Below are 56620 nucleotides of genomic sequence, written 5' to 3'. Positions count from 1 at the left end.
GGCACCAAGCGCCCGGCGCACGCCTTCTTCTTCAACCTTGCTGGCGGTATCGCGTATCCCTGCGGTATCGACCAGATGAAGCGGTATGCCGGAAATATCAAGAGAAACGCGGATGAGGTCACGGGTTGTTCCGGCTTCGGGGGAGACAATCGCCCGTTCATCACCGGCAAGAGCGTTGAGGAGCGTCGATTTCCCGGCATTCGGCTGGCCGACAAGTGCAACCGTGATACCGTCTCGTGTAATTATGCCGGCGCTGGCGCTCTCGATCGCGCCTTCCATATCGGCGATGAGCGAAGATGTTCCTGAACGTATGTCTTGAAGAACATTTTCCGGCAGATCTTCATCAGCAAAATCAATGATGGCTTCAAGATGGGCGGAAAGGGCGATGAGTCGGGATCGCCACAAATCGGTACGCCTCGTCAGCGCCCCATCGAGTTGAGACATGGCCTGATGATGCTGGCGTGACGTGTCGGCATCGATGATATCGCCGATGGCTTCGGCCTGATCGAGATTGATCCTGCCTTCAAGGAAAGCCCGGCGGGTGAATTCCCCAGGATCAGCCAGCCTGAATCCCGGCAGCGATTCAAGTTCAAGCATGACCATGCGGCCAAGCACCGGGCTGCCATGGAGGTGAAATTCCGCCACATCCTCCCCGGTAGCGCTGGCTGGACCCTTGAAAAAAAGGATCATGGCCTGATCAAGTGGCTGGCCTTTGGCATCCCGCAAGATCGCCATTCTGGCCTGTCGTTGAGGCGGGACGATACCGGCAAGACGGCGCAAGGCCCTGGCCGCACCCGGTCCTGAGGCGCGAATAATCTGGATCGCGGAACGCCCGGGCGGAGTTGCAAGGGCAAAGATCGTCTCGGTCATGGGTATCTCTTGTTAACAACGAGCGGGACTGCTAGGCTCAATACCATCCCCTTTAGGGTGATACGATGACAACAACAGGAGAACAAGGCTTATGTTTCGGGAAACCCGGAAATGCCTGTTCGGCTGGATAACGGTTTTTAGCGACGGTCAGAGTTTAACGCGCCTTGAAATGGCAGCCGACGGCACCACTGACACCACCCATGGCGATGATGTTTCACGTGAAACATGGGAACAGATCAACGCCTATTGCGAAGGCTCTCGCCAGTCCTTCACCATCCCAATCAACCCGGATGTATCCCCGGCCCTTGGCAGATGGCTTGCCATCATGCAAAAGATCGGCTACGGGACAACCATAACCTATGGCGGATTTGCCCGCATGGCCGGGTCCCCCATGGCAAGCCGGGCGGCTGGCTCTGCCTGCGCCCGAAACCCGATCCCGTTGATCATTCCATGTCACCGGGTTACCCGCCATGACGGGAGTCTTGGGAACTATGGGGGGTTAAGAGAGTTTTCGCCCACGGATGCGAGGAATCTGGGCCTCAAGGATGCGCTGATTGCCCATGAAGCCCGATATCTCGGGTGATCAGGCGGCTACAGGCTAAGGAGCGCTCTAAACCTGAAATATTGAATACCCTGAAATTCAGGTTCAGGGAAATTCAGGTTCATGAATTCATTGCCGTGAAGAAATCCTTGTTGTCTTTCGACTGCTTGAGCTTGTCGACAAGGAATTCCATGGCATCCACAGGCCCCATCTGCATGAGGATCCGGCGCAGCACCCACATTTTCGCTAGCGTGTCCTTATCGACCAGAAGCTCTTCCTTGCGGGTGCCAGAGCGGGTGATATCGATCGCCGGGAAGGTGCGCTTGTCGGAAAGCTTGCGATCAAGAATGACCTCGGAGTTGCCGGTGCCCTTGAATTCCTCAAAAATGACTTCATCCATGCGTGAGCCGGTTTCGATAAGTGCGGTGGCAATAATGGTGAGCGAGCCGCCCTCTTCGATATTTCGCGCGGCACCAAAGAAACGTTTTGGCCGCTGCAGGGCATTGGCGTCAACCCCGCCGGTCAATACCTTGCCGGAGGATGGAACAACCGTGTTATAGGCCCGGGCAAGACGGGTGATACTGTCAAGCAGGATGACGACATCACGCTTGTGCTCCACCAGTCTTTTTGCTTTTTCTATAACCATATCAGTGACTTGGACATGGCGGATGGCAGGTTCATCAAAGGTTGAGGAAATGACCTCACCATTCACGGAACGCTGCATGTCCGTGACTTCTTCGGGGCGTTCATCGATCAAGAGAACAATCAGGTAAACTTCAGGGTGATTTTCAGAAATCGCATGGGCGATGGACTGAAGCATCATCGTCTTGCCGGTCCGGGGTGGCGCGACGATAAGACCGCGCTGCCCCTTGCCCATCGGTGCCACGAGATCAATGACGCGAGGCGTGTTGTCCTTGACCTCCGGGTTAAACGGCAGTTCAAGGGTCAGTTTTTCCTGGGGATAAAGAGGGGTCAGGTTGTCAAAGTTGATCCGATGACGAACTGCCTGCGGATCCTCAAAATTCACCTGTTCGACCTTGAGAAGAGCAAAATAGCGCTCACCTTCCTTCGGCGCACGTATCTGGCCATCGATGGTATCGCCGGTTCGGAGAGAAAAGCGGCGGATCTGGCTGGGCGAGACATAAATATCATCAGGTCCGGGCAGGTAATTTGCCTCAGGCGAACGCAGGAAACCAAACCCGTCAGGAAGAACTTCAAGGACGCCGCGGCCGTAAATCGGGATATCATCCTCCGCGAGCTGCTTGAGGATGGCAAACATCATGTCCTGGGTGCGAAGCGTGGACGCGTTTTCAATTTCCAGCTCTTCGGCATAGGAAAGAAGTTCCGCAGGGGATTTCTTTTTCAAATCTTGTAGATTCATGGCAACCGCCATCGAAAGTATTTTAAGGGAAACAGGTGGCGCAGAACCGCGCTCTTATTTCCCTTTATATCTCTTTCCATAGGGAAAGGTCAAGGTTTTCGTCAAAACGGTTGAACAATCACCAGAATAACGATGAGAATCATCAGCAGGGTGGGAACTTCATTCCAGATACGGAAATATGTATCGGTATGGCGCGATGTTCCTGCTTCGAGCTGTTTGCGCATCACCGCAAACTTGCCGTGAACAGCAGCCATGGCCAAAACAAGCAGAACCTTGGCATGAAACCAACCTTCCTGTAAGAGCCCGGGATTCAGAATCACCAGCCAGATACCAAGAGCAAAAGTGACAATCATCGCCGGATTCATGATGGCTTTCAGAAGACGTCGCTCCATCAGCGCAAAAGTTGCCGCGCGGGCCGAATCCTTCTCAACCATGGCATGATAGACATAAAGACGTGGCAGGTAGAGCATCCCCGCCATCCAGGAGATGACGGCAATGACATGAAAAGCCTTAATCCAAAGATACATGGCCTTCCCTTTCGCGTATATGGCGGATCAGCGTGGTGACGTTTCCGGGCGGAGTATCAAGCCCGATACCATGTCCAAGATTGAAAATATGTGGACGGGTGGAAAAGGCATCAAGAATGCTGTCGACTGCCCGGAGCATATGCGTTCCCCCTTCGAGGAGCGAGACCGGGTCAAGGTTGCCTTGCACGGCAAGACCGGAAGGGAGATGCCTGTCAGCCCAGAATGGATCCATGCCATGATCGAGCCCGATCGCCTGAACACCAGTCATTTCAACATAAGCAAGAATGCCTTCACCTATCCCCTTTGGGAATCCGATAATGGGTGCGGTGATCCCAGCATCGCGAAGGCCTTGGACAATCCTTGTCATCGGAGATATCACCACGTCATGAAGCATCGTGGAAGGGACGGCACTGGCCCAGCTGTCAAAAACCATCAGCGTATCGGCACCGGCATGGGCTTTAGCTGCCAGAAGGCGGATGCTTTCTTCAACCAGCCGGTCAAGAAGCACCATCATGCCAGATGGATTCGTCCAGAGCATATGCCGACTGCGGTGAAAATCCCGGCTGCTGCCACCTTCGATCATATAGGTAGCAACGGTCCAAGGTGCGCCGCAAAACCCGATCAGGTTCCGGTCCGGATCAAGAGCTTTTCTCGTTTTTGCCAGGGCCCTAAAAACGGGATCAAGCTTTTCAAGAAGATCCGTGCTCACCATCTTCCGGATATCGGAAGGACTTGAAAGAGGTGAAAGTTTAGGTCCTTCGCCGGTAACGAAATGTACTCCTGCTCCCATTGCCCAAGGGATCATCAGGATATCGGAGAAAATGATCGCCGCATCAAGATCATACCGGGCCATAGGCTGAAGCGTTGCCGTGCTGGCGCGTTCAGGATCAAGGCAGTAACTGATAAAATCCGGAACTTCCGCCCGCAGGGCCATGTATTCGGGAAGATAGCGTCCCGCCTGCCGCATCAGCCAGATCGGTGTTTTTATGTCTTTGGTGCCGGATAATGTCTGGTCAAGACGCATGGATTAAGCTCAGCCCTTCAATAGGTAAATATATATATAAATATAATAAGGATGTTGACGTTGTAGGACAGGGGTAAAACATTATTTCCAGCTTTTCCACTCCTAATCCCCAGATTTGTCCAGATACAAGTTTTACCCACCTCACTACTGCTAAATAGATTGAAAACGTTTTTCTGTTTATCCCCCATTTGAGCCTGAAAGTTTTCCACCGGTTGAACAAACTGGGGATAATCCTGCATGGAGGCCAATATATCCGGGTTTGACAATGCCGGTCGGAATTGTATTCAATATATCCACAGGATTTCCCGGAACAGCTGCCATGCCCTCACGCGTTCGAAAACTTCATCTTCATCTTGTCTCGGATTCGACCGGCGAGACAACACATCAGATGGGACGCGCGGCACTGGCCCAGTTTGAGCATGTGCAGACGATTGAACATGTCTGGACACTTGTCCGCACGAAAGAGCATCTCGTGGCCATCGAAGATGCCATCAAGACCCATGGCGGGGTGGTGCTTTTCAGCCTGGCGGATCGCGATATCCGCTCCCTGATGGAAGAGATTTGCCTTCGCCACAATGTACCGGCGGTCAGCGTCCTTGATCACATTATTCATACGGTTTCCAAGATACTCGGCCAGCCGGAAACAGGTGTGATCGGTGGCCAGCACCGCATGGATCGCGCGTATTTTGACCGCATCGAGGCACTTGATTTCGCTATTCAGCATGACGATGGCCAGGGACTTTCAACCCTGGGGAATGCCGATATTCTTCTTGTTGGTGTTTCTCGCAGCTCGAAGACACCAACATCGATCTATCTTGCCAATCGCGGCTACAAGGTTGCAAATTACCCGCTCGTCCCCGGCGTGCCGATGCCGCTTGACATGATCCCGAAAGGCCAGGTTCTTGTGGTCGGGCTGATCAAGGATGCCCGCAGGCTTGCCCAGATAAGGCGTAACCGGCTCTTGAGCATGAACGAGAACGAGCATGGAGACTATGCAAGCCTTGAGAAAATTGCCGAGGAAGTCACCCATGCAAGGAAACTCTTTACAGCACAGAAATGGCCGGTACTTGATGTGACACGCCGATCGGTGGAAGAAACCGCAGCGGCGGTAATCAATCTTCATACCCGCTGGATACAGAATCAGGGATAGAGACATGCTTGCCCTTCCAGCCACCCCGATCATTCTGGCAACTGCCAGCCCGACACGTCAGGCGATGCTTCGTGATGCCGGATTATCTTTCATCTCTCTTTCTGCCGCGGTTGACGAAGAAAGCCTCCGTAAAGCCGCCCATGCCGATGGAATGACGGCGGCCGATGCCGCCACGCTTATTGCGGAAATGAAAGCCCGGCAGATTGCGCGTCAGCATCCGGAAGCATTTGTCATTGGCGCTGATCAGCTACTTGAATGCGAAGGTATCTGGTACGCCAAACCAACGGATCGCAAGGGAGCGAAGGAAACGTTACGCAATCTTTCTGGCCGAACCCACCATCTGGTGACGGCGGCTGTTGTCTTCAAAGAAGATCAACGGCTCTGGCATCAGGTGGAAAGCCCGGCCATCTCAATGCGCCGCCTGACCGAGGGTTTTATCTCTTCCTATCTTGATGCTATCGGCCCGGAGATGATTACGGCAACCCCGGGCGTCTATCAGATCGAGACTTTGGGCGCGCATCTCCTTAGCCGGATAGAGGGCTCACCCTATGCTGTTCTGGGGCTGCCACTCTTGCCGCTACTGGCTTTCCTGCGGGAGCATGGGCTGGATTTTCAGGAGACGTCATGATCATCCTTGGCCTTACCGGTTCCATCGCCATGGGCAAATCCACGGTTGCCGATCTTTTTCGTGAAGAAGGTGTTGCCGTGCATGATGCGGATCAGGCCGTCCACCGGCTGATGGCACCGGATGGCAAGGCTGCTCCTTTGGTGCTGAAAGCCTTTCCATCGGCCGTATCTTCGGATGGAGGGGTGGACCGGCAGGCGCTCGGCAAGCTTGTCTTTGCGGAACCGGCCCGGCGCAAAGTGCTGGAGCAGATCCTTCACCCGCTGGTTCGCCAGGATCGGGACCGTTTTTGCGATGAAAACCGCAAGGCGGGAGCCTCGCTGGTGGTATTGGATATCCCGCTTCTTTATGAGACGGGGGGCGAAAAGGACTGTGATGCCGTAGTCGTTGTTTCAGCCACATCCTGGCAGCAGAAAATCCGTGCCCTGGCCCGCCCCGGGATGACAGAAGACAGACTTGCGTCTATTCTTGAGATACAGACAGATGATGCAACCAAAAGATCAAAAGCGGATTATGTGGTCCCAACTTCCTATGGAAGAGAAGCCAGCCGTTGGCATGTCCGGCAAATACTGGCGCAGCTACTTGACGACAAAAAAGACAATAGATAAGGGCGGGGTTCAATCATGACACGTGAAATTGTTCTCGACACGGAAACGACAGGGCTGAATACGGCCGATGGGCACCGGATTGTCGAGATCGGGGCGCTGGAAATGATCAACCATGTACCCACCGGCAAGACATTCCATGTCTATATCAACCCAGAGCGCCCAATCGATCCCGATGCGACAGCGATCCACGGCATTACCGATGAACGTGTCGCAAGCGAGCCGGTTTTTGCCGAAATTGCCGAAGGATTCATCGAATTCATCGGCGAGTCGAAACTGGTGATCCACAACGCGTCATTTGATATGGGCTTTATCAATGCCGAATTCGAACGCATCGGCCATCCGGAACTGCCTGCCGACCGGGCGATTGACACATTGGCCCTTGCACGGCGGAAGTTTCCGGGTGCCCAGGCCAGTCTTGATGCTCTCTGCCGCCGGTTCAATATTGACAACAGCCATCGCAAGCTTCACGGCGCGATGGTTGACACCGATCTTCTGGCGGACGTGTATATCGAACTTATCGGTGGCCGACAGCCGGGGCTGACCCTTAGTGTCGCCGAAGACACCGCCACTGTTCATCAGCAGGTAGCGATGCCCAAGATATCAGGCAAGACCCGTCCACCCCGGCCGCATGATGCGAGCGCCGAAGAAAAGGCGGCTCATGAAGCCTTTATCGATGGTCTGTCTGATCCGCTCTGGCGAAGTCTGCCGAACACCGCGTCCTAGTTAAGCTTTTCTTTCTTGCTGGATTTTTTGTTCGGCTTTTTTTCAACTTCGGTATCCGGGGCGGGAGCTGCTTCCGAATTCTGCTGGCTTTCGATACCGGCTTGATAGACCCGGACAAAATCGATCGGCTGGATATTCAGCGGCAGGAAGCCGCCGGACTGGGTGATTTCTGACAGGATCTGACGCGCAAACGGGAACAAAAGTCGCGGCCCTTCGATCATGACAAGGGGATGGATCACCTTGGAATCGACATTTTCGGCGACAGAGACAATACCTGCATAGGAAAGTTCAGCGACAAACATACCCTTGCCATCACGTGTTGCGTTGGCGGTGATGGTCAGCACGACTTCAAAAAACCGTTCCTGTTCCTGGGGGTTTGCCGTCACGTTGATATTGATCTGGATTTCGGGCTGTGCCTCACTCGGCAGATAAACGGCCGGTGAGTTGGGGTTTTCAAAAGACAAGTCCTTGATGTACTGGGTATGAATGATCAGCTGCTGCTGGTTTTGTTGTTCGTTTGGCATCACGATGCTCCTCAGTGTCATGCGGTTGTCAGTCTTTCCGCTGGTACTCGCCTTCTATGGTAATGGAACTCTCCCCTTCGCCAACCGATCGAGGGGGAGTATGCGGTCTGGTAGATTCGGTGTCGTTTTGATAGTCATATCGCTGAAAGCCGGCGCTCGTAAAGGTAAAGTTGCGTTTCGGCATTATCCTTGTGATCAGGGCGAACAGCATGATGGCAAGCCCCGTGCGTATCCCCGGAATAAAGAGGATGAAACCGGCAAGATCGGTGACATAACCCGGGATCAAGAGAAGGATCGCGGCAAGGATGATGGCCGCGCCATCGGCAACTTCGACCACCGGGGGCGTACCTGCCCTGGCATTTTCAGCCATGCGCTGGAGGGTTGCGTGTCCCGCCCGTCGAAAAAGCCGGACCCCGATTGCGGCCGTCACAAAGACGCCGATGATCGTAGGCAGAACACCAATGGCATCTCCGACAATGCCAAATGTGATGATTTCAGCCCAGATCATCAGGATCAGGATACCAAAACCGACAAGACCTGTCATCAGGAGCCCCTTTCATCACTTGCCTATCCGTGGCAAGATCACTATGTGTATGTAAGATGAAAACGTATCAGATTAAACCCGTCGATGCATTTTTTCAAAATTCCGGGTGGCGGGATCGGTCAAGATCAGGAGAACTCAACGCATGTCAGGTGGCATCCCTTTTCTGGATATTCTGATTTTTGCGATCATCGCAATCTTTCTCGGATTGCGCCTGCGCTCGGTTCTCGGGAGGCGCGACGGGTTTGAACAAGACCTCCGCCGTGATCCCGACGCCGTTGAGGCCATGTCCGAAATGAGAACCAAGGCAAAACCGCAGGATCTCGTCTCCGGGGAAGGGATTGAGGCCATTGCCAATGCCGATACGTCTTTCAGCGAAAAGGAATTTCTCAAAGGTGCTTCCGCAGCTTATGGCATGATCCTTGAAGCTTTTGCCGATGGCGACATGGAAACCCTGAAACCGCTTCTTGGATATGAAATGAATACCGGATTTGCCCAGGCAATCCGGGATCGCGGCAAGGCAGGCGAAACCTTATCGATAAACCTTGCTTCCCTTGATGACGTCAAGATCCATAAGGCCAGGCTGACAGACGGTGTCGCCTCGATCACCGTGGAATACCGCTCACAGCAGAAACGTATCCTCAAAGCCGAGGATGGCGCCATCATCGAAGGTGCCGATGATGCCACCGAAGCTTTTATTGATCACTGGACATTTGAACGTGATATTTCTTCGCGTGATCCAAACTGGCTTCTGGTGGAAACCGAAACCCTTCAGGATTAGTCGGATCACGCTTTTTCGTGGAGCCAGTTGATGACCACGTCACCAAAAAAATCCAATAAAAAGGTCACCGCCGGTCTGTTCGTCACCTGTCTTATCGATGCCATGCGGCCAAGTGCGGGAATGGCGGCCCTGCGCCTGCTTGAGGCCGCAGGCTGCGAGGTGATTGTGCCGGAAAACCAGACATGCTGCGGCCAGCCGGCGTGGAATTCAGGAGATATCAAGGCGGCCCGGGTGGCGGCGACACCCTTTCTTGATGCTTTTGATGCCTGTGATTATGTGGTTGTGCCTTCCGGGTCCTGCGCGGGCATGCTGGCGCATCACCTTGTCGATCTGTTCGAGGGAAGCGGAGATTTGCACGCCAGGCGGCAGGCTGCGGCGATTGCTGGCAAGACGTATGAGCTCACGTCTTTTCTTGTCGATGTCATGGGCATGAAAACCCCGCCCGGAAAGACGACGGCCCGAATAGCCTATCACGACAGTTGCTCTTCCTTGCGTGAAATGAAGGTCATCTCCCAGCCCCGCGCCCTGCTCAACGCTGCCGGTGCCGACGTGGTTGATCTCGACAAGGCAGATACCTGCTGTGGTTTTGGCGGGACATTTTCCGTCAAATATGGCGACATTTCCGGCACGATGGCGGATGACAAGGCGACAGATATCGAGGCGAAGGACCCCGACATGCTGGTGGCAGGCGATATGGGGTGCCTCATGAATATCGCCGGTCGCCTGCTGCGCCGTGGCAGTGCGATTGAGGTTCGGCACGTGGCCGAAGTGCTGGATGGTGCCATGGAAGCTTCACCCATTGGCGGGCTTCGGGATTCCGCATCCCAAAACCCCGGAAACTAGGGGGAGGCATGGAAACACAAAGCCGCCATTTCAAGGAAAATGTCGCCGCCGCGATCCTTGATGATGACCTCAAAGGTGCCATGAGCAAACTGACCTCGGCCCTGCGTCCCAAACGGGCCAGTGCGGTGGCTGGCCTGCCGGAATTCGATCAGCTTCGTGATCACGGGATTGCGATCAGGATGCATACGCTTGATCATATCGATACCTATCTTGCGCAATTTGAAGATAATGTCATTGCCAATGGTGGGCATGTCCACTGGTGCGCCGATGAGGACAGCGCAAGACAGACCATCCTCGATTTATGCCGGCAGCATGATGTCCGGACCGTCACCAAGGGTAAATCCATGGTGACCGAAGAGCTCGGGCTCAACACCTTTCTCGACAGCCACGGAATATTGCCGCTGGAAACCGATCTTGGGGAATATATCATTCAGCTGCGAGGTGAGCATCCTTCGCATATCATTGCCCCGGCCACCCATCTGCAACGTGAACAGATCGCGGAAACTTTCCGGCAATCACATACCCATCTTGATGCGGATCGCCCCATGGATACGGCCGAAAGCCTGACCGAGGAGGCCAGGCAGGAATTGCGCGAAAAATACGGTGCCGCCGATGCCGGTATTACCGGCGCAAATTTCATGATCGCCGAAACCGGATCTACCATCATTGTCACGAATGAAGGCAATGGGGATCTGACCCAGACTCTTGCCCGGGTTCATATCGTGGTGGCGTCGCTGGAAAAGATCATCCCGACCATGGAGGATGCGGGTGTTCTCCTGCGGCTACTGGCACGTTCCGCCACCGGCCAGGATATGAGCGTCTACACCACGCTTTCAAGTGGTCCGCGGCGGCCGGGTGATCCCGACGGGCCGGAGGCTTTCCATGTGGTGCTGGTGGATAATGGGCGGAGCGGCATGATTGGCGGCAGCGAACGTGAGATGCTGCGCTGCATCCGGTGTTCGGCCTGTCTTAACCATTGCCCGGTCTATGCAGCCATCGGGGGGCATGCCTATGGCTGGGTATATTCCGGCCCTATGGGAAAGGTGCTGACCCCTTCCCTGACCGGGCTTGATCAGGCCCCGGATCTGCCCAACGCATCGAGTTTCTGCGGCAAATGCGAGGAAGTCTGCCCGATGCGGATACCGCTGCCGAAACTGATGCGAAATCTGCGCACCAAGCAGACGGAAATGAAAATGACATCCATGCGGCAGCGGGTTATTCTTGCCTTGTGGTCGCAATTGGCATCAAGACCTGCTCTCTACCGGTTGGTGACCGGCACCGTGACACGGATTCTTGCCCGGATCGCCGGAAAAAGGGGGGCGTTCCGCTGGCTGCCGATGACCGGCGGATGGACCAAAATGCGTGATCTTCCGGCCCCGGAAGGCGGCGGATTTTTTGCCCGCTATAATGCGTCGAGGAAAGGGGATCACTGATGGGTGCTGCGGATCGGAGCCGGATCTTTGATCGTCTTCGCGCGGCGAATGCAGGCCGCGTCAGGACACCTCATCCGGGCAAGGCCACGCCACCACGGATGGGGCAGTTGACCGGGAAAAAGAAAACAGACCGTTTTGTTGATCAGGCAAGACAGCAATTCGCCACGGTGGATATGCTCCCATCTCTTGCTGATCTGCCCGGATATATGAGCGCATGGCTACGCCAGCATAACCTTCCGCAGGATATTGTCATCGCCCCGATACTCGAGCATCTGGACTGGACGACGGAAGACGCGCTGAGCGCGCGTGCCGGAACCGCGACAACATCTGACATGGTCGGTGTCAGCCTGGCGTTTGGTGCGGCGGCTGAAACCGGCACGGTGATGATGATTTCCGGCAATGATACGCCCACCACCCTCAATTTCGTGCCTGATGTCGAGGTCATTATCCTCAGCAAGATGGATATTTCGGCCGGGATGGAGGGCTGCTGGGAACAGCTCAGATCGTATAAGGAAGACAAAGGGAAAATGCCGCGGGCGGTGAATTATATCACCGGCCCGTCCCGTACCGCCGATGTCGAGGCGACCATGGTGCTGGGCGCGCATGGCCCGCGGCGGCTTCATATTCTCCTGATAGATGAGGCGTCACCATGGCGAAAAAGCCGCTAGATGACGAAGATATCTCTCTGTGGAGACGTGTTGCCGCCAGTGTGACGCCGATCCTGCGACGGCGGATGCCAGCATCACCCCCGGCAGAAGAGGTTGTGGCCCCTGCGGTCAAGGCACGAAAGAAAAAAACATCACGGAGCACCACCGGACAGCAGGTTATCTCATCCCCGCGTAAAGCACCCCCCGAACTCCAGCCGGCTGATCTTGATACGGCGGGGTTCGGCGGTATTTCGAGGTCATCTGCCCGGGCAATCAAATCAGGTCAGGCAGGATTCACCTCAAGGCTTGATCTGCATGGATTGAGCCGTGATCAGGCGTATATTCGGTTGGTGCGGTTTCTTACCGATGCTGCCAGCACCGGACATCGCCATGTGCTTATCATTACCGGCAAGGGCGCACGAGGTGGCGGCGTAATCCGGCGTGAGTTTCCAGGCTGGATTACCGCACCTCCCCTGAACGGACTGGTCATCGCCTATTGCCAGGCACAGCCGAAGGATGGCGGTGCCGGCGCCTGGTACGTGAATCTGAGGCGATCATGACGCCTTTCGGGATCAGGCTCAGGCAACTTCGGCAGGAAAAGGGGTTTACCCTTTCGGGGCTTGCCCGCAGTCTCGGTGTTTCTACGGCCTATATCTCACAGCTTGAAAATGGCCATAAGGGCCAGCCATCGGCGGTGATGGTGGATCAGATCTGCGCTATTTTCGGCCTGATCTGGGATGATGCCGAGGCGCTCAAGGCCAAGGCAAGACAATCCCGGGTGCGGGTGGTTATCGACACATCCGATTGCGGGCCGGAGGCGACACGCGCTGCCAATCTGATGGCGGAAGTGCTGCCCCGCATCGATGAGGAAGAGGCCGGCCGGATGGCCGAATGGCTCGAAGAGCGCCAGAAAAAACTCTGATGCTGGAAATATGCCGGCAAAAAAACTGGCAAAATATTCCGCATCTTGGTAGGTAAGGGGCGAATATTCCCTTTCATCGCCGGGAGTGTCGCCATGACAAAGGCCGCCACACGACAGGGTGCCGTTAGTCGCACCACCAAGGAAACCAGGATTGACGCCACGATCCAGATCGATGGCACGGGCGCTGCTGAAATCAGCACCGGAATCGGATTCTTTGATCATATGCTTGAACAACTGGCACGCCACAGCCTGATGGATATCACGCTCAAGGCAGAAGGGGATCTGCATATCGACACCCACCATACGGTTGAAGATTGCGGCTGGGCACTCGGCGCGGCATTTGCCGAAGCCATAGGTGACCGCAGCGGCATTCAGCGTTACGGGCATTTTTACCTCCCCATGGATGAGGCCCTGAGCCGGGTTGCGGTTGATGTTTCCGGCCGGCCATGGCTTGTCTGGAGGGTTGCGTTGACATCACCGAAACTCGGGTCGATGGATACCGAAGTCTTTCGTGAGTTTTTTCAGGCTTTCGCGCAAGCGGCCGGGATCACGCTTCATGTTGAAACCCTCTATGGCTTTAACAGCCACCACATGATTGAAAGCTGCTTCAAGGCAATGGCAAGGGCGCTGCGCCTCTCCACCACGGTGGATCCGCGCGAAGACGGGCGCGTTCCTTCCACCAAAGGTGTTCTCGGGGGGAGTCTCTGATCCCATGCGTGTTGCGGTGGTGGATTATGGCTCCGGCAATCTTCAGTCGGTGATGCAGGCCATTCGGGCTTCGGCTCGGGATGCCGGCCTTTCGCATGAGGCGATCCTGACAAGTAATGCCGGAGACGTTGCCGGGGCTGATTACGTGGTGCTGCCCGGGGTTGGCGCTTATGCCGATTGCGCTGCGGGCATACGCGGCCTGCCGGAGATGGCAGAAACCCTCAATAGAAGAGTAATCGAGGATGGCCGCCCATTTCTTGGTATCTGTGTTGGCATGCAGCTGATGGCAAGCCGCGGTCTTGAAGATGGCGATACCCCTGGTTTTGGCTGGCTGAGGGGAGATGTGTGTGCCATCACCCCGGCACCGGATGGCGACAGAGACCGCAAGATCCCGCATATGGGATGGAACAGCCTGACCTTTCGGCAGGATCATCCGGTATTTGCCGGCTGCGATGATGGCATGGCTGTCTATTTTCTGCACAGTTTTGCTTTTGAAGGCGAAACCGATGCCATTCTGGCGGAAACCGATTACGGCGGCCCTGTTGTTGCCGCAATTGGACGTGACAATATGGTCGGTCTGCAGTTTCACCCTGAAAAAAGCCAGAATACCGGCCAGCGGATCATGACCAACTGGCTTTCATGGAAACCCTGAGGTAACGATTATGGCAAACACCCCACAGGCACGGATGCCGATCAAGAGTGTTGAAACCGTGACCAGTATCGCCAATGGCGATCTTCATGAATTGTGCGACGCAACGGAAGCGGCGATCGAAGATGGTGGCGGCTTCGGCTGGCTTAGCTCTCCGGGTCGCAAAAGGCTTGAGGATTACTGGAAAGGCGTTCTGCTTATTCCGGAAAAAGTGCTGATCATCGGCCGAATTGACGGCGTGGTTGCATCAAGCTGCCAGATCGCCCGGCCGCCTCGAAACAACGAAGCTCAGCGGTTCATGTGTCATCTGACCACGTTTTTCGTCGCCCCCTGGGCACGTGGACATGGTCTTGCTCCGATGATGCTGGATGAAGCTGAAGCGTTTTCACGTTCCGAAGGTTTCCGCATGATCAATCTCGATGTCCGCGCTACCCAGGAAAACGCAATTCGTCGATATGAAGCGGCGGGATATGTGAAATTCGGCACGAACCCGAAATACGCGCTGGTCGGGGAAGAGTATATCCCGGGATATTACTACTATAAGGAAATCACATGAAACTCTATCCTGCGATAGACATCAAGGATGGCGCGTGCGTCCGCCTGCTTTATGGCGATATGGACGCGGTGACGTCCTATAATCTCGATCCCGGCGATCAGGCACGCCAGTTTGCCGAGGCGGGTTGCCGGTGGATACATGTTGTTGATCTCAACGGAGCGGTTTCAGGGGCGCCGGTCAATCGTGAGGCGGTGCGGGCCATTCTGAAAATCGGCCTGCCGGTTCAGCTTGGTGGCGGAATTCGGGACATGAAAGGGATCGAGGCCTGGCTTGAAGATGGTATCAGCCGTGTTATTCTCGGCACGGCCGCGCTCAAAAACCCTGACCTTGTCCGCGAAGCTGCCCGCGTTTTCCCGGGGGCGATTGCGGTGGGGGCAGATGCCCGCGACGGGATGATCGCCGCCGAAGGCTGGGTGGAGACATCCGATATCCCGGTTGTGGATCTTGTCCGCCGGTTTGAGGATTGCGGTGTCGCGGCCGTGATTTTCACCGATATCGGTCGTGACGGCGCGCTCAAAGGCGTCAACCTTGAGGCGACCGCTTCGCTGGCGCGGCAGACAACTATCCCGGTCATTGCGTCGGGCGGGGTGGCCTCGATCAAGGATATCGAAGCGCTGGCCCGGGATGAGAGCGGCATCGAAGGCGTGATCACGGGCAGAGCCATCTATGACGGCCGTCTTGATCTTGGCGAAGCGCTGGCGCTTCTGGATGCGGCCTGATGCTGGCAACGCGGATCATTCCCTGTCTTGATGTTGATGGCGGCCGTGTCGTCAAGGGTATCAATTTTGTCGATCTGGTCGATGCCGGTGACCCGGTGGAACAGGCACGGGTGTATAATGACGCCGGTGCCGATGAGTTGTGCTTTCTTGATATCACCGCAAGCCATGAGGGGCGCGAGACAATCGTCGATGTCGTCCGGCGAACGGCGGCCATGTGCTTCATGCCGCTGACGGTAGGTGGCGGGGTGCGCTCGGTTGATGATTTCAGGCGGATGCTGCTCGCCGGTGCCGACAAGGTTTCGGTCAATTCATCGGCGGTGGCGGACCCGGATCTTCTCGGTCGTGCGGCATCGCGTTTCGGCAGCCAGTGCGTTGTCCTTGCCATTGATGCGCGGCGCAATCCGGATGGCGGATTTGAAGTATATACCCATGGCGGCCGCAAACCGACAGGGATTGATGCCGTCGCCTGGGCACAGGAAGGATGCCGGCGCGGGGCTGGTGAAATCCTGCTTACATCGATGGATGCCGATGGCACGAGAGAAGGATATGATATCGATCTCTTGCGGGCGGTTTCCGATGCCGTGCGGGTGCCGGTGATCGCATCGGGCGGGGCCGGAAATGCCGATCACATGGCGGATGCGGTGATTGAGGGGCATGCCTCGGCGGTGCTGGCGGCATCGATCTTTCATTTTGGTGTGCTGACGGTTGATGCGGTCAAGAAGGTCATGCAGGATAGAGGGATCGCGGTACGCCGCAACGACCGGATCCAGCAAGCCGGAGGCTGAACCATGGACACCCATATTCTTGATCGTCTTTATGCTGTAATCGAAGAGCGCAAATCGGCGGACCCGGAGGAAAGCTGGACCGCCCGTCTTCTCGCCGAGGCCCCCGCCCTGCCCGCAAGAAAACTGGGTGAGGAAGCTGCCGAAACCATCATCGAAGCCATGCGTGGAGACAGCGCCGCCCTCAAGCGAGAGGCCGCGGACCTGATCTACCATCTCATGGTTGTTCTTGCCGCCGCCGGCGTCAGGCCCGAAGATGTCTGGCGTGAGCTGGAACAGCGCGAAAACCAGTCTGGTCTGGTGGAAAAGGCCAGTCGTTGAGACCTGATTTGCGGTTCAGCCTGAAAGGAGTATCCCATGTCCAAGAGTTATGATCCCGAAAACGTTTTTGCCAAGATCCTCAACGGAGCTATTCCATCCAGTCCGGTTGATCAGGATGAGACCACCTTTTCCTTTGATGACATTCAGCCGCGCGCCCGGGTTCATAGTCTGGTTATTCCCAAGGGTGCTTATGTCGATCTCAATGATTTTGCCGCCCGGGCCAGTGATGAAGAACTCGCCGGATGGGTCCGCGCCCTTGCCCGTGTTGCCCAAAAACAGGGGGTGGCCGAAAGCGGATATCGAGTCATCGTGAATTGTGGTCCCGATGGCAATCAGGAAGTCCCGCATCTGCACGGTCATGTGCTGGGTGGTCAACCTCTCGGCGCCATGATCCGGCGGTCATGACAGGCTTTATCTGAAGAGAACCAGAGACCAGATATTAAATCACTTGCGCCGGGCCGTAATATTTGAAAGACTAAAATACAACCTATGACTATATTAGTAATATATCATGCAAGCAAAAATAAACACCATTGCCTTCCGGGGGGTGGACACGATCCCTGTTGATGTGCAGGTTCATCTTTCGAACGGCTTGCCAAGCATGGCCATTGTCGGTCTTGGTGACAAGGCGGTGGCGGAATCAAAGGAACGTGTTCGGGCGGCCTTGTCTTCGATGGGTCTTGCAATGCCGCCGAAGCGTATTGCCATCAATCTGGCACCGGCGGATCTGTTAAAGGAAGGCTCACACTTTGATCTGCCGATTGCGCTCGGGTTGATGCTGGCGATGGGGGTTTTGCCCCAGGACAGCCTTGATGGCTTTATTGTTCTTGGCGAGCTTGGGCTTGATGGCAGTATCACCAGTGTCGGCGGTGTGCTTTCCGCCGCTATCGGAGCATCGGCGCTTCAGATGGGTCTTATCTGCCCATCATCCTGCGGCACCGAAGCCAGTTGGGCAGGGCCACTCTCAATCATTGCCGCGCCATCCCTCGTTGCGCTGGTCAACCATCTCCGGGGTGAGCAGGTGCTTAACCCGCCGGTGGCCACCGCGGTTGCCCCATCTGTATCCTACCCGGACATGCGTGATCTCGTCGGGCAGTATACCGCTCGCCGGGCGATGGAAATCGCCGCCGCCGGTGGACATAATCTGCTGATGATCGGGCCGCCAGGTGCCGGAAAATCCATGCTTGCTGCCCGGCTTCCCGGTCTGCTGCCGCCCTTGACCGCGGCCGAGGCGCTGGAAGTGACGATGATCCATTCCATTGCCGGCCAGCTTGAGGAAGGTAATCTTATCCTGAACCGTCCCTTTCGTGACCCGCATCATTCGGCTTCGGTGGCAGCCCTGGTGGGTGGCGGCACCCGGGCCAAGCCGGGTGAGGTCAGCCTTGCCCATGGTGGCGTGCTCTTTCTTGATGAACTCGCGGAATGGCCTCGCCCGCATCTTGATTCGCTGCGCCAGACGATTGAAACAGGCAAGGCGGTGGTCAGCCGGGCCAATCATCATGTCACCTATCCGGCTCGGTTTCAACTGATTGCCGCGATGAATCCATGCCGATGTGGCTATCTTGGAGATCCTGCCCGGGCCTGCACCCGGGCGCCTTTATGCGGGCGTCAGTATCAGTCAAGACTTTCCGGACCCATGCTCGACCGGTTCGACATGCTGATCGAAGTGCCGGAAGTTCCTGTTCGGATGTTGACCCGGCCAAGTGATGCTGAAGACAGCGCCACGATTGCCAGCCGGATCATGCAAGCCCGCCTCATGACAGGGCAACGGCCGGGGCAGGGAGAAAACCTGACCAATGCGCAGCTGACACCGGAGATGATTGAGACCATCATTCCTCTTGATGATAAAGCCCTTGCATTGATCCATGATGCGGCAGAAAAACAGGGACTTTCAGCCAGAGGATTCCACCGCGTGTTGCGGGTGGCGAGGACTATTGCCGATCTCGCCGGAACAGAAGACATCACCCAGGATCACCTGGCCGAAGCCCTGCGGTTACGCCGCTTACCTGTTGAAGCCTGATGCCGCGCTCTTGATTTCGATGGCATCCCAGATCATTGCCGGGATATCGATACCGGAAAAACGTTGAATTTCCCGTAGCCCTGTGGGTGAAGTCACATTGATTTCGGTCAGATACCCGCCAATCACATCAATGCCGGTGAAAAGAAGACCACGTTCCTTCAGAATTGGGCCGATCACCGCGCAGATTTCACGATCCCGGTCATCAAGTTCGGAAACGGCTGCCGTTCCGCCGACATGGAGATTGGATCTCGCCTCGCCTTCCTGCGGCAGGCGGTTCAGCGCGCCCGCCGCCTCACCATCCACCAGGATCACTCGTTTATCTCCATGGCGCACCGCCGACAGATATTGCTGGATCATCAATGGCGCACGGTCCATGGAAAGCATCATCTCAAGCAGAGAGGAAAGATTGCTGTCCTCAGGAGACAGGTGAAAGACCCCCGCCCCGCCATTTCCGAAAAGAGGCTTGATAATGATATCCCGGTATTCCTGGCGAAAGGCACGGATATCATCGGCGTTACGGGTGATCATTGTCGGGGGCAACAGATCAGGGAAATAGGTGACAAGCAGTTTCTCCGGCGCGTTACGCACTTCGGCCGGGTGGTTCACCACCAGTGTTTCGGGATGAAGATGCTCAAGCAGGTGTGTTGCGGTGATATACTGCATGTCGAAGGGCGGGTCCTGCCGCATCAGGATGACATCATGATCCGCCAGGCGGCGGTCTTCCACCGCACCGGATGATACATGATTGCCGGGCTCATCGCGGAGGATTACAGATTGCCCTTTTGCCCTGATGCCATCGGAAGGACGCTTGCCTGAATGGAGCGACATCGTCAGGTTTTCAGGTCCATAGATAAAAAGATCGTGGCCACGGCGCTGGGCTTCAAGCGCGAGAGCAAAAGTCGAATCCCCGCGAATGTCGATCCCTTCGATGGGATCCATCTGGATAGCGACGTTCAGTCCCATGGAAAGATCACTGCCGGTCGTCGTCGTTGACGCGGATATAGTTTACGACTTCCTGGGCAAAGCGCAACTCGCGCGCATGGTCGACGACCGCAAGCATTTCGGCTTCAGAGGAAGCGATGCCGGAGAGAAAGACCGTGCCATTGACAACATCAACAGAAAAATTGATCGAGGAGATATCCTTGTCCCCAATGAGTTTGGCCCGCATCTGGGCGGCGGCGGCAACGTCTTTTGCCATATCCTTGAGGGTTGACGTATCCTTGACTTCAATCTCGTTGATCACTTCGATGACGCCGCGGACCTGCCAGGTGAGTTTCGTGGCCTCGACTTTATCCTCGGGTGTCTGGACATTGCCGGTCAGAAGGACCGACCCGTTATTTACCTTGGCGCTGACATCGGAAAAGAGCCCGACATCCTGCTGCACAAAGGCATCCGCCAGTTTGACCCGGATAATGCTGTCGGAAAACGAGGTTCCAAGACCTTTTTCGGTTGATCCCGCGGCAACGGCGGCGGCGCCAACCCCTGCAATGGCGCCAACACAGCCTGAAAGTCCCAGACTAAGGGCAAGCAGGAAAAAACCAGTGATCAATGATATGCTGGATCCGGATGGGCGTGCCGCGGCCATGAATACCCCCTCGCTGATACAAACAAGTCGCAAAACTATTTTTGGACCAGGACCAGCCAAAAAACAAGCCAATAAAAGAATAATGCCCAACATCATCTGTCAGTTCAGGCTGCCTGCATTTGTAAAAAGGTGAAACCTCCCCAATGGCCGCACGACCACGACATCAAGACGTATCATCAGCCCCGCAGTTTCCGGATGACGGGACTGGTAAACAAGCGCTGTCCTTTCGATGCGCCGGATCTGTCTTGGTGATGGGAGAACAGCTTCGACCGTCTGCCCTGCACCGGCGTATTTGACCTCGGCCACCACAATCAGATTGCCGCGCCGGAGGATGAGGTCTGCCTCCCCGACCGATGTGCGGTATCGGCGCGCAAGAACCCTGAAACCGCGCATACGATAGAGAAAAGAAGCATAAACTTCCGCAACACGGCCACGTTTCTCTGCCCGCTGTTTCGCGTTTCTGGTCATGATCGGGGTGGCGAGGCGCCCAGCGATATCGCGTAGATCCTGCTTCGGGGTAGTCCGGTTGCGGCGGCTACATCGCGCACTGCATCACGGTGGCTTGCACCATGCTTCATTGCGGCGGCAACCATGGCTGCAATTTCGGCCGGATCAGTTTCCGTCTCTTGCCGGCATGGCCCGGCCATGACGACGATCTCGCCTTTCGGTGGGTGCGCTTCAAAATGCGCAATAAGGCTGTTGGCGGTGCCGCGGCGTGTCTCTTCATGCTGTTTGGTGAGTTCCCGCGCAACGGCGATATCCCGCCCCGGCAGATGCGTATCAATATCAGCGAGGCAAGCGATCAGGCGGCGCGGCGATTCATAGAAGACAAGCGTGGCATCAAGACCGGCAAGAGAAGCAAGCTCACGTTGCCTTCGGTTTTTTTGCTGGGGCAGAAATCCGGCAAAGAAAAATCGGTCCGTTGGAAGTCCGGCGGTAACCAGGGCCGCGAGCAGGGCAGAAGGGCCGGGTATCGCCACCACCTTCACCTCGCGCTCAAGGCAGGCATCCACAAGCTTGTAGCCAGGATCGGAAAGCAGAGGGGTGCCGGCATCACTGACCAGCGCTACGGTGATGCCATCCTCTATCGCCTTGATAAGCCCTGCGGCGACACTTGGCTTGCTGTGATCATGGTAGGAAACCAGTTTGCCATGGGTAATCCCCAACCGGTGAAGCATCAGCCCGGTATGGCGTGTGTCTTCACAAGCGATCAGCCCGGCAGTTTCAAGGCAGGTTCTGGCCCGGGGCGACAGATCACCAAGATTTCCAATGGGGGTAGACGTGATCACAAGCTGACCTTGGCCATCGGTATTGGAAGGCGACCTCTTTGACAGGCGTGACTTATCTGATAGCCTAGTCATCTCGAAATGAAGAACAACATGTGACAAGCATGAAACCGATCATACATTATTTTATGTCATTCACCCTAACGATAAGCACCTGAGCTGTGAAAACTTATCCCTTTTTACGGTTATTGTTTCTGTTGCTGCCCATCCTGATGGCAGGGTGTAATACGTCCAGTCAGGATACGGCGCGCACAACAACGGGCCCATCGGCTCCGCGCCTTGCGGTGAGCGCACCGGTGACGGATATCAAGGCTTCGGATGCCGAGGAAGTGCGTCCGGCGGCGACAACCCAATCCGGCGCGCAACCATCAGCCGAAGATCTCGACCCGGTGCTTGAAATGATCAAATCCGCCAGCAGCATTTCCGAAGAGACCGGCGATAGCATCCAGCAGATTGTGTCAGCCCTCGAGAAAATTTCCGTATCCGATGACAATGTCGGTGTGATTATAGATAATCTCATCAAGAGAGATGAGGCAGAAGCTGCTGAAACCCCTCAGAGCCCGGAAGGACAGGTTGGGGAAGAAAAGGGTGTTGCAGCAATCGCCGCAGAAGAGCCGCGCGAAGATGACGTCAAACCTGCCGAACTTGTCATTCCGGAAGGCAGAGACCCATCGCTTGCTCCCGAAGCTCTTGCTGCGGCCTTTGCGCTGATTAGGCCCAAGGCCACGCTGAACGAAGATCTCGCTATTGAGCCTGTTGCCCCGATCCCGATCCCGGAAAAGCCGGAGGGCGGTTTCCGGATTGCCATTCTCGCGCCATATACCGGCCCCGCTGCCGCTATCGGCCAGCGCATCAGAAAGGGAGCTGAACTTGCGCTTTTCGAACTTCAGCTTCAGCAAGTTGATCTGATTTTCCAGGATACGGCTTCGGGGGCTGAGGCGGCAGTGCTTCAGGCCGTTCGTGATCAGGCTGATCTCATCCTCGGGCCGGTATTTGCCGAAGATACCCGAAAGGCATGGCCTTTCGCTCAGGCCGCCTCCGTGCCGATGATCTCCTTTTCCAATGACCTTGTGGTTGCCCGGCCCGGGCTGTGGATTCTGGGTCAGACACCTGAACAGGAAATCGAAACTGCGCTGGCCTATGCTCTTCAACATGTTAAGCCCAATCCAAAATCCGGGCGGCGGGACCTTGCCATCGCTCTGGTGGAACAGGACAGCGTCTATGGCAGGCGGGTTGCAAATCACGCAAATGAAATCCTTCTGGAAGCCGGTATTGGGGACATTAAACGCCTGACCATCAATGCCGAAACACGATCCAATGAGGCCGCCTTGCGCCGGGTGGTACGGAATTTCGTCCAATGGAGGAAATCATCGAATGGCAGCTCATCCCGCGTGCCGGTTTTTGATCTCGTTATCATGGCAGGCGACAATACGTTCAGCCTCGGGGTTGCTCCGGTGCTGGCATGGTATGACCTTGATCCGGAAAAGGTCCGGTATCTTGGCACATCGATATGGGATGACGCGGCCACCTTGCAGGAACCGTCGCTGGCCGGGGCCTGGTACGCGAACGCGCCAAGGGATCAGCATGGCAGATTTGCCCAGCTCTGGGCCAAGACTTCCGGCACCCCTGCTGATCGCCTTTCGATGCTTGGCTTTGATGCGGTGGCGTTGGTCGGCACGATTGTTCGCGAAAAGGCAGATCTCTATCAGGAATTGACAAACCCGATCGGGTTTTCGGGGTTTTCCGGGATGTTCAGGTTGTTGCCGGACGGCCGCAACCTGCGGCTTCTTGATGTTCGCGAGATCAATGATAGCACCAGCACGATCATCGCCCCGGGGCCTGAGTCCTTCTGAGCGGCGGCCAGATCAGATCACCAGTGATGTCAGCACGCTGTTGAGGAGCGGCCGGGCATCCTCCTTCAGCCGCAGCCTTTCTCCATTCAGGTCAAGATGACCACTGGCGACAAGCTGCTCCAGCATTCCGGTATTGATCCATGTCTCCCGCGGCCCGGCCAGGGATGTGATCGCATCGAGATCAACCCCTGTCGTGAGCCGCAAGCCCATCATCATGGCTTCACGCCCGTAATCTGCCGGCAATTCTTGCGATTCCTGATCAAGGGCGTGGCCATGCGCTTCAACATCATCAAGCCAGGATGAGGGATCACGGCGGCTTCGGGTTTCAATGCGCAACCCGTCACGCCAGACCCGTCCATACGCCCCCGGGCCTGTGCCGATCCAGTCTCCAGCCTGCCAGTAAAGGAGATTATGTCGGCTTTCCTGCCCCGGCCGGGCGTGATTCGAAATCTCATAGGCAGGCAAACCTGCGGCCGCGGTTTTTTCCTGGGTGAGGTCATAGAGGTTGCGGGCCAACTCGTCTTCTGGCAGGAAAAAAAGCCCTCGCTGATGCTGGCTCCAGAACGCTGTCCCGGGTTCAAGCGTCAACTGATAGAGCGAGAGATGATCAAGACCAAGGTTGAGGATACGATCCAGCTCATCTGTCCAGGAACGAAGCGTCTGATCAGGCCGGGCATAGATGAAATCAGCCGATACCCGCTGAAAATTCCTGCGGGCATGCTCCAGTGCCTTGAGGGCCTCGGCGCCAGAATGTTCACGGCCAAGCCCGACAAGCGCCGCATCATCAAGCGCCTGAACCCCGAGCGAGATCCGGGAGACACCCGCTCCGGCAAAGGCAGCCATTTTTCCCGCTTCAACGCTGGTGGGATTGGCTTCCATGGTGATTTCGATATCTGGACTTGCGGCAAAAATCTGACCTGCGCGATCAAGCAGGGCTGCCACCGTGGACGGCTCCATCAAAGAGGGCGTTCCGCCGCCAATGAAAATGCTGTCCAGCACCCGGCCCTTGCACGCGGTCATCTCTGCCAGTGTTTCCATTTCCCGTAGCAGGTTGGTTTTCCAGCGGTCGTGATCTACCGCCTCCCGGACATGGCTGTTGAAATCGCAATAGGGGCATTTTGCCCGGCAGAAAGGCCAGTGGATGTAAAGCCCGAATGGCCGTGCGGCGATGCCCATCCCTTCGCCCCTTCACTGCCGCCGTGGAGTTTCGATAAAACAGCGTTCGAGAAGCTGGGCAAAGGCTTCGGCCCGGTGGCTGACCTGGTGCTTCCAGTCCTGATCACATTCGCCAAAGGTCAACGCATGTCCGAGCGGGCGGAACATCGGGTCATAGCCAAACCCCCTGTCTCCTCGCGGTGGCCAGACCATTTCGCCGTCGATGGTGCCTTCGACGGTTTCATCATGGCCATCGGGCCAGACAAGGGAAAGGGCGCAGACAAATCGGCAGTTTTTATCCTGACTCCCTGAGGCCAGAAAAGACGCATGCACCTTTTCCATTGCCATGGAGAAATCTTTTTCGGGTCCGGCCCAGCGGGCCGAATAGAGCCCGGGCGCATTATTGATGGCGGTGAGTTCAAAGCCGCTGTCATCTGAAAGTGCAGGCATCCCGCTTGCTCTGGCCGCGGCGGCGGCTTTCAGTGTGGCATTGCCGCGATAGGTTTTCTCGGTTTCTTCAGGTTCCGGCAGATCAAGTTCGGCGGCGCTGGATATCTTGAGGGCAAACGGGGCCAGAAGATCACGGATTTCCCGCACCTTGCCCTGATTATGGCTGGCGACAACGAGACAGGGTTCGGTCAATTGTCTGCCCCGGCTCATAGTGCTGCCTTGACCGCATCCAGCTGATAGGCGCAAAGCTTTCGGATACCGTCTTCGGCAAGCCCGAGCATGGCGTCAAGTTGCGCCCGCCGAAACGGCTCGGCTTCAGCGGTCATCTGGATTTCCACCACCCCGCCATCAGAGGTCAGGACGAAATTGGCATCAGCCTCAGCCGTGGAATCTTCGCTGTAGTCCAGATCCAGCACCGGCTGACCCTGATAGATACCGCAGGAGACGGCAGCAACCTGATCGGTCAGGGGCTGGCGGGTAATGAGGCCATCAAGCAGCAGTTTTTCGGTGGCCAGCCTGAGCGCGACCCAGGCCCCGGTGATCGAGGCTGTTCGAGTTCCTCCATCAGCTTGCAGGACGTCGCAATCAACCTTGATCTGGCGTTCTCCGAGCGCCGCAAGATCGGTAACCGCGCGCAAGGACCGGCCGATCAGACGTTGAATTTCCTGTGTCCGGCCTGATTGCTTACCCCGTGACGCTTCCCTCTCGGTCCGTGTATGGGTGGATCGAGGTAGCATGCCATATTCAGCCGTAACCCAGCCGCGACCGGTGCCACGCAGGAATGGGGGAAGACGTTCCTCGACACTTGCGGTGCAAATCACATGGGTATTGCCGCAACGGATCAGGCATGACCCTTCGGCATAGGGAGAAAATCCCGGCTCTATCCGGATTTCACGCAGCATGTCAAAAGACCGGCCGGAGGGACGGGCTGGAGCTGTTGGATCGGCAGGGGCCATGTTCTTCTCCTCAAACCTTGTCGTCGTCATGATATTGACGCCTGTCTTTAGCATAACTAGGCTGATGCCATGAACGATTATTTTCAACCATCCCTTCAATCCAGACCTGCCGATGCGGAAGTGCGCGGCGAGATCAGCAATCTGAGCGCAAGGACCCGCGCGATTTTCACCCGGATTGTCGATCTTTATCTCGAAACCGGCTCGCCAGTGGGATCAAAGATCATTTCATCGCAGATGGAAAACCCGCTGTCGCCGGCCAGCATCCGGTCCATCATGGCGGATCTTGAAGCGGCCGGGCTTTTGTTTCAACCCCATGCTTCGGCTGGCCGCATGCCCACGGAAACCGGGCTCCGGCTTTTTGTGGACGGGCTGCTCGAAGTCGGCAGTGATATTCCGAAAGAAACGCGGGCACGCATCGATGTGGAATGCAATGCCAGCGGGCTCAGCTTTGCTGATGCGCTTGAGCAGACAACTTCGGCCCTGTCGGGTCTGTCACGATGCGCGTCGCTGGTGATCACGCCGAAGCGTGATGCATCGATCCGCCATGTTGAATTCGTGCCGCTTGGTCGCGGCGTCGGCGGCACCACCCGGGCGCTGGTGGTCATTGTCAACAGCGTCGGTGATGTGGAGAACCGGATCATTGATCTGCCGGCGGATCTGCCGCCATCGGCGCTGGTGGAGGCGGGAAATTTTCTCAGCACCGTGCTGGCCGGCTCCACCCTTGCCGAGGCCGATAACATCCTGAAAACCGATATCGCCGCCCGGCGGATGGAGATCGACACCCTCAGCCGCAAGGTGATCGATGCCGGTATTGCCCATCTTGTCGGCGGTGCTGCCGAGACAGGGACGCTTATTCTGCGCGGGCATGCCAATCTGCTCGAAGATATTTCCGCAGCAGAGGATATAGAGAAGATCCGCACGCTCTTTTCCATGCTGGAGATAAGGGAAAACACAAGGAACGTGCTTGAAGCCGTGCAACGCGGCTCCGGCGTGCAGATATTCATCGGCGCCGAGAACGCGCTTTTTGGCAATACCGACTGTGCGATGATCATCGCACCCTACAAGGACAGTGAGCAGAAAGTCATTGGTGCGGTAGGGGTGATCGGCCCCCGGCGCATGAATTATGCCCGCATCATCCCCATGGTGGATTACACCGGCGAGGCCATCACCAAGATGCTGTCGCTCTAAATCTGCCACGGCATCTTGGCAAATCAGGTTCAAACGCCTACATAACCTTCATCTCCGATGACCCAGAGGTGCAGAAATGGCGGATGAAACGACAAAAGATGATGTGAACGACGCCCCGAAGGATGACAAATCCGATATCAAGAACGCGGCAGACACAGCTTCTGTGGATGATATCGTCATCCCCGAATTCCCGGAATCCGCATCAGGTGAGCAGGGGGAAAACATCGATCCGTTGGCGGCGCTGGAAGCTGAGCGTGATGACCTCAAGGATCAGGCTTTGCGGGCGTTGGCGGAAGTTGAAAATATGCGTCGCCGGACCGAACGCGAAATCTCCCAGGCACGAAAATACGGCCATGCCGGGTTTGCCCGCGATCTTCTTGCATCGGTGGACAATCTCAGCCGCGCCGTAGCTGTTTTGCCTGAAGATCGGAGCGGCCTTGATGAGACCATGACCAATCTGGTGATTGGCGTTGAGATGATCAATCAGGAGATCACCACGGTTCTGGAACGTCATGGCATCGTGCGGATCAATCCGCTCAATGAGAAATTCGACTACGAGAAGCACCAGGCCATGTTCGAGGTTCCCACCAGCGAGGTTGAACCAGGCACGGTTGTTCAGGTGGCGCAGGCCGGCTGGATGCTCCATGACAGACTCCTCTCCCCGGCCATGGTCGGTGTTGCAAAAGCGCAGGATGGAGCGGAAGAGGCATAGAAAGCGGCATTCGGGCGGCCCCCTTGCAATCAGGGATGCAGTTCCTATATGTGGCTTGAATACTGAAACATCGCGGCACCAAGATGGTAGCAGACCCTGGTCCCGCAATACGGAAGAAAGAGGGTAACATGGGTAAAGTGATTGGCATTGACTTGGGTACAACCAATTCCTGCGTTGCGGTCATGGACGGAACATCCGCCAAGGTTATTGAAAACGCCGAGGGTGGCCGCACAACTCCATCAATGGTGGCTTTTACCGAGGATGGCGAACGGCTCGTCGGCCAGTCGGCCAAACGGCAGGCGGTGACCAATCCGGAAAATACGCTTTTCGCCATCAAGAGGCTGATCGGACGTCGGCATACCGACAAGGCGTCAAAGCATTTCGCCAAACTTGTTCCCTATAAGACGGTAGCCGCTGAAAATGGCGATAGCTGGGTCGAGGCGCATGGTGAAAAATATTCACCCAGCCAGATTTCGAGCTTTATTCTGCGCAAACTGAAAGAGGATGCCGAAGCATATCTCGGTGAAAGCGTTACCGAAGCGGTAATTACCGTGCCAGCGTATTTCAACGATGCCCAGCGTCAGGCCACCAAGGATGCTGGCAAGATTGCAGGCCTTGATGTGTTGCGTATCATCAATGAGCCGACCGCCGCCGCCCTCGCCTATGGCCTCGACAAGAAGGAATCCGGCACCATTGTCGTTTATGATCTTGGCGGGGGGACTTTTGATGTCTCGATCCTCGAAGTCGGCGATGGCGTGTTCGAAGTCAAATCCACCAACGGGGATACATTCCTTGGCGGGGAGGATTTCGACCAGCGGATCATCGATTTCCTGGCCGATGAATTCAAAAAGGGCAACAGCATTGATCTGCGGGAAGACAAGCTTGCCCTCCAGCGATTGAAAGAAGCGGCGGAAAAGGCAAAGATCGAGCTTTCCAGCGCGACCCAGACCGAAGTCAACTTGCCCTTCATCACGGCAGATCAGTCCGGGCCGAAACACCTTAACGTCAAACTCACGCGCGCCAAGCTTGAATCCCTTGTCGATGATCTGATCCAGCGCAGCATCGAGCCCTGCAAGGCAGCGCTCAAGGATGCCGGTATCAAGGCCGGGGACATTGACGAAGTCATTCTCGTTGGCGGCATGACCCGGATGCCGAAAATCATCGAAGCGGTGGAGTCGTTCTTCAAGACCGAACCGCATCGCGGGGTCAACCCGGATGAGGTGGTGGCCAGCGGCGCGGCAATCCAGGGCGGTGTGCTCAAAGGCGACGTCAAGGATGTGTTGCTACTTGATGTAACCCCGCTTTCACTTGGTATTGAAACCCTTGGCGGGGTGTTTACGCGGCTGATTGACCGCAACACCACCATCCCGACCAAGAAAAGCCAGACATTCTCCACCGCCGACGACAACCAGACCGCGGTGACGATCCGGGTTTTCCAGGGTGAACGTGAAATGGCGGCGGACAATAAACTCCTGGGTCAGTTTGATCTTGTCGGCATCCCTGCCGCCCCGCGCGGCGTGCCGCAGATCGAGGTGACATTTGATATCGACGCCAACGGTATCGTCAATGTCAGCGCCAAGGACAAGGCGACCGGCAAGGAACAGCAGATCAAGATCCAGGCCTCTGGCGGCCTTAGCGATGATGATATCGAGCAGATGGTCAAGGATGCTGAAGCCAACGCCGAAGAAGATAAAAAGCGTCGGGAAAAGGTCGAAGCCCGCAACCAGGCGGAATCGCTGGTTCACGGGGCTGAAAAATCCCTTGCGGATCTCGGTGACAAGGCCGATGAGGCGCTGAAAGCCGATGTGGAAAAGGCGGTGGCTGACCTCAAGGAAGCACTGGAAGACGAATCCAATGAGGATTTCGGCCCCCAGACCGAGGCGCTTTCCGCAGCGCTCATGAAAATGGGCGAGGCGGCATATGCGGCCAGTGCCGATGAGGCGGATGACGATGCTGCCAAGAACGAAAACGCCAGCGACGATACCGTCGTCGATGCGGAATTCGAAGAGGTGGACAGCGACGACGATCAGAAGAAGGCAAGCGGTTCCTGAGACCTCTTGCCCTTTCAGCGGCCCGGATTTCACTCACCATAGCAGATGTAGCGGTTCAGTATGGCCAAACGTGATTATTATGAAGTGCTTGGCGTGAAGAAGGATGCTGATCCAAAAACGATCAAGTCCGAATATCGCAAACTGGCCATGAAATATCATCCGGACCGCAATCCGGATGACAGCGCGGCTGAAGAAAAATTCCGCGAAGCAACCGAAGCCTATGAAGTGCTGAAGGACGAGCAGAAACGCGCGGCCTATGATCGTCTTGGCCATGCGGCGTTCGAACAGGGTGGCGGATTTGGTGGCGGTGCTGGCTTCGGGGCTGGCGGTTTCGGTGCCGGCGGCTTCTCCGATATCTTTGATGAAATGTTCTCCGATTTCATGGGCGGGCGTGGTCAAGGCCGCCGAGGCAACACCAAGGGTGCTGATCTCAGATATGATATGACGATCAGCCTTGAAGAAGCTTTTACCGGTGATTCCAAAACAATCAAAATCCCGGTTGCCACGTCTTGCGAGACCTGTAAGGGCAGTGGTGCTGCTCCGGGAACGAGCCCCACCAGTTGCAGCACCTGCGGCGGGCATGGCAAAGTTCGGGCCCAGCAGGGATTTTTCACGGTTGAACGCACCTGCCCGTCGTGTCAGGGGATGGGGCAGACGATATCCTCTCCCTGCAGCAGCTGCGGTGGCCAGGGACGGGTGCAGAAAAACCGCACGCTTAATGTTACGATCCCGCCCGGTGTTGATATCGGCACGCGCATTCGTCTTTCAGGCGAAGGGGAAGCCGGCCTGCGAGGTGGCAGCCCCGGTGATCTCTATATTTTCATCGATGTGAAGGCGCATGAAATTTTTGAGCGTGATGGAACAAGTCTCCTGCTGACCATGCCGGTGCCGATGGCAACCGCGGCCCTGGGCGGGACGATTGATGTGCCCAATCTCGATGGCAAGATGGCCAGGGTGAGCATTCAGCCCGGCACGCAATCCGGCCACCGGCTGAGACTCAAGGGTAAGGGCATGCCAGGGCTTCAGGGACGTGCGCGAGGTGATCTCTATGTTGATATTCATGTTGAAACGCCGGTCAATCTGACGGCAAAGCAGAAATCTCTTCTCGAGGAATTTGCCGCCAACAGCGGAAAACAGAACCCCGAATCCACCGGTTTCATGAATCGAATCCGTAAAATGTTCGGCGAAGAGGATTAACCTCAAGCTCCCCGGTTTTCACCAGCCGCAGTTTCAATTATGCTGGCGATTGTGCCGGTGATTATGCTGGCCTCAGAAGGAGTCCGCCATGACCTTATCCTCTACGCGTGTTGCGCTGCCCGGTGCTTCGGGACGCATGGGACGCATGATCACCATCGCCCTTGCCGAAACCGAAGACATGACGCTTGCGGCTGCTACGGACCATCCGTCTTCAGAATCCATCGGCCAGGATGCGGGCCGGATGAACGGGCTTGCCGAAACAGGGGTGCTGGTGGCGGGTGACAAATCCGCTCTCGCCACCGCCGGGGCTGATGTCATCATTGATTTCACCACCCCCAAGGCCAGCGTGGAACATGCACGCCTTGCGGCTGAACACGGGATTCCCATCGTCATTGGCACGACCGGGATGACCGATGCGGATGCCCGTATTCTCGAAGAAGCCGCAGGAAGTACGGCGGTTGTCTGGTGCGCGAACACCTCTGTCGGGGTGACGCTTCTTTCCCGGATTGTAGAAGATGCGGTGCGGGCACTTGGCCCGGACTGGGATATCGAAATTGTTGAAACCCATCACAAGCACAAGGTAGATGCTCCATCCGGTACGGCATTGCTGCTGGGTGAGGCAGCCGCAAAAGGCCGTGATGTCTCACTTTCAGATGTAGCGGACTATGCTCGCCATGGGATTACCGGCGCGCGCAAGGATGGCGCGATAGGTTTTGGCGTTCTTCGCGGCGGTGATGTGGTGGGTGAACACAGCGTCATGTTGTTTGGCCAGTCGGAACGGATTGAGCTCACGCACCGGGCGATTGACCGGATGATCTTTGCCCGGGGGGCGCTGAGAGCGGGGCGCTGGGCTGCCGGAGCCACGCCCGGGCTTTATTCCATGCATGACGTTCTAAAAGGCTAACGCTGGACTTTGCTCAGCAAGGCATTGATCTCTGGCAGAAGTTCCTGCTTTTCAACGGCATGAAGAAACGGGCCGATCTCAGCCTTGCGTCCGTGGCTTTTCACCACAAGTCGCTGGGGCTGGCCTGATTTCGGCGGTGCTGATGGTTCAAGTTCAGCCTTCAGCCAGGGTGAAGGCAACTCTTCAATGGCGGTTTCTCCATCAGGGCTTGTTCGCTCGATGCGGAAGGTCGCCGGATTGGCGGTGATTTTCTCCCGTTGCCGGGCACTTTTGTAATTCATGCGGAAGAACGCCCAGACCACCAGGATCTCGAGCCCGAGAAATCCGACAACAGGCCAGGCCCCCATGAGAAAAAAGATCAGCCCGATTGCAACCATCAAACTGCCGAGAACCGCCATCAGAATGCGGAAACCTTTCTGGCTGAGGCTGCGATGCGGCCACAAGAGCAACCCGTCGCGGTCAGCGGAACTTCCGTTGCCGTTCGGGATTGATGCGCGCGGGGCTTGATTTTCACCTTGAATTTCCATGATGATAACATGTGCCGTTAAGGTCAGCCCGTCAATCCTCTCCTGTTTTGTGGGACAAGGTGACGCGTAAAAAAGCCTTGAGGGCGGCGCATTCCCCGGATCGGGGATCAGACAACGGATGGGTATATGCTCACCTTCAAGCGAGACGTATAAAAAGGATACCCGGCATGGCCACAACTTCGGAACAACCATCACCAAAGATGAAACAGGCGGATATTGATGCCTGTTTCGAGCTGCTCGCGGCCATCATGCCGGAACCGAAAACCGAACTTGAATACCGGAATCCCTATACCTTGCTGGTGGCGGTGGCACTCTCAGCCCAGGCAACGGATGTGAGCGTCAACAAGGCAACACGGCCGCTTTTTGAAATTGTCTCAACACCTCAAGACATGCTCAGACTTGGTGAAGAAAAACTGCGTTCCTTTATCAAGACGATCGGGCTCTTCAACACCAAGGCAAAGAATGTCATGGCAATGGCGGAAATATTGGTGCGGGACCATGGCGGGGAAGTGCCCCGCAGCCGTGAAGCGCTCGAAGCACTGCCCGGGGTTGGGCGGAAGACCGCCAACGTTGTCTTGAACGAGGCGTTTGGGGAGCCGACGATTGCGGTTGACACGCATATCTTCCGTGTTGGCAATCGCACTGGCATGGCGGTGGGATCAACCCCGACAAAGGTGGAGATGTTGCTGGAAAAACGGGTCCCTGACCGCTACAAGAAAGGCGCGCATCACTGGCTTATCCTGCATGGCCGGTATACTTGCGTTGCGCGCAAACCGAAATGCGGGGCCTGCGTCATCAGAGAGAAATGCACCTATCGGCACAAGACCACCCCCTAGAGCTGTTCCCTTTCGCCGAGATCCCTGATGCAGGCGTCATGATCGTAAGCAAGCCCCAACTGCCGATGGCGACCGACCCAGGCGGTGATCGTTTGCCCTTCCCCTCCATCGCGCAGGATGAAATTCACAACACAGTTCACCAGCCGATATTGCCAGATTTCAACCAGGCCTTCCTTGCGCATGAAATCCGGCTCGCCAAGCTGCAGGAGAAGCCGGTCAAAAGAGCTGCCGACCAGCGTTGCCGGTTCAAGCTGAGGTGGTGGGGCGGGTTGCGGAGATAGTTCAGGTTGAGGGACTGGCGCCGGATCAGGTGGCGGCGGCGGGGCTGTTACCTGGGCAAGTTCTAGGGCTGAAGATGTTGAGGCCGGTGGCGCAGGATCGGCGGTATCCGTACTCGCTGCTGGGATTTCCGTGATGCTGGTTTCCTCAAGATCCGGCAATGTTTCAACGGCATAGGCACTGAGATCCGGTACCGTTTCAGGGCTCACCGGGGCGCGGAGCTCCAGCGGAGCATTCTGGACATGCTGGCATCCGGCCGTCATGAAAGACAGCCCTGCCGCAAGGATCATCATTCGTGAAAAACAACCTGACATGATATGGACCCTGCCCCGAAAAAAACCAGCCTCATGCGGGTTTAGCCCTTAAGGCTTCATTTTTCAATCCGCATCAGGTAATACAGGTTGATTATAGTCTTTCAAATACGATCAGATCATGTCTTCATCACCACCTATAGTAACCATCGGCAACGCCATTGTTGATATCATCGCCCTGGCGGATGATCAGTTCATCATCGATCAGGGCATGCAGAAAAGCGCCATGAATCTCATTGATGCTGAACGGGCATCATCTCTTTATGACGCCATCGGCCCGGCGACGGAAATCTCTGGCGGCTCGGCGGCGAATACCGCGGTTGGGATTGTCGCCTGTGGCGGCCAGGCCGGATTCATCGGCAAGATTTCCGAAGACATGCTGGGACGAATCTTCAGCCATGACATTCAGGCCGCCGGCGTTATGTTCACGCCAGTCTATGCCGAGGGCAACCAAACTGCATCTTCGACCATTCTGGTCACGCCAGATACCGAGCGTACCATGAACACCCATCTCGGCGCGTCGATTACGCTTGGCCCCGATGACATGGACGAAGACCTCATTGCCGGGGCGGAATGGGTCTATCTTGAAGGATATCTATTCGATGCGCCAGCCGGGCCGGATTGCTACGCAAGGGTGGCCGAGATTGCCCGCGCCAGCCGGACAAAGGTTGCGGTATCGCTTTCCGATGCCTGGTGTGTTGAGCGCCATCATACGGCGCTTTCAGCGTTTCTTGCCGAACATACAAGCCTTGTCTTTGGCAATGAAGATGAAATCCTGACTCTTTTCCCGGGGCCTTTTGATGCAGCAATCCGGCAGGTTACCGCCATGGTCGAGGAAGCCGTCATCACTTGCGGGGCGGCGGGGTCTCTCGTTGTTCGAGGTGACAGCCAGGCCCGGGTTGCTGCCGACACCAACCTGCGGGTGGTGGATACAACAGGTGCCGGTGATCTTTACGCCGGCGGCTATCTCTTTGCCCGGCAGAAGGGACACGATCTTGAAACTTCGGCTCGGATTGCCACGATTGCCGCGAGTGAGGTGATCAGCCATATCGGCGCCCGCCCGCAGGAAGATCTGTCCCAGCTCATCGCCGCGCTGGATATCTAGTCCAGACTGTCATGGGCGGCAATGGCCGCCGCCTGCACGATATCGGTCACGCTTGCTCCCATCGGAACGATCTGAAACGGCTTTTCTGCCCCGGTGAGAATAGGACCAATAGTGGAGCCGCCACCAATCTGCTTGAGCAGTTTATATGCAATATTGGCTGAATGCAGTCCAGGCATGATCAGCACATTGGCCGGGCCGGAAAGACGGCAGAAGGGATAGTTCTGGCGCATCAGTTCGTAATCCAGCGCCACTTCGGCTGTCATTTCGCCGTCATATTCAAATTCCACACCACGTTGATCCAGAACAGATACCGCTTCATGCGCCGCGCGGGCTGTTTTCATCCAGGGGCTGCCGAAATTCGAGAAGGCCAGGATAGCCACCCGGGGGGTATGGCCGAAAGCTCTCGCCTGCGCCGCCAGCCCTTCGGCAATGTCCGCCACCTGATCAGGATCAGGGCGTTCGTGAACCGATGTATCCCCGATAAAGACCGTCGTCCCGCGTGAAATCACGATGCTGAACGCCATGAACGGGGTATCAGGTTTCGGTCCGATAACCCGGGTGATGTGGTCAAAGCTGGATTTGAACGATCGCGTCGTTCCGGTGACCATGGCATCCGCATCCCCGGCCCTTACCATGGATGCGGCAAAGATATTGCGGTCCTGGTTGACCATGCGCTGACAATCCCGTCGAATGGCGCCGTTTCGCTGCAGCATGCCGTAAAGATCATCGATATATTTCTCATTTCGGGTTGAGATCTTGGCATTGATACAGGTCAGTTCTTCCACCCCGTCAAGGCCCAGCCGTTCAAGTGCTTCTTTCAGCCGATGTTCGCGGGCTACCATCAAGGGTTCACCATAGCCGGCGGCCCGGAAAGCAATGGCGGCGCGGATCACTCTTTCCTCTTCCCCCTCGGCAAAGACCACCTGCCGTCCCTTGCCCTTGATGCGGGCAAAGATCTTCTGAAGGGTCGATGCGGTCGGATCAAGCCGCGCCGAGAGTGTTCCGCGATAGGCGTCCACATTCTCAAGTGGTTTGCGGGCAACGCCATCTTCCATTGCTGCCAGTGCCACCGCCGATGAGACTTCGACGATAAGACGTGGATCAAAAGGTGCGGGGATTATGTAGTCCGGGCCGTAATGCAGGGTTTTGCCATCATAGGCTTCATTGACTTCATCGGGGACATCGGTGCGGGCCAGCCTGGCGATGGCTTCAGCGGCGGCGATTTTCATCCCTTCGGTAATCGAAGATGCCTGCACATCAAGGGCACCCCGGAAAATATAGGGGAATCCGAGCACGTTATTGACCTGATTGGGGAAGTCGGACCGGCCGGTTGCGATGATGGCATCAGGGCGTGCGGCCCTGACCTCATCCGGCATGATTTCCGGTACCGGGTTGGCCATCGCAAAGATGATGGGCCGTTCCGCCATGGAAAGAACCATTTCCTTTGTCATGGCGCCTGCAACCGAAAGGCCCAAAAACACATCCGCCCCTTCGAGGGCTTCGGCCAGGCTGCGCTTGTCGGTGGCGATGGCATGCGCCTCTTTCCATGGGTTCATGGCAGTTTTGCGCCCTTGATGGATGACGCCTTCCTCATCGGCCAGCAGGACGTTTTCATGGGGCACGCCCATGGCTTTGATCAGCCGGACGCAGGCCAGTGAGGCCGCCCCGGCACCATTTGAGACAATCTTGATATCCTCAAGGCGGCGGCCGGTCAGATCAAGGGCGTTGATCAATGCCGCGGCAACGATGATGGCGGTCCCGTGCTGGTCATCATGAAAGACGGGGATGTTCATGACTTCCCGAAGTTTCTTTTCGATGATGAAGCATTCCGGGGATTTGATATCTTCAAGATTTATCCCGCCAAAACTCGGGCCAAGCAGACGGACGGCATCGATAAAGCGTTCCGGATCATCGGTATCAAGCTCAAGATCAATGCCATCGATATCAGCAAATTTCTTGAACAATACCGCCTTGCCTTCCATCACGGGCTTTGCCGCCAGCGCGCCGATATTGCCAAGGCCGAGGACAGCAGTGCCATTGGTGATCACGCCGACGGTGTTGCTCTTGGCGGTATAGACAAAAGCCGCATCCGGATCAGCGGCGATTTCAAGGCAAGGCGCGGCCACCCCGGGGGAATAGGCCAGGGCCAGATCATGCTGGCTGGTCAGGGGTTTGGTTGGCCGGATTTCAAATTTGCCGGGCCGCCCATTGGCGTGAAGGGCCAGAGCTTCTTCATCCAGAAGCGATTTTTTGGCTTTTGTCATTTGTTTCCTCAAGGTGATGAAGCGGCTCTAGCACCACTGATCGGGATCGTCTATGGTATGCCCATCAGGATACGGTCCGATTGTCCTTGCTGCATACACCGAAACCGCCATAGTGTCCATGTGATGAGCACCGCTGAAGACAAATCTATCCTCACCACCCTTCCCGAGGCAAGTGCCAGCGGCATTACACCCATGCTGGCCCAGTATATCGACGTCAAGACCGCGCATCCAGACAGCCTCCTGTTCTACCGTATGGGAGATTTTTATGAGCTGTTTTTCGGCGATGCCGTTGAAGCCGCGCGGGCGCTGGATATCACCCTGACCCGGCGAGGCAAGGTCGATGGCCGTGATGTGCCGATGTGCGGCGTGCCGTTTCATGCGGCAGAAGCATATCTGTCGCGCCTGATCAGGCAGGGGTTCCGGGTGGCGATATGTGAGCAGAGCGAAAATCCCGAAACCGCCAAGAAGCGCGGCAACAAAGGCCCGCTCAAGCGTGATGTTGTGCGTATTGTAACGCCAGGGACGCTGGTCGAAGATGAATTTCTACCGCCGCGTGAAAACAATTTCCTCGCCGCCTTGGGGGAAGCCGGTGGGGCATCCTCTCTTGCCTGGGTTGACCTCAGCACCGGTGAGATTATGGTGGAAAGCATCGACGGGGATCGCCTGGAAGAAAGCCTCGCTCGTCTTCAGGCTGCCGAGATTATTGTCAGCGATCGGCCGGAGGCAGACCATCCTTTTACCGATGGCGAAACCCACGGGCTTGCAGGCTGCGTCTCGATCCGCCCGGCCCGTGATTTTGACAGCACCGCCGGGGAAAGGCGGCTTTGCGAAGTTTACGGTGTTTCCACCCTTGACGGAATGGCGATGCTGACGCGGTCGGACTGCGCAGCGGCCGGGGCGCTGGTGCGATATCTCGATCAGACCCAGAAAGGTCGCGCCTTGCGGTTTCGCCCGATCCGGAAAAGAGCCAGTGCCGGGATTCTCGAAATGGATCCGGCCAGTCGGCGATCTCTTGAAATTACAAGGACACTTGCAGGCAAGACGCAAGGCAGCCTTCTTTCAGCGATCGATGATACCGCAACAGCGGCGGGCGCCCGGCTTCTTGCCGCACGGATTGCCGCGCCCCTGACGGATCCGGATGCAATCAATTCAAGGCTTGATCTGGTTGAAGTGCTGAAATCGGACCCGGTCTTTCGGGATGGTGCGGCCGCCGCACTCAAGGTGATGCCTGATCTGGAGCGTGCCCTGTCGCGTCTCGGTCTCGGGCATGGCGGGCCAAGGGATATCGATGCAATCGGCCGCGGGATAGGCCAGGCACAACTGCTGGCCGAGGCGATTGACCGCCGTGTTTCAACCCTCATCGCTGCCGAACCGCTTGAGCAGATGGCCGTGAGTTTCCGGGCACCGGCAGCGCTTGCCGACCAGATCAGCACCACCTTGGGGGAACACCTGCCCCTTCTTGCCCGTGACGGCGGTTATATCCGGCCGGGGTTTCATGCGGGCCTTGACGATCTGCGGGCCCTGCGGGATGAAAGCAAGAGGCTCATTGCAGGCTTGCAGGCAAAGTACTGCGAGACTACAGGCATCTCATCCCTCAAGATCAAGCATAACAATGTCCTTGGCTATCACATTGAAGTCCGAAGCACCCATGCCGATGCCATGCTCGCGGATGAGCGGTTCATTCACCGGCAGACGACAGCCCAGGCATTGAGGTTTTCCACAACCGAACTTGCTGAACTCGAACGTGAGATGAGTGGTGCGGCAGACAGGGCCTTGGCGGTGGAGCTCGAACTTTTCTCAGCCCTTGCCGATGATGTGCTGGCTTCGGCCGATGCGATCCGTGCTCTTGCCCATGATGCTGCCCGTCTCGATGTTGCTGCCGCTTCCGCCCGGCTGGCTGAACGCTGGAACTATTGCCGGCCGGAATTGGACACATCCACCGAGTTTCACATTCAGAATGGCCGTCATCCGGTGGTGGAACAGATGCTGGGAAAAATGGATGATCATCCGTTTATTGCCAATACCTGCCATCTTTCAGCCGCAGACCGTATCTGGCTTCTTACCGGCCCCAATATGGCGGGGAAATCAACCTTTCTTCGGCAGAATGCCCTCATTGCCGTGATGGCCCAGGCGGGGTTTTATGTTCCGGCAGAATCCGCCGTGATCGGGATGGTGGATCGGCTTTTTTGCCGCGTCGGCGCCTCGGATGATCTCGCCACAGGACGTTCCACGTTCATGGTGGAAATGGTGGAAACCGCGGCAATCCTGAACCGGACAGGAGAAAGATCACTCGTTATTCTTGATGAAATCGGCCGGGGAACCGCGACCTATGACGGGTTGTCACTGGCCTGGGCCGTGGTGGAATACCTGCATGAGGTCAATCGATGCCGGACACTTTTCGCCACCCATTATCACGAACTCAACGCGCTTGAGCGGAGTCTTGAAGCCCTTTCGACCCATGCCATGACGGTCCGGGAATGGCAGGGAGATATCGTCTTCCTTCACGAAGTTGCCCCCGGAGGCGCGGACCGGTCTTACGGGATACATGTGGCGCGCATTGCGGGGATACCTGCGCCGGTCCTCGAACGGGCCGAAGCGGTGCTGGAAAGCCTGACCGAAGAAAACGCGCCTCTCAGCGCATCGGCGGTGGATGATCTGCCGCTGTTTTCCATCGAGACCCGTGATCCGCCAACGGCCAGGCATCGGGAGGAAACCGAGGCCGTGCTGACCTATCTTGATGAGCTCTTGCCCGATACCATGACCCCGCTTGAAGCACTTGAGGCACTTTATGCGCTCAAGAAATACCGTGATCAGTCCGGATAAAAGACCTGCTCATGGACAAGCCCGGACATGGACATGGCTTTGGTCAATCCGATAAGATAGAATTCCGCTGGCCCCGGAGACATCTCTTTATGCTAGCACCGTTCGTTAAGGAGGGGGCATGACCCGGCCCGAAACCAAATCTCCGCCCTGGCTCAAGGCGCTCAACCCGAGCGGCTATGCCGCCACTTGGTTTGAAGGGACCGGCTTTGCCGAAAAGGTAGAGGCAGAGATAAGCGCCATCACTGCCTTGCCTGAGGAAGATGACTTCCGGCCGGTGATGCTGACGGCCCTCAAGGATCTGCTCACCCATGGGCGCGAGCTGGTGGAAGCCGCGTTCCGTGAGGCCAATGACGGGGCGCTTTATGTTGGTGGAAATGCACTTGTTCTTGATGCCCTCATAAGGGCACTATTTGCCCGAATCACGAATGGGGAGGAAGGTGAACTTGCACTGGTGGCAACCGGAGGCTATGGCCGGGGTGAACTTGCACCTGCTTCTGATATTGATCTGCTTTTTCTCTCCTCGCGGCAGGCAGATAAAAAGATCACCAGCCAGATTGAAACAGCGCTCTATATTCTCTGGGACATGGGGCTGACGATTGGCCATGCTTCCCGCAGCCTGCGGCAGGCGGTCAAGGCGGCAAAAGAAGACATCACCATCCGCACGGCGCTTCTTGAGGCCAGGTTTCTTTGCGGCAACCGGGAGCTTTTCGATACCCTGATGCAGCGATTTGATCAGGATATCGTGACAGGGTCGGCGGTGGATTTTATCACAAGCAAACTTGAAGAACGTGACCAGCGCCATGCCAGAAGCGGTAACCGGCGCTATGTTGTCGAGCCGAACATCAAGGATGGCAAAGGCGGGTTGAGAGATCTTCAGACCATGTTCTGGATTGCCCGCTATGTCTACAAGGTCAGTTCCATCGAGATGATGATCGAGCGCAAAATCCTGAGCCGGAATGAGGTTCGGGTCTTTTCCTATGCCCAGCGGTTTCTCTGGGCGGTGCGCTGCCATCTGCATTTGCGCGCCGGGCGCGAAGACGATCGCCTGACCTTTGATGCCCAGATTGAGATTGCGCCGGCGCTGGGTTTCGCAGACCGGTCGGGGTTGAGCGGGGTTGAGCGGTTCATGCGCCGATATTATCTGGCGGCCAAGTCCGTCGGCAATCTTACACGAATTTTCTGCGCTGCCTTTGCTGCTGATTTCGATACCAAGCCCCGCAGTTTTCTGCTTCGTTTCCGGCCGCGACAGGCCCCGAAACCTTTTGAGGTGGACGCAGGAAGACTGACCCTTCCGGACAGTTACAGTTTTCGTGACGATGCGCTTCTGATGATGCGGATGTTCGAAACCGCGCAGGCGAGCGGGCTTGATATTCATCCCGATGCCCTGCGCAAGCTTCACGGACATCTCAACCTTGTCGATGCGGATTTTCGTCATCATCCTGACGCCAACGCGATGTTCCTTAATATTCTGACCAGTCGCGAAAGCCCGGAGCGGGTCCTCCGCCTGATGAACGAAAGCGGGTTCATCGGCAAGTTTATCCCGGATTTTGGCCGTATTGTTGCGATGATGCAGTTTGATATGTATCACAGCTACACCGTTGATGAGCACACGATCTTTGCCATGGGCATCCTCAGCGGGATCGAACATGGCGAACTGGCCGAGATCGCGCCGGTGGCAACCGCGGCGGTCAAGGAAGTGACCTTGCGCAAAGAGCTTTATGTTGCGCTTCTTCTCCATGATATCGCCAAGGGCAGGGGCGGGGATCATTCCATCCTCGGGGCTGAGGTTGCCCGCCATGTCTGCCCTCGGCTCGGGCTCAGCGAGGAAGAAACCGAAACCGTGGCCTGGCTGGTGCGTTTTCATCTGCTGATGAGCGAAACCGCCTTCCGTTATGATCTCAACGATCCGATGACCATCACCAATTTTGCTGCTGAAGTTCAGTCCCCTGAACGGCTCAACCTGCTTCTGGTGCTGACGGTGGCGGATATCCGGGCGGTGGGACCGAATGTATGGAACGGCTGGAAAGCGGCCTTGATGCGCGATCTCTACAGCCGCACCATGGCCCATCTTCGGGGCGAGAACCCGGATGACACGCTGAGATATCTTGAAGGGGAAGCCAAGACACTTTTGGCAGAGCGGCTGTCTTCACGTTGGACCGAGGACGAGATCAGCAACCATCTTGACATATTTACCACGGCCTACTGGACAGGGTTCGATGCCGAAAGCCATGGCCGCCATGCGGAAATGTGCCGAAACCATCTTGCCGAGAACAAGCTTCTTACAATTGTCATGACATCTGATCTGAAGCGAAACGCCACGGAAGTCGTCATTATCACCGCCGATGATGCCGGACTCTTTTCCCGCATTGCAGGAGGGCTGGCAGCCGCCGGAGCGAATATCGTCGATGCCCGCATCACCACCCGCAAAGACGGGCTGACCCTTGATGCGTTCTGGATTCAGGATCAGGACAAGGAGGCTATCAGCGACCCGCAGGAACAGATGAAGATCAGGCAAAGCCTCGAGAAGACGTTAACCGGTATGCTGGACATCAACGCCGCCACGGATCGCCGGAACCGCCAGACACCTGCCCGGATCAGGCGGATAACGGCCCCTGCCCGGGTCTTGGTCAATAACAACGCCAGCAAGACCCACACGGTGATTGAGATCAACGGCAAGGATGCGCCGGGGCTTCTCTACAAGGTCACGCGGAAGATCGCCGAAATGGGGCTGCAGATTCAGACTGCCAGCGTATCCACCTATGGTGATCGGGTGGTGGATGTGTTTTATGTCAAGGATGGTTTCGGGCTCAAAATCACGTCTGAGACCAGGCTTAAGGCAATCCAGCAGGCGTTGCTTGAAGTCCTCAAGACAAGCGATCCCGCCAATCAGGTGGCCGCATGAGTAGCGGGAAAAGCCTTTTCGGTGCTGTTCGCCAGATTGGCGGGCTCACGGCACTGAGCCGGATACTGGGTTTCATGAGAGATATTCTGCTGGCGGTGGTGCTTGGCGGAGGCCCGGTGGCGGATGCGTTTTTCGTCGCCTTCAAGCTTCCCAATCTCTTCCGCCGCATGACTGCAGAAGGCGCGATGACCAATGCGTTTTTGCCAGCCTATGCCAAAGCCGAAAAAGAAAGCCCTGCCGCTGCAAGGCGTCTTGCCGAAGAAGTCCAGATCACCCTCCTTTGGGCATTGGTGCTGATCACCATCGTGATGGAACTGGCCATGCCGCTGGTCATCACGTTTCTGGCACCGGGGTTTACCGATGAAGGAGGCCGGTTTGAAACCGCCGTCCTGCTGGCCAGGATAACCATGCCGTATCTGCCCATGATATCACTGGTGGCGTTATGGGCGGCAATCACCAATGCCAGCAATCACTTTTTTGGCGGCGCGGCGGCGCCGGTGCTGCTTAATCTTGTGCTTATGGCCGGGGCGGTGATGGCGGGCCTTCTAGCCGGGGTTGGTGCCGTTCCGGTGGCTGTTGCCGTGCCGGTTGCGGGCCTGTTTCAGATGGTGCTGCTTCAACGCATGCTGGTCCGGGTTGATCGCCTGCCGCGCTGGATGATCCTGCCCCGGATCAGCGATGCAGGCCGCCGGATGTGGCGATCCTTCTTTTCGGCCGCGATAGGTGCGGGCGGGATGCAGATCAACCTTCTGGTCGATACGATCCTTGCATCTCTTCTGCCGATCGGGGCAATTTCGGCGCTGTATTTTGCTGATCGGATCGCCCAGCTTCCCCTCGGCATTATAGGGATTGCCCTTGGGACAGCCCTGCTGCCGCAGTTATCCCGCCTTGAAGCTTCCGGTGATGGGGAGGCCGTTATCCGGACAATGGGGAAGGCAATATATCTCGGGATGTTCTTTGCCTTGCCGGCGATGGCAGGGGCGATCTGTCTTGCCGAAGAGATCATTGGCGGGCTTTTTGCCTATGGCGCGTTTGATCCTGCCCGAATCACCCCCGTTGCAGAGGTGCTGATCGCCTATGGGGTCGGGATACCGGCTTTTATTCTGGCCAAGATCATGCAGCCCGCCTTCTATGCGGCGCATGATCCGAAAACACCCCTGAAGATCTCATTTGCAACAATCCTCATCAATCTTGTTGCCAGCCTTCTGCTGATGCGGGTGCTTGGTGCTGCCGGGCTGGCGCTGGCAACCGCGCTGGCGAGCTGGGTTTCGGTGCTGGTGATGGGGGCAATCCTGAACCGGCGGGGACGGCTTCATTTCAGCTCGTTCAAAGGTCTTGGCCGGATTGCATTGATCAGCCTTGCCATGGCGGCGGTAATCATTATGTCTAAGGGGTTTGTGCTGGATGCGGTGGCCGGGATTCCTTTTGGACGGACCTTCGGTCTTGCCGGGCTGGTGCTGATTGGCGGGGCGGTATATTTCGGTCTCGCCGGCCTTGCCGGAGCCCTCCCTCGAGAAGTCGAAAGGGCAGAAAGCAGGGCTTGACCCGCCGCCCCGGGCAGGGAATAAAGACAGGACGTGAAAAAGAGGGTGGCATCATTCCATGGTGAGAAGAATTTTTTCCGGCGTTCAGCCAACAGGCAATCTGCATCTTGGCAACTATCTCGGGGCGATCCGGAACTGGGTCAGCCTGCAGGAAGATTCGGAATGCATTTACTGCGTTGTTGATCTGCATGCGATCACCGTTCCGCAGGATCCCGCTGTCCTGACGGCAAATACAAGGGAAGTTACCGCTGCCCTGCTGGCGGCTGGCATCGATGCCGAAAAATCTGTTCTCTTCAATCAGTCTTGCGTGCCGCAGCATGCGGAACTGGCCTGGATCTTCAATTGCGTCGCGCGGCTCGGCTGGCTCAACCGGATGACACAGTTCAAGGAAAAGGCAGGCAAGAACAGGGAAAACGCCACGGTGGGACTTTATGCCTACCCGACCCTGATGGCGGCGGATATTCTGGCCTATAGAGCAACGCATGTACCGGTTGGCGATGACCAGAAACAGCATCTCGAGCTGACCCGGGATATCGCCCAGGCCTTCAATGCCATGTTCGGTGAGGAGTTCTTCCCGCTTCCGGAGCCGCAGATTCTCGGCGCCGCTACACGGGTGATGAGTCTCAGGGATGGCAGCTCAAAAATGAGCAAGTCGGATCCCTCGGATTATTCCCGGATCACGCTGCTTGACGATGCGGATGCGATCATGGCGAAGATCCGCAAGGCAAAGACCGATCCTGAACCTTTGCCATCAGAAGCCGAAGGGCTTGCGGCACGTCCGGAAGCCCAGAATCTCGTTTCCATTTATGCTGCCTTGTCCAATCGGGATGAAGCGGATGTGCTGGCCGAGTTTGGCGGCCAGGGGTTTGGCGTGTTCAAGCCAGCTCTTGCCGATCTTGCCATCAGTCAGCTTGCGCCAATTACCAGCCGGATGCAGGCCCTTATGGATGATCCCGATCATATCGACCGGATTCTTGCGGATGGGGCTGAACGTGCCCATGCAATTTCGGCGCCGATCATGGCAGAAATCCGCCGTCTTACAGGGTTGCTTGGCAAAAGTCTTGGTTAGAATCGTTCAAAAACTCCCTTCCTGCAGTTGTATTCACCCGGGACTGGCCTTATATTAAGGCTGAAGGTAATCTGGAGTTACGAGATGTTTATTCAGACAGAAGACACCCCGAATCCAGCAACACTCAAATTCATCCCGGGCCTGAATGTGATGGAAAAGGGCACGGCTCATTTTGAGTCCGTGGATGATGCCGCCAATTCGCCTCTTGGCCGCCGGCTCTTTGGTGTTGACGGCGTAACGGGCGTCTTTCTTGGCAGTGATTTTGTTTCCATCACGAAAGATGACAGCCGCGAATGGTTTACGATCAAGCCTGGTGTTCTGGCGGCGATCATGGAGCATTACGCCAGCGGTCTGCCGGTGATCGAAGCCGAAGATGATCTGGACGACGACAGCGACGATGATGAAACCGTCAAGCAGATCAAGCACCTTCTGGATACGCGGGTGCGTCCAGCCGTGGCCATGGATGGTGGAGATATCGTTTTCAAATCCTTCGATGAAGGTGTCGTTACGCTCTATATGCGCGGAGCCTGCCAGGGCTGCCCCAGTTCTACCGCCACGCTTAAGATGGGCATTGAAAACATGCTTCGTCACTATATTCCCGAGGTACAGGAAGTGCGCGCCGACAACGGCTGAAGGATGGATCTGATCTCAGATGGCACCTCATCCAAATGTTGATCTTCAGCGAATTCTTGTCCTGTCTTCCGTTGGGCTTGTCGCGCTCAAGTTTCTGATGATTGGCGTCATTGGCCTCAAGCCGCCGGAATTTCATGGCGGCGCCAGCAAATTGGCGCTGAACAATCTGCCATCGATATCGGAAAATACGTCTTCTGCGGATCGCCGCGCGCAGCTTGAAGACATGCTTGCCCCGATACCGGAATTGCGCTGGGCCAGTCCAAACAAGGATTTTCACCTTCCCGATAAAAATCCGTCTCTGGCGCAGACAAAACCTCCATCCGCCGGGACAACGGAGATAGCACCGATGCCCGAACCCGGGATACGAGTTGCCCGGGTTTATCTGCAGACACTGCCAGATCTGACGTCGCTTGGGACTGATCAGCGTAAGGATCAGTTCATCGCCTATATGCTGCCCCTGCTCCTAAGGGCAAACGAAGAAATAAGGCAGAGGCAGAAACTGATCCGCAAGACAATTGCTGAAAACGACATGGACCGGCTCTATCAATGGGCGGAGCTCTACGGAATTGATACATCCGGTGAGGATATGGAAACGATTTCCCGTGCCCTTGCCGTGCGGGTGAATACGGTCCCGGTTTCTCTTGCCCTTGCCCAGGCGGCGGTGGAATCCGGCTGGGGCACGTCACGGTTTGTTGCCGAAGGCAATGCGCTTTTTGGCCAGTGGGCCTGGTCGCTTGATGCCGGCATCCAGCCGCAGGAGCCAAGATACGAAAATGCGGTGGTCAGGTCTTTTTCCAGTCTCTTTGATTCCACTCGTGCCTATATCCACAACCTGAACACCCATTATGCCTATGTGGATTTCCGCCGCAAACGCCTTGAGCTCAGCACCCCGCCAACGGCGGAGGAAATCAACGAACTTGTAGCGAGCCTGCATCCCTATTCCGAGGAGGGGGATCAATATATCGACATGCTGCGGACGATTATCGCCAGCAATGATCTCTGGATTTACGATCACGCCGTTCTTGAGGAAGAGTGATTACTTGGGCAGAAACTGCCGGCCAAGCCAGCGCCAGCGTCCGGTGTCCTTGCCGTTTTCCACATAAGGCATGGTGCAGTTGATGCGGCCGCGATTGCCGGTAATCGGCCCGTTGAGGCGTATTTCGATGCGCCGGCCAAGAACAATGGTCTTCACCTTGCCCATCAGGGATGCAAAACAGGACAAGCGACTGAGTGGTTCAATTCCTTCTGCGACCGTAAAGCCGCTTAGCGGGGGATTTGTCTCAAGCACCATGCTGGAAGGGGTCATGTCCGATACAGGGATAGGCAGGGCATTGAGCGCAAGTTTGAGCCGCTTTAAATCGCCATAATCCTCGTTAAATGCAAAGCGGGGAAATTCATAGGGGTTGCTGGTAATGTGCATGATCCCGGAATGCTGGCCAAACGCCGCCAGAAAACCCATCGATTTGATCAGGTCCCGGACTTCGGGGGTGTATTCCCCATATGGATAGGCAAAGAGCTGCGGCCGAAGACCCAGTTCTTCGAGAAATCTTGAATTCGAAATTTCAATTTCCTGGCGTGCGGCCTCAAGATCGATCATGTGCATATGTGGATGGGTATGTGACTGGCTGCCAAAATGCACACCGGCGGCCTGCATTTCGCGGAGCTGGTCCCAACTGGCATAACCTTTGAGCCCGCGATCGATCGCATTTGTCGCCACAAAGACAGTGACAGGAAAACCATAGCGCTGAAGCCGCGGAAAGGCTTCCTTGTAAAAGGACAGGAACGCATCATCGACGGTGATGGCAACGGCTCGATCCGGCAGAGATTCCCCGGCAAGGATGCGCTGGGTGATTTCGACCAGCGGCATAACGGTATAACCGCCCGAAGCCAGTTCTTCGAGATGCGCGTCCAGCTGGTCCAGAGTGGTATTGGTTGATGGCAGATCAGTCTCGCCGAAACGGTGATACATGATGACCGAGGCGTGATCCGCCGCCTTTGCCACACTGACCGAAAGAAAAACCAACGATAACAGAATTCTCCAGCAGAACATCATCACTCATTCCCCTGTTCAACAATGTTGGTTATACCAGTACTCTGAGGATCAAGGCAATTGAGCATTAGGTAAAGATGTCCAGCATCAGAACACGCAGGCTGAAAAAGGCACCGGAGGAAGCCACCGTTCTGGCACTGGAATGCAGCGCCGGTCTGGCTTCGGCGGCGGTGATGCGTGATGGTGATGTGCTGGCCATGGCGGAACATGCCGCCGATCACGGCCATGTGGCCTGGCTTTTGCCCTTGGCAGCAGAGGCGCTCGGCGCGGCAGGGGTTGAGCGGCGGGAACTCGATGCCGTGCTCGCGGGGCGTGGCCCCGGGTCCTTTACAGGCATTCGCGTTGCCCTCGCGGCGGCGAAAGGCCTTGCCCTTGCTCTCGGCATTCCCGGCTACGGGCTTGGTTCACTTGCTTCACTGGCCGTATCTGGCCGTGATGGCAGAAGGCATGTTGCCGCCCTCGGCGATACCCGCCGCCGATCTCTGTTCGTGGCAGGGTTCACACCGGATGGTGCATCATTGGGGCCGATTGCCGATCTTTCGGTCGACGCCGCCACAACCCATCTGGCCGCTGCAGCCAAGGACTGGATCATCATCGGGCATGGGGCGGCGGAACTGGCATCACGGCTTGAGGCGATTGGCGTGGCGGCGTCGGTCTCACCTCCTTCCGAGGCCCATGCCACCCATCTTCTGAAGAGTTTTGCTCTCATGGCCGATGTGTTGCCGAGTGATCTGCCGCTTGAGCCGCTCTATCTTGCGCCGCCTATTCTTGGCCCGTCGACCGGGGCAGCGAAGGAAGAGAAAAAGGGATGACGGTTCTGCGGCCGCTTGTTCCGGATGACGCCGTGTTGATTGCAGGGATTGATGCTGGTATGTCCTTTGCCCAGGCGCAGGCGCTGCTGGAAAAACCTAATCTTAAAGGCGTGATGGCCGAGGTTGGCACTGGCCCTGCCGGGTTCATTATCGGATGGGTGGTTGAGGGTGAAGGAGATGTCATCCAGATCACGGTTGACCCTGCGCAAAGGCGGCAGGGCGTAGGCAGAGCCCTTCTTGAGCGGTATCTCAATCTTTACTGCCGCCGCGGCGCAAGTCTTGAAGTGGCGGCGGACAATACCGCGGCGCTGGTGCTTTACCACCGGGCCGGATTTCACGAAATCGGCAGACGGCGGGGGTATTACGCGCGGCAGGGTGAAAGAGTTGACGCAATCCTGATGCGGCTTGACACCCCCGGGGGCGACGATTAAGGGATAGGCATGACCAAAAAACTCTTCATCAAGACATATGGCTGCCAGATGAATGTGTACGATTCCGATCGTATGGCGGATGTGCTGGCGCCGCTTGGCTACCGGCCATCGACGGATGCGGAGGATGCCGACATGGTGATCCTCAACACCTGTCATATCCGTGAGAAGGCGTCGGAGAAAGTCTTCTCCGAACTTGGCCGCCTCCGGAAGTGGAAAGAGATGAGGCGTGATCAGGGCCAGGAGGCCACGATCGCGGTTGCGGGATGCGTTGCCCAGGCCGAAGGTCAGGAGATCAGCCGCCGGGCGCCCTGGGTTGACGTGGTGGTCGGCCCACAGGCCTATCATCGCCTGCCCGCGCTGGTGACGGCACTTGATCCGGCGGCGCGCAACGCCCTGATCGACACCGATTTCCCGGTTGAGGACAAATTTGATTTTCTCCCCGAAGAACATACGCCGCGTGGACCGGCGGCATTTCTTTCAATTCAGGAAGGTTGCGACAAGTTCTGTACGTTCTGTGTTGTTCCCTATACCCGGGGGGCGGAATATTCGCGGCCTGCTGCCAGCATCCTTGAAGAGGCCCGCCGCCTTGTTGAAGGCGGTAGTGTCGAACTCACCCTTCTCGGCCAGAACGTGAATGCCTGGCGAGGACAGGCACCCCAGGGCGGTGAGTGGAACTTTGCCCGCCTGCTTCATGCACTGGCGGAAATCGACGGGTTGAAGAGACTCCGCTATACCACCTCGCACCCTCGTGACATGGATGATGACCTGATCCACGCCCATGCCGAAATCCCGCAACTGATGCCGTATCTGCATCTTCCGGTTCAGTCGGGATCTGACCGGATTCTGGCGGCGATGAACCGCCACCATACCCGTGATGACTACCGGCGGATCATTGACCGCCTGAGGGATGTCTGCCCGGATATGGCCCTTAGCGGTGATTTCATCGTCGGCTTTCCGGGGGAGACGGATCGCGATTTTGCCGATACGATCAACCTCATTGCAGAGATTGGCTATGCTTCGGCATATTCTTTTAAATACTCGCCGCGCCCGGGCACGCCGGCGTCGATGGATAGCAACCAGATCGAAGAAAACGTCAAGACCGAACGGCTGGCGAGCCTGCAACAGTTGCTCTCTGCCCAGCAACTGGCTTTCAACATGGGCAAACTGGGGACAGTGATGGATGTGCTCATCGAACGTCCGGCGAGCCGCGACGGACAGAAAGCCGGACGAAGCCCCTGGATGCAGGCGGTGCATTTCCCTGCCACATCTGGTGAAATTGGTGCTATAATCCCTTTTAGAATTGTGGATGCACATCAGAACAGTCTTGCCGGTGAGCCGGCGACAACAACCCGAGCGGAGATGAAATCAGCGTGAGGCAGAAAAAAAGCCACAGCATCAAAATCGAATTCGACAACAACGAATTCCTTCCTCTTCTCTATGGACATCACAACAGCAATCTTGCGCAGATCGAACAGGCGCTGGATGTCAGTCTCGACAGTTTCGGCAATATCATCCAGATCACCGGCAGCCAGGATAACGCGGTCACGGCCAAGGATACGATTGAGGCTCTCTATCAGCGCATTGCCAATGATCGTGACCCGCAGCGAGATCTGTCGCCTGCTATCGTGAAGGATGCCCTGCGCTGGGCCAAGGGTGACGGCAAGCCGGATATTGCGGCCTTTGCCAATGGCGCAGGTGCAATCGAAACCTGGCGCAAGTCCGTGACGGCCAAATCCGCGGGCCAGAAGACATATATGGATGCGCTGGCCCGGCATGATGTTGTCTTCGGCATCGGACCGGCGGGGACGGGCAAGACCTATCTTGCCGTAGCCAAGGCGGTGGCGGCGCTTAAATCACGGCAGGTGGAGCGGATTGTGCTGTCTCGTCCGGCGGTCGAGGCAGGAGAGAGGCTGGGCTTCCTTCCCGGAGACATGAAAGAGAAGGTCGATCCGTATCTCCGGCCTCTCTATGATGCGCTTTACGATATGATCCCATCGGAAAAAATTGATCGAATGCTGGCTTCAGGGCAGATCGAAATCGCGCCACTGGCTTTCATGCGCGGACGTACGCTCGCCCAGTCCTATGTAATTATCGATGAAGCGCAGAACACAACTCCCGTGCAGATGAAAATGGTGCTTACCCGCCTTGGTGATGATTCGCGCATGGTCATCACGGGAGATCTCAGCCAGGTGGATCTGCCATCCGGACAGAAATCCGGACTTGAAGATGCGGTCTCAATCCTAGACAATATTGAAGGGATCGGGATCATCCGCCTGAAAGGCACTGATGTGGTGCGTCATCCGGTGGTCGCCCGCATCCTGAACGCATACGAAACACGTGATACCAAGGCATGACACCTTTCACTTCACCAGATCTGGACACCCCCCCGGAAGAACCTGAGAGTCCGGTTTACCTGATCGAGGATGAGCTTGGGCTTGCGGCAGAGTTCATCTGCGCGGAGCCTGCATGGACGGATCTGTTGAGCCCGTCTTTTCAGAAGACAGCGGCAACGGCCATTCGAGATGCCCTGGCAACCGCCGGGATTACCCGGGCTGAAATGACCATACTGCTCACGGATGATGCGATGCTGGCGACGCTCAACGCGGATCATCGCGGCAAGAGCGGGCCGACGAATGTTCTGTCTTTTCCTGATCACGACGACATCTATCTCGGCGATATCGCCATGGCCTGGGGGGTGATGGAACGCGAAGCCATGAGTTATGGCATTTCCATGGAACATCACTGCCTTCATCTCATCGTTCATGGCGTTCTGCATCTGATCGGCCATGATCATGAAGATGAAAGCGAAGCTGCCATCATGGAAGGGCATGAAGTGGCCATCCTGGCCCGGCAGGGCATCCCCAATCCTTATTCCCAAGATGAGAAAACCGAAGCATGAATACGTTCCAGAAACTTAAATCCGTGGTGCTGAGATCCTTGCCTGGAAGTCCGCCCGCGCTTGCACGGGAACAACTTGCCGAACTGCTGGAAGAATCGATCCGTGAGACGGTTTCCTTTGACAGCCACGAAAGCATGCTGCTCAAGAACATTCTCGGCTTGCGGGATATCACGGCAACTGATGTTATGGTGCCGCGGGCTGATATTGTCTCGGTCGATATTGATGATGGTATTGAAAACATCTTCAAGACGATTGTCGAGGCCAATCACTCCCGGGTGCCGGTGACACGGGGCAGCCTTGATAACGTGCTTGGGATCCTGCATATCAAGGACGTGGCGCGGTGCATGCATGAAGACAAGGCTCCGGATATTCCTTCCATGCTCCGCCAGCCGATCTATATCTCACCAACGATCCGCACCCTTGATCTCTTGCAGGAAATGCGGCTCAAGCGCTTGCATCTGGCGCTGGTTGTTGATGAATACGGCGGCACCGACGGGCTGATCACTATCGAGGATCTGGTGGAAGAGATTGTCGGTGAAATCAACGATGAGCATGATGAAGACACAACACCGCTCTTTGATATCAATGGCGACGGGTCGGCTACGGCCGAAGCCCGGGTTGAAATCGACACGCTTGAGGAGATCACCGGCCCGCTTCTCGACGATGAAGACCGGGATGAAATCGACACGATTGGCGGGCTTGTCATTTCTCTGGCTGGCCGGGTGCCCGGGCGCGGGGAGATCATCCGCCATCCCGCCGGACTCGAGTTTGAAATCCTTGAAAGCAACCCCCGCCATGTCAGCCTGTTGCGGATCTGCGGGCTGGACCGGTTCACCTTGCCGGAAACGGATGATACGCATGGCGTGGCCGCCAAAGGCTGATCGCTCCCCTGGCTGGGGCCTTCTCTGGGCAACGCTTTCGGGCATTCTGGCCAGCGCAAGCCTGCCGCCGCTGAATTTCACCTTTGCGATCTTTGCCCTGTCTCTCCCGGCTCTTGCCATGGTGATGGCCCGGCGCGGGCGTGAGGCGTTTTTTATCGGCTGGGCGACAGGCTTTGGCTGGTTTCTGCTTTCGCTCTCCTGGGTCAGTGTCGCTTTTGTGACTTCCGGCGGCGGGCATGTGTTTCTTATCCCCTTTGCCGCGCTGGGTCTGCCGCTTCTGCTGGGGGTGTTCTGGGGCGCAGGGTTTTTTCTGGCATGGCGAATCAAGCAGGATCAGCCTGCACGCCTGCTCGCGCTTATCGCCACCCTTTCCCTGATGGAATACATGCGGGGCACGGTGCTGAGCGGGTTTCCCTGGAATGCCCCGGGCATGGTGCTGCTGGTCGATGAGCGCATCCTGGGTATTGTTGCCTTCACCGGATTATGGGGGGCAACGCTTCTCGCGTTTCTTTTCGCGCTGATCCCGGCCCTGATCTGGTGTCGACGGAGATGGACGGCAGGGCTGGCGGCGGCAATCCTGCTGGGCTTTCTCGGGCTTGGCATCATGCATCATGAAACCCCGGCCAGCGAGACCAATGCCTCCGGCATGGTGGCGCGACTTGTTCAGCCAAATGTTCCGCAGGACGAGAAATGGCTTAAGGACAGAAGGCCTGAACATCTCGGCCGTCTTGCCATGCTCTCCCAGCAGGCGGCTTCCACGACGCCTGACGTGATCATCTGGCCGGAATCCGCCTTTGCCGGGATCATCGAACGTGAGGGAGATGTCTTTCAAAGGGCCATTGCGGCATCTTCCGCCGGGGTGACGCCGATCATCACCGGCGCGCTCAGCTTCATGGCAGGTGATCAGGTTACACTCTTCAATTCCACCATGCTAACCACCCCCGGCGGGAATGTGCTGGCACGATATGATAAAACCCATCTGGTGCCCTTTGGTGAATATGCCCCGGGCCGGGGATATCTGCCCTTTGTCGAGGTCATTGCCGGCCCGGTTGATTTTTCATCAGGTAAAGGCCCGGTGGGATTTGATCTCGCGCGAGAAGACCGTCAGGGCAAGGTGATCCTGACGCCACTTATCTGTTATGAGATCATCTTTCCGGCTCTGGTGCGGCAGGCCGTCAAGGCTACAGGTGCGGATATACTGGTGACCATCACCAACGATGCCTGGTTTGGTGATACCATCGGCCCGCGGCAGCATCTGGCGATGGCGCAATTGCGTGCCGCCGAGTTGGGCATGCCGGTCCTCCGGGTGGCAAATACCGGGATCAGCGCCGGCATCGACAGTCATGGCCGGATCGCCGACAGGATCGAGTTTGGCCAGGCCGGGTTCAGCGATGTGGTGGTCAGTGGATCGCTTGATACCTTCTACCGCCGCCATGGGGATCTGTGCTGGTGGCTGATGCTCGCGGGGATGGGGCTCTGGGCCATGGCATCATCAATCTTGACGCTGCGGAAGTGAAGGTTGTAGTCTCAACCGATCAATTAGCAAGGTATTCCCATGAGCTATCTCTTTACCAGCGAGTCTGTTTCCGAAGGCCATCCCGACAAGGTATGTGATCGTATCTCGGATGAAGTGGTTGATCTGCTTCTCGGCAAGTTCAACGAAAGTCGTGTCGCTTGCGAGACCCTCACCACCACCAACCGCACGGTTCTTGCGGGGGAGATTCGCTGCCCTGAAGTCGTCACGCCTGAAGAAATCATCGAAACGGCACGTCAGGCGGTTAAATCCATCGGCTACGAGCAGGATGGATTTCACTGGAAGAACATGGATGTGTCCTGCCATCTGCATGAACAATCGGCGGATATCGCCCAAGGGGTAGACAGTTCCGGCAACAAGGATGAAGGCGCCGGCGATCAGGGGATCATGTTCGGGTTTGCCTGCCGCGAAACCGATGTGCTGATGCCGGCCCCGATCCATCTTTCGCATCAGATCCTGAAATCCATGGCGGATGCGCGTCACAACGGCAGCGCTGTGATCCTAGGACCCGACAGCAAATCCCAGATCACTTGCGTCTATGAAAACGGCAAACCTGTCCGGGCGGAAAGCGTGGTGGTCTCCACCCAGCATATTGAAGATGCCAGTCAGGATCAGGTCCGGGAGCTGGTGCGGGAACATGTGCTTGCTGTCCTGCCGGAAGGCTGGATGTGCGATGAAGATAAATTCTATGTTAACCCGACCGGCAATTTTGTTATTGGCGGCCCCGATGGGGATGCCGGGTTGACCGGGCGCAAGATCATTGTTGATACCTATGGTGGTGCCGCCCCGCATGGTGGCGGGGCTTTCAGCGGCAAGGACCCGACAAAGGTTGACCGGTCGGCGGCCTATGCCGCCCGGTATGTGGCCAAGAACATCGTTGCCGCGGGGCTGGCTGAACGTTGTACGATCCAGGTATCCTATGCGATCGGGGTTGCGTATCCGTTGTCGATCTATGTCAATACCGACGGGACAGGTGAGGTTGAAGATTCCCGCCTTGCCGAGATTATTCCAAAGGTGATGGACCTGACCCCGCGTGGTATCCGTGAGACACTTGGACTTAATGCGCCGATCTACGCTTCATCTGCGGCCTATGGGCATTTCGGCCGGACCGCGGGTGAAGCCGGACCAGGAACATTCTCCTGGGAGGCGCTTGATCTCGTGGATGCGCTGAAGAAAGCGGTCTGATCAGGGAAGATGACACGTCCAGTTCCACCAAAGGACCGGCTGATGTTCTATGGACGTCGCCATGGACGGCGCTTGCGTCCGGTCCAGATGGAAAACCTGCGGCGTGGTCTGGAAAAATGGCAGATTGACCCGGATCTGGCCGGGAGCCCGGGGCAACTTGACCCGCGCCGCCTCTTTGAACCATTTCTCGCTGATGTATTTCTTGAAATTGGCTTCGGTGGCGGCGAGCATCTGGCGGCGCGTGCCGAGGAAAATCCGGCCGCCGGCTATATTGGTGCGGAACCTTTCATTAACGGGGTGGCG

General features: G+C 56.7%; 59 protein-coding genes (2 of these 59 cut by a window edge). 42 read left to right on the top strand and 17 right to left on the bottom strand.

Annotation, left to right across the window (positions count from 1 at the left end):
- A protein-coding gene (gene mnmE, locus AB8880_11960) for a tRNA uridine-5-carboxymethylaminomethyl(34) synthesis GTPase MnmE (protein XDZ65621.1) crosses the window boundary here: on the bottom strand, positions 1-870 show its 5' portion. It extends 489 nt beyond the left edge of the window; 870 of the gene's 1359 nt are visible here — the first part of the coding sequence; it begins with the start codon at positions 868-870; the stop codon falls past the left edge of the window.
- A 91-nt stretch (positions 871-961) separates the two neighbouring features.
- On the opposite strand from mnmE, the gene AB8880_11955 reads away from it, so the two are divergent.
- Entirely contained in the window at positions 962-1453 is a 492-nt protein-coding gene (locus AB8880_11955) for a methylated-DNA--[protein]-cysteine S-methyltransferase (protein XDZ65620.1), read from the top strand.
- Between the two features lie 79 nt (positions 1454-1532).
- On the opposite strand, the gene rho is transcribed toward AB8880_11955, so the two are convergent.
- The 3 genes from rho to hemE form a co-directional block, all read right to left on the bottom strand.
- A complete protein-coding gene (gene rho / locus AB8880_11950; protein XDZ65619.1) occupies positions 1533-2792 on the bottom strand; it encodes a transcription termination factor Rho in 1260 nt (419 codons plus the stop codon).
- 101 nt (positions 2793-2893) lie between these two features.
- On the bottom strand, positions 2894-3319 hold the full coding sequence (hemJ, locus tag AB8880_11945; protein XDZ65618.1) for a protoporphyrinogen oxidase HemJ: 426 nt from the start codon (positions 3317-3319) through the stop codon (positions 2894-2896).
- Positions 3303-4343, bottom strand: a complete 1041-nt coding sequence (gene hemE / locus AB8880_11940) for a uroporphyrinogen decarboxylase (protein ID XDZ65617.1) — start codon at positions 4341-4343, stop codon at positions 3303-3305. Before hemE ends, hemJ begins: the two co-directional genes overlap by 17 nt.
- A 319-nt stretch (positions 4344-4662) precedes the next feature.
- Between hemE and AB8880_11935 the strand changes: the two genes are divergently transcribed.
- Genes AB8880_11935 through dnaQ form a run of 4 tightly spaced genes read left to right on the top strand, consistent with a single transcriptional unit; the run spans position 4663 to position 7449 of the window.
- Positions 4663-5493: a pyruvate, water dikinase regulatory protein gene (locus AB8880_11935; GenBank protein XDZ65616.1), complete on the top strand. Its 831-nt coding sequence runs from the start codon at positions 4663-4665 to the stop codon at positions 5491-5493.
- Positions 5494-5497: 4 nt separating this feature from the next.
- Complete coding sequence (locus AB8880_11930; protein ID XDZ65615.1) at positions 5498-6121, top strand: nucleoside triphosphate pyrophosphatase; 624 nt, start codon at positions 5498-5500, stop codon at positions 6119-6121.
- Positions 6118-6726 carry a dephospho-CoA kinase gene (gene coaE / locus AB8880_11925; GenBank protein XDZ65614.1) on the top strand — a complete coding sequence of 203 codons (609 nt, stop codon included), beginning with the start codon at positions 6118-6120 and terminating at the stop codon, positions 6724-6726. The genes AB8880_11930 and coaE overlap by 4 nt, the downstream gene beginning before the upstream one ends.
- Before the next feature lie 15 nt (positions 6727-6741).
- The gene (gene dnaQ / locus AB8880_11920) at positions 6742-7449 is read left to right on the top strand and encodes a DNA polymerase III subunit epsilon (protein XDZ65613.1); all 708 of its coding nucleotides are present in this window, start codon (positions 6742-6744) and stop codon (positions 7447-7449) included.
- Here the strand turns inward: dnaQ and secB are convergent.
- Both secB and AB8880_11910 read right to left on the bottom strand, forming a co-directional pair.
- Positions 7446-7973 (bottom strand): protein-export chaperone SecB, encoded by a 528-nt coding sequence (gene secB / locus AB8880_11915; protein XDZ65612.1) that lies wholly within the window; start codon positions 7971-7973, stop codon positions 7446-7448. The two genes, dnaQ and secB, sit on opposite strands and share 4 nt — an antisense overlap.
- A 28-nt stretch (positions 7974-8001) precedes the next feature.
- Positions 8002-8517 carry an FxsA family protein gene (locus AB8880_11910; protein ID XDZ65611.1) on the bottom strand — a complete coding sequence of 172 codons (516 nt, stop codon included), beginning with the start codon at positions 8515-8517 and terminating at the stop codon, positions 8002-8004.
- A gap of 142 nt (positions 8518-8659) precedes the next feature.
- Here AB8880_11910 and AB8880_11905 point away from each other — a divergent pair, with 142 nt between their 5' ends.
- The 14 genes from AB8880_11905 to AB8880_11840 all read left to right on the top strand — a co-directional run bounded on the left by AB8880_11905 (position 8660) and on the right by AB8880_11840 (position 18895).
- Positions 8660-9295, top strand: coding sequence for a Tim44/TimA family putative adaptor protein (locus AB8880_11905; GenBank protein XDZ65610.1), 636 nt, complete (start codon positions 8660-8662; stop codon positions 9293-9295).
- Positions 9296-9325: 30 nt separating this feature from the next.
- Positions 9326-10138, top strand: a complete 813-nt coding sequence (locus AB8880_11900; GenBank protein XDZ65609.1) for a (Fe-S)-binding protein — start codon at positions 9326-9328, stop codon at positions 10136-10138.
- A gap of 8 nt (positions 10139-10146) precedes the next feature.
- A complete protein-coding gene (locus AB8880_11895; GenBank protein XDZ65608.1) occupies positions 10147-11571 on the top strand; it encodes a LutB/LldF family L-lactate oxidation iron-sulfur protein in 1425 nt (474 codons plus the stop codon).
- Positions 11571-12239 carry a lactate utilization protein C gene (locus tag AB8880_11890; GenBank protein XDZ65607.1) on the top strand — a complete coding sequence of 223 codons (669 nt, stop codon included), beginning with the start codon at positions 11571-11573 and terminating at the stop codon, positions 12237-12239. Before AB8880_11895 ends, AB8880_11890 begins: the two co-directional genes overlap by 1 nt.
- Entirely contained in the window at positions 12221-12778 is a 558-nt protein-coding gene (locus tag AB8880_11885) for a Smr/MutS family protein (GenBank protein XDZ65606.1), read from the top strand. The genes AB8880_11890 and AB8880_11885 overlap by 19 nt, the downstream gene beginning before the upstream one ends.
- Complete coding sequence (locus AB8880_11880) at positions 12775-13140, top strand: helix-turn-helix domain-containing protein (protein XDZ65605.1); 366 nt, start codon at positions 12775-12777, stop codon at positions 13138-13140. The genes AB8880_11885 and AB8880_11880 overlap by 4 nt, the downstream gene beginning before the upstream one ends.
- Positions 13141-13233: 93 nt before the next feature.
- Positions 13234-13848: an imidazoleglycerol-phosphate dehydratase HisB gene (hisB, locus tag AB8880_11875; protein ID XDZ65604.1), complete on the top strand. Its 615-nt coding sequence runs from the start codon at positions 13234-13236 to the stop codon at positions 13846-13848.
- A 4-nt stretch (positions 13849-13852) separates the two neighbouring features.
- Entirely contained in the window at positions 13853-14500 is a 648-nt protein-coding gene (gene hisH / locus AB8880_11870) for an imidazole glycerol phosphate synthase subunit HisH (protein ID XDZ65603.1), read from the top strand.
- Positions 14501-14510: 10 nt separating this feature from the next.
- Positions 14511-15053 (top strand): GNAT family N-acetyltransferase, encoded by a 543-nt coding sequence (locus AB8880_11865; GenBank protein XDZ65602.1) that lies wholly within the window; start codon positions 14511-14513, stop codon positions 15051-15053.
- Entirely contained in the window at positions 15050-15772 is a 723-nt protein-coding gene (gene hisA / locus AB8880_11860) for a 1-(5-phosphoribosyl)-5-[(5-phosphoribosylamino)methylideneamino]imidazole-4-carboxamide isomerase (protein ID XDZ65601.1), read from the top strand. Before AB8880_11865 ends, hisA begins: the two co-directional genes overlap by 4 nt.
- On the top strand, positions 15772-16557 hold the full coding sequence (hisF, locus tag AB8880_11855) for an imidazole glycerol phosphate synthase subunit HisF (GenBank protein XDZ65600.1): 786 nt from the start codon (positions 15772-15774) through the stop codon (positions 16555-16557). Before hisA ends, hisF begins: the two co-directional genes overlap by 1 nt.
- Positions 16558-16560: 3 nt before the next feature.
- On the top strand, positions 16561-16875 hold the full coding sequence (locus tag AB8880_11850; GenBank protein XDZ65599.1) for a phosphoribosyl-ATP diphosphatase: 315 nt from the start codon (positions 16561-16563) through the stop codon (positions 16873-16875).
- Positions 16876-16911: 36 nt separating this feature from the next.
- Positions 16912-17280 (top strand): HIT domain-containing protein, encoded by a 369-nt coding sequence (locus AB8880_11845; GenBank protein XDZ65598.1) that lies wholly within the window; start codon positions 16912-16914, stop codon positions 17278-17280.
- A 106-nt stretch (positions 17281-17386) separates the two neighbouring features.
- The gene (locus AB8880_11840) at positions 17387-18895 is read left to right on the top strand and encodes a YifB family Mg chelatase-like AAA ATPase (GenBank protein ID XDZ65597.1); all 1509 of its coding nucleotides are present in this window, start codon (positions 17387-17389) and stop codon (positions 18893-18895) included.
- On the opposite strand, the gene gshB is transcribed toward AB8880_11840, so the two are convergent.
- From gshB to rsmI, 4 genes are all read right to left on the bottom strand, one after another.
- Positions 18878-19858: a glutathione synthase gene (gene gshB / locus AB8880_11835; protein XDZ65596.1), complete on the bottom strand. Its 981-nt coding sequence runs from the start codon at positions 19856-19858 to the stop codon at positions 18878-18880. The genes AB8880_11840 and gshB overlap by 18 nt on opposite strands.
- Before the next feature lie 7 nt (positions 19859-19865).
- On the bottom strand, positions 19866-20480 hold the full coding sequence (locus AB8880_11830; GenBank protein XDZ65595.1) for a BON domain-containing protein: 615 nt from the start codon (positions 20478-20480) through the stop codon (positions 19866-19868).
- Positions 20481-20579: 99 nt separating this feature from the next.
- Positions 20580-20948 (bottom strand): YraN family protein, encoded by a 369-nt coding sequence (locus AB8880_11825; protein XDZ65594.1) that lies wholly within the window; start codon positions 20946-20948, stop codon positions 20580-20582.
- Positions 20945-21841 (bottom strand): 16S rRNA (cytidine(1402)-2'-O)-methyltransferase, encoded by an 897-nt coding sequence (rsmI, locus tag AB8880_11820; GenBank protein XDZ65593.1) that lies wholly within the window; start codon positions 21839-21841, stop codon positions 20945-20947. The genes AB8880_11825 and rsmI overlap by 4 nt, the downstream gene beginning before the upstream one ends.
- A 137-nt stretch (positions 21842-21978) precedes the next feature.
- Between rsmI and AB8880_11815 the strand changes: the two genes are divergently transcribed.
- Positions 21979-23619, top strand: coding sequence for a penicillin-binding protein activator (locus AB8880_11815; protein XDZ65592.1), 1641 nt, complete (start codon positions 21979-21981; stop codon positions 23617-23619).
- A gap of 12 nt (positions 23620-23631) precedes the next feature.
- Here the strand turns inward: AB8880_11815 and hemW are convergent, their stop codons facing one another.
- From hemW to rph, 3 genes are read right to left on the bottom strand one after another with little or no spacing between them, the layout of a single operon-like run.
- A complete protein-coding gene (gene hemW, locus AB8880_11810; protein XDZ65591.1) occupies positions 23632-24795 on the bottom strand; it encodes a radical SAM family heme chaperone HemW in 1164 nt (387 codons plus the stop codon).
- A gap of 12 nt (positions 24796-24807) precedes the next feature.
- Positions 24808-25434, bottom strand: coding sequence for a non-canonical purine NTP pyrophosphatase (locus AB8880_11805; protein XDZ65590.1), 627 nt, complete (start codon positions 25432-25434; stop codon positions 24808-24810).
- Positions 25431-26210 carry a ribonuclease PH gene (gene rph, locus AB8880_11800; protein ID XDZ65589.1) on the bottom strand — a complete coding sequence of 260 codons (780 nt, stop codon included), beginning with the start codon at positions 26208-26210 and terminating at the stop codon, positions 25431-25433. The genes AB8880_11805 and rph overlap by 4 nt, the downstream gene beginning before the upstream one ends.
- A gap of 39 nt (positions 26211-26249) precedes the next feature.
- Here rph and hrcA point away from each other — a divergent pair, with 39 nt between their 5' ends.
- The 5 genes from hrcA to dapB all read left to right on the top strand — a co-directional run bounded on the left by hrcA (position 26250) and on the right by dapB (position 32232).
- Entirely contained in the window at positions 26250-27368 is a 1119-nt protein-coding gene (gene hrcA, locus AB8880_11795; GenBank protein XDZ65588.1) for a heat-inducible transcriptional repressor HrcA, read from the top strand.
- A gap of 76 nt (positions 27369-27444) precedes the next feature.
- Positions 27445-28080 carry a nucleotide exchange factor GrpE gene (gene grpE, locus AB8880_11790; protein XDZ65587.1) on the top strand — a complete coding sequence of 212 codons (636 nt, stop codon included), beginning with the start codon at positions 27445-27447 and terminating at the stop codon, positions 28078-28080.
- Positions 28081-28208: 128 nt separating this feature from the next.
- On the top strand, positions 28209-30131 hold the full coding sequence (gene dnaK / locus AB8880_11785; protein ID XDZ65586.1) for a molecular chaperone DnaK: 1923 nt from the start codon (positions 28209-28211) through the stop codon (positions 30129-30131).
- 60 nt (positions 30132-30191) lie between these two features.
- The gene (gene dnaJ / locus AB8880_11780) at positions 30192-31328 is read left to right on the top strand and encodes a molecular chaperone DnaJ (GenBank protein XDZ65585.1); all 1137 of its coding nucleotides are present in this window, start codon (positions 30192-30194) and stop codon (positions 31326-31328) included.
- A gap of 88 nt (positions 31329-31416) precedes the next feature.
- Positions 31417-32232, top strand: coding sequence for a 4-hydroxy-tetrahydrodipicolinate reductase (gene dapB / locus AB8880_11775; protein ID XDZ65584.1), 816 nt, complete (start codon positions 31417-31419; stop codon positions 32230-32232).
- On the opposite strand, the gene AB8880_11770 is transcribed toward dapB, so the two are convergent.
- A complete protein-coding gene (locus tag AB8880_11770; protein XDZ65583.1) occupies positions 32229-32759 on the bottom strand; it encodes a DUF2244 domain-containing protein in 531 nt (176 codons plus the stop codon). The genes dapB and AB8880_11770 overlap by 4 nt on opposite strands.
- Positions 32760-32959: 200 nt before the next feature.
- Between AB8880_11770 and nth the strand changes: the two genes are divergently transcribed.
- Positions 32960-33595, top strand: coding sequence for an endonuclease III (gene nth / locus AB8880_11765; protein XDZ67067.1), 636 nt, complete (start codon positions 32960-32962; stop codon positions 33593-33595).
- On the opposite strand, the gene AB8880_11760 is transcribed toward nth, so the two are convergent.
- Positions 33592-34188: a hypothetical protein gene (locus tag AB8880_11760; GenBank protein ID XDZ65582.1), complete on the bottom strand. Its 597-nt coding sequence runs from the start codon at positions 34186-34188 to the stop codon at positions 33592-33594. The genes nth and AB8880_11760 overlap by 4 nt on opposite strands.
- Positions 34189-34306: 118 nt before the next feature.
- On the opposite strand from AB8880_11760, the gene AB8880_11755 reads away from it, so the two are divergent.
- Complete coding sequence (locus AB8880_11755; protein XDZ65581.1) at positions 34307-35290, top strand: adenosine kinase; 984 nt, start codon at positions 34307-34309, stop codon at positions 35288-35290.
- On the opposite strand, the gene AB8880_11750 is transcribed toward AB8880_11755, so the two are convergent.
- On the bottom strand, positions 35287-37554 hold the full coding sequence (locus AB8880_11750; protein ID XDZ65580.1) for an NADP-dependent malic enzyme: 2268 nt from the start codon (positions 37552-37554) through the stop codon (positions 35287-35289). The two genes, AB8880_11755 and AB8880_11750, sit on opposite strands and share 4 nt — an antisense overlap.
- A gap of 123 nt (positions 37555-37677) precedes the next feature.
- On the opposite strand from AB8880_11750, the gene mutS reads away from it, so the two are divergent.
- From mutS to AB8880_11720, 6 genes are all read left to right on the top strand, one after another.
- Complete coding sequence (gene mutS / locus AB8880_11745) at positions 37678-40377, top strand: DNA mismatch repair protein MutS (GenBank protein ID XDZ65579.1); 2700 nt, start codon at positions 37678-37680, stop codon at positions 40375-40377.
- Between the two features lie 118 nt (positions 40378-40495).
- Positions 40496-43279, top strand: a complete 2784-nt coding sequence (locus tag AB8880_11740; GenBank protein XDZ65578.1) for a [protein-PII] uridylyltransferase — start codon at positions 40496-40498, stop codon at positions 43277-43279.
- The gene (gene murJ / locus AB8880_11735; protein ID XDZ65577.1) at positions 43276-44823 is read left to right on the top strand and encodes a murein biosynthesis integral membrane protein MurJ; all 1548 of its coding nucleotides are present in this window, start codon (positions 43276-43278) and stop codon (positions 44821-44823) included. Before AB8880_11740 ends, murJ begins: the two co-directional genes overlap by 4 nt.
- Positions 44824-44881: 58 nt before the next feature.
- Entirely contained in the window at positions 44882-45892 is a 1011-nt protein-coding gene (gene trpS, locus AB8880_11730; GenBank protein XDZ65576.1) for a tryptophan--tRNA ligase, read from the top strand.
- Between the two features lie 84 nt (positions 45893-45976).
- Positions 45977-46525 (top strand): NifU family protein, encoded by a 549-nt coding sequence (locus AB8880_11725; GenBank protein ID XDZ65575.1) that lies wholly within the window; start codon positions 45977-45979, stop codon positions 46523-46525.
- Positions 46526-46544: 19 nt separating this feature from the next.
- Positions 46545-47561: a glucosaminidase domain-containing protein gene (locus AB8880_11720; protein XDZ65574.1), complete on the top strand. Its 1017-nt coding sequence runs from the start codon at positions 46545-46547 to the stop codon at positions 47559-47561.
- On the opposite strand, the gene AB8880_11715 is transcribed toward AB8880_11720, so the two are convergent.
- Positions 47562-48578, bottom strand: coding sequence for a polysaccharide deacetylase family protein (locus AB8880_11715; protein XDZ65573.1), 1017 nt, complete (start codon positions 48576-48578; stop codon positions 47562-47564). It abuts the gene before it with no gap.
- A gap of 74 nt (positions 48579-48652) precedes the next feature.
- On the opposite strand from AB8880_11715, the gene tsaB reads away from it, so the two are divergent.
- The 9 genes in view from tsaB to AB8880_11670 are tightly spaced (at most 39 nt apart) and all read left to right on the top strand, a layout consistent with a single transcriptional unit that may run on beyond the window.
- The gene (gene tsaB / locus AB8880_11710; protein XDZ65572.1) at positions 48653-49387 is read left to right on the top strand and encodes a tRNA (adenosine(37)-N6)-threonylcarbamoyltransferase complex dimerization subunit type 1 TsaB; all 735 of its coding nucleotides are present in this window, start codon (positions 48653-48655) and stop codon (positions 49385-49387) included.
- A complete protein-coding gene (gene rimI / locus AB8880_11705; GenBank protein ID XDZ65571.1) occupies positions 49384-49818 on the top strand; it encodes a ribosomal protein S18-alanine N-acetyltransferase in 435 nt (144 codons plus the stop codon). Before tsaB ends, rimI begins: the two co-directional genes overlap by 4 nt.
- A gap of 9 nt (positions 49819-49827) precedes the next feature.
- Positions 49828-51192, top strand: a complete 1365-nt coding sequence (miaB, locus tag AB8880_11700; protein ID XDZ65570.1) for a tRNA (N6-isopentenyl adenosine(37)-C2)-methylthiotransferase MiaB — start codon at positions 49828-49830, stop codon at positions 51190-51192.
- Positions 51189-52172 carry a PhoH family protein gene (locus AB8880_11695; protein XDZ65569.1) on the top strand — a complete coding sequence of 328 codons (984 nt, stop codon included), beginning with the start codon at positions 51189-51191 and terminating at the stop codon, positions 52170-52172. The genes miaB and AB8880_11695 overlap by 4 nt, the downstream gene beginning before the upstream one ends.
- A complete protein-coding gene (gene ybeY, locus AB8880_11690; protein ID XDZ65568.1) occupies positions 52169-52717 on the top strand; it encodes an rRNA maturation RNase YbeY in 549 nt (182 codons plus the stop codon). Before AB8880_11695 ends, ybeY begins: the two co-directional genes overlap by 4 nt.
- Positions 52714-53598 carry a hemolysin family protein gene (locus AB8880_11685; GenBank protein XDZ65567.1) on the top strand — a complete coding sequence of 295 codons (885 nt, stop codon included), beginning with the start codon at positions 52714-52716 and terminating at the stop codon, positions 53596-53598. Before ybeY ends, AB8880_11685 begins: the two co-directional genes overlap by 4 nt.
- The gene (lnt, locus tag AB8880_11680; GenBank protein XDZ65566.1) at positions 53576-55114 is read left to right on the top strand and encodes an apolipoprotein N-acyltransferase; all 1539 of its coding nucleotides are present in this window, start codon (positions 53576-53578) and stop codon (positions 55112-55114) included. Before AB8880_11685 ends, lnt begins: the two co-directional genes overlap by 23 nt.
- Positions 55115-55153: 39 nt before the next feature.
- Positions 55154-56317, top strand: coding sequence for a methionine adenosyltransferase (metK, locus tag AB8880_11675; GenBank protein XDZ65565.1), 1164 nt, complete (start codon positions 55154-55156; stop codon positions 56315-56317).
- Positions 56318-56326: 9 nt separating this feature from the next.
- Positions 56327-56620, top strand: partial view of a tRNA (guanosine(46)-N(7))-methyltransferase TrmB gene (locus tag AB8880_11670; protein XDZ65564.1) — the beginning only. Its footprint extends 417 nt past the window's final position; the window shows 294 of its 711 coding nt (coding positions 1-294); its start codon is at positions 56327-56329; its stop codon lies beyond the right edge, outside the window.

The organism is Alphaproteobacteria bacterium LSUCC0684 (genome assembly GCA_041228335.1).
In the GTDB taxonomy this organism is placed as follows: domain Bacteria; phylum Pseudomonadota; class Alphaproteobacteria; order Puniceispirillales; family UBA1172.
This window is presented reverse-complemented; position numbering and strand designations above follow the sequence as displayed.

Coding starts and splice junctions, on each gene's coding strand:
- rimI (XDZ65571.1), top strand. CDS start 49,384: ATGACGGTTCTGCGGCCGCTTGTTCCGGATGACGCCGTGTTGATTGCA.
- rho (XDZ65619.1), bottom strand. CDS start 2,792: ATGAATCTACAAGATTTGAAAAAGAAATCCCCTGCGGAACTTCTTTCC.
- grpE (XDZ65587.1), top strand. CDS start 27,445: ATGGCGGATGAAACGACAAAAGATGATGTGAACGACGCCCCGAAGGAT.
- AB8880_11740 (XDZ65578.1), top strand. CDS start 40,496: ATGACCCGGCCCGAAACCAAATCTCCGCCCTGGCTCAAGGCGCTCAAC.
- hrcA (XDZ65588.1), top strand. CDS start 26,250: ATGAACGATTATTTTCAACCATCCCTTCAATCCAGACCTGCCGATGCG.
- lnt (XDZ65566.1), top strand. CDS start 53,576: ATGGCGTGGCCGCCAAAGGCTGATCGCTCCCCTGGCTGGGGCCTTCTC.
- AB8880_11885 (XDZ65606.1), top strand. CDS start 12,221: ATGGCGAAAAAGCCGCTAGATGACGAAGATATCTCTCTGTGGAGACGT.
- AB8880_11850 (XDZ65599.1), top strand. CDS start 16,561: ATGGACACCCATATTCTTGATCGTCTTTATGCTGTAATCGAAGAGCGC.
- murJ (XDZ65577.1), top strand. CDS start 43,276: ATGAGTAGCGGGAAAAGCCTTTTCGGTGCTGTTCGCCAGATTGGCGGG.
- AB8880_11845 (XDZ65598.1), top strand. CDS start 16,912: ATGTCCAAGAGTTATGATCCCGAAAACGTTTTTGCCAAGATCCTCAAC.
- hisB (XDZ65604.1), top strand. CDS start 13,234: ATGACAAAGGCCGCCACACGACAGGGTGCCGTTAGTCGCACCACCAAG.
- tsaB (XDZ65572.1), top strand. CDS start 48,653: ATGTCCAGCATCAGAACACGCAGGCTGAAAAAGGCACCGGAGGAAGCC.
- AB8880_11890 (XDZ65607.1), top strand. CDS start 11,571: ATGGGTGCTGCGGATCGGAGCCGGATCTTTGATCGTCTTCGCGCGGCG.
- dnaK (XDZ65586.1), top strand. CDS start 28,209: ATGGGTAAAGTGATTGGCATTGACTTGGGTACAACCAATTCCTGCGTT.
- AB8880_11815 (XDZ65592.1), top strand. CDS start 21,979: ATGGCAGGGTGTAATACGTCCAGTCAGGATACGGCGCGCACAACAACG.
- AB8880_11685 (XDZ65567.1), top strand. CDS start 52,714: ATGAATACGTTCCAGAAACTTAAATCCGTGGTGCTGAGATCCTTGCCT.
- ybeY (XDZ65568.1), top strand. CDS start 52,169: ATGACACCTTTCACTTCACCAGATCTGGACACCCCCCCGGAAGAACCT.
- AB8880_11725 (XDZ65575.1), top strand. CDS start 45,977: ATGTTTATTCAGACAGAAGACACCCCGAATCCAGCAACACTCAAATTC.
- AB8880_11825 (XDZ65594.1), bottom strand. CDS start 20,948: ATGACCAGAAACGCGAAACAGCGGGCAGAGAAACGTGGCCGTGTTGCG.
- hemE (XDZ65617.1), bottom strand. CDS start 4,343: ATGCGTCTTGACCAGACATTATCCGGCACCAAAGACATAAAAACACCG.
- gshB (XDZ65596.1), bottom strand. CDS start 19,858: ATGGGACTGAACGTCGCTATCCAGATGGATCCCATCGAAGGGATCGAC.
- AB8880_11715 (XDZ65573.1), bottom strand. CDS start 48,578: ATGATGTTCTGCTGGAGAATTCTGTTATCGTTGGTTTTTCTTTCGGTC.
- hisF (XDZ65600.1), top strand. CDS start 15,772: ATGCTGGCAACGCGGATCATTCCCTGTCTTGATGTTGATGGCGGCCGT.
- mutS (XDZ65579.1), top strand. CDS start 37,678: ATGAGCACCGCTGAAGACAAATCTATCCTCACCACCCTTCCCGAGGCA.
- hemW (XDZ65591.1), bottom strand. CDS start 24,795: ATGGGCATCGCCGCACGGCCATTCGGGCTTTACATCCACTGGCCTTTC.
- dnaJ (XDZ65585.1), top strand. CDS start 30,192: ATGGCCAAACGTGATTATTATGAAGTGCTTGGCGTGAAGAAGGATGCT.
- hemJ (XDZ65618.1), bottom strand. CDS start 3,319: ATGTATCTTTGGATTAAGGCTTTTCATGTCATTGCCGTCATCTCCTGG.
- AB8880_11895 (XDZ65608.1), top strand. CDS start 10,147: ATGGAAACACAAAGCCGCCATTTCAAGGAAAATGTCGCCGCCGCGATC.
- trpS (XDZ65576.1), top strand. CDS start 44,882: ATGGTGAGAAGAATTTTTTCCGGCGTTCAGCCAACAGGCAATCTGCAT.
- dapB (XDZ65584.1), top strand. CDS start 31,417: ATGACCTTATCCTCTACGCGTGTTGCGCTGCCCGGTGCTTCGGGACGC.
- nth (XDZ67067.1), top strand. CDS start 32,960: ATGAAACAGGCGGATATTGATGCCTGTTTCGAGCTGCTCGCGGCCATC.
- secB (XDZ65612.1), bottom strand. CDS start 7,973: ATGCCAAACGAACAACAAAACCAGCAGCAGCTGATCATTCATACCCAG.
- AB8880_11750 (XDZ65580.1), bottom strand. CDS start 37,554: ATGACAAAAGCCAAAAAATCGCTTCTGGATGAAGAAGCTCTGGCCCTT.
- AB8880_11935 (XDZ65616.1), top strand. CDS start 4,663: ATGCCCTCACGCGTTCGAAAACTTCATCTTCATCTTGTCTCGGATTCG.
- rph (XDZ65589.1), bottom strand. CDS start 26,210: ATGACGACGACAAGGTTTGAGGAGAAGAACATGGCCCCTGCCGATCCA.
- AB8880_11760 (XDZ65582.1), bottom strand. CDS start 34,188: ATGTCAGGTTGTTTTTCACGAATGATGATCCTTGCGGCAGGGCTGTCT.
- metK (XDZ65565.1), top strand. CDS start 55,154: ATGAGCTATCTCTTTACCAGCGAGTCTGTTTCCGAAGGCCATCCCGAC.
- AB8880_11880 (XDZ65605.1), top strand. CDS start 12,775: ATGACGCCTTTCGGGATCAGGCTCAGGCAACTTCGGCAGGAAAAGGGG.
- AB8880_11840 (XDZ65597.1), top strand. CDS start 17,387: ATGCAAGCAAAAATAAACACCATTGCCTTCCGGGGGGTGGACACGATC.
- AB8880_11900 (XDZ65609.1), top strand. CDS start 9,326: ATGACCACGTCACCAAAAAAATCCAATAAAAAGGTCACCGCCGGTCTG.
- AB8880_11905 (XDZ65610.1), top strand. CDS start 8,660: ATGTCAGGTGGCATCCCTTTTCTGGATATTCTGATTTTTGCGATCATC.
- hisA (XDZ65601.1), top strand. CDS start 15,050: ATGAAACTCTATCCTGCGATAGACATCAAGGATGGCGCGTGCGTCCGC.
- hisH (XDZ65603.1), top strand. CDS start 13,853: ATGCGTGTTGCGGTGGTGGATTATGGCTCCGGCAATCTTCAGTCGGTG.
- AB8880_11930 (XDZ65615.1), top strand. CDS start 5,498: ATGCTTGCCCTTCCAGCCACCCCGATCATTCTGGCAACTGCCAGCCCG.
- coaE (XDZ65614.1), top strand. CDS start 6,118: ATGATCATCCTTGGCCTTACCGGTTCCATCGCCATGGGCAAATCCACG.
- AB8880_11955 (XDZ65620.1), top strand. CDS start 962: ATGTTTCGGGAAACCCGGAAATGCCTGTTCGGCTGGATAACGGTTTTT.
- AB8880_11770 (XDZ65583.1), bottom strand. CDS start 32,759: ATGGAAATTCAAGGTGAAAATCAAGCCCCGCGCGCATCAATCCCGAAC.
- AB8880_11755 (XDZ65581.1), top strand. CDS start 34,307: ATGTCTTCATCACCACCTATAGTAACCATCGGCAACGCCATTGTTGAT.
- AB8880_11830 (XDZ65595.1), bottom strand. CDS start 20,480: ATGGCCGCGGCACGCCCATCCGGATCCAGCATATCATTGATCACTGGT.
- AB8880_11910 (XDZ65611.1), bottom strand. CDS start 8,517: ATGACAGGTCTTGTCGGTTTTGGTATCCTGATCCTGATGATCTGGGCT.
- miaB (XDZ65570.1), top strand. CDS start 49,828: ATGACCAAAAAACTCTTCATCAAGACATATGGCTGCCAGATGAATGTG.
- AB8880_11865 (XDZ65602.1), top strand. CDS start 14,511: ATGGCAAACACCCCACAGGCACGGATGCCGATCAAGAGTGTTGAAACC.
- AB8880_11805 (XDZ65590.1), bottom strand. CDS start 25,434: ATGAGCCGGGGCAGACAATTGACCGAACCCTGTCTCGTTGTCGCCAGC.
- dnaQ (XDZ65613.1), top strand. CDS start 6,742: ATGACACGTGAAATTGTTCTCGACACGGAAACGACAGGGCTGAATACG.
- AB8880_11720 (XDZ65574.1), top strand. CDS start 46,545: ATGGCACCTCATCCAAATGTTGATCTTCAGCGAATTCTTGTCCTGTCT.
- rsmI (XDZ65593.1), bottom strand. CDS start 21,841: ATGACTAGGCTATCAGATAAGTCACGCCTGTCAAAGAGGTCGCCTTCC.